General features: G+C 74.8%; 52 protein-coding genes and 1 pseudogene (2 of these 53 cut by a window edge). 30 read left to right on the forward strand and 23 right to left on the reverse strand.

From position 1 onward, the window contains the following. Together ACIBPC_RS15590 and ACIBPC_RS15595 are read left to right on the forward strand one after the other, a co-directional pair. Positions 1-807, forward strand: the 3' portion of a protein-coding gene (locus ACIBPC_RS15590; protein WP_398844713.1) for an NAD(P)/FAD-dependent oxidoreductase. Its footprint begins 198 nt before the window's first position; 807 of the gene's 1,005 nt are visible here — the last part of the coding sequence; the start codon falls outside the window, past its left edge; the stop codon is at positions 805-807. Then, complete coding sequence (locus ACIBPC_RS15595) at positions 807-2,009, forward strand: MFS transporter (RefSeq protein ID WP_398844715.1); 1,203 nt, start codon at positions 807-809, stop codon at positions 2,007-2,009. The genes ACIBPC_RS15590 and ACIBPC_RS15595 overlap by 1 nt, the downstream gene beginning before the upstream one ends. Positions 2,010-2,285: 276 nt before the next feature. Here the strand turns inward: ACIBPC_RS15595 and ACIBPC_RS15600 are convergent, their stop codons facing one another. Continuing rightward, a complete protein-coding gene (locus tag ACIBPC_RS15600; RefSeq protein WP_362966373.1) occupies positions 2,286-2,540 on the reverse strand; it encodes a hypothetical protein in 255 nt (84 codons plus the stop codon). 147 nt (positions 2,541-2,687) lie between these two features. Here ACIBPC_RS15600 and ACIBPC_RS15605 point away from each other — a divergent pair, with 147 nt between their 5' ends. Continuing rightward, a complete protein-coding gene (locus ACIBPC_RS15605; protein WP_398844718.1) occupies positions 2,688-3,797 on the forward strand; it encodes a hypothetical protein in 1,110 nt (369 codons plus the stop codon). A gap of 12 nt (positions 3,798-3,809) precedes the next feature. Next, a pseudogene (locus tag ACIBPC_RS15610) lies at positions 3,810-4,216 on the forward strand (NUDIX domain-containing protein). Between the two features lie 113 nt (positions 4,217-4,329). Here the strand turns inward: ACIBPC_RS15610 and ACIBPC_RS15615 are convergent. The 3 genes from ACIBPC_RS15615 to ACIBPC_RS15625 form a co-directional block, all read right to left on the reverse strand. Continuing rightward, complete coding sequence (locus tag ACIBPC_RS15615; protein ID WP_398844720.1) at positions 4,330-5,088, reverse strand: hypothetical protein; 759 nt, start codon at positions 5,086-5,088, stop codon at positions 4,330-4,332. Further along, the gene (locus ACIBPC_RS15620) at positions 5,089-5,613 is read right to left on the reverse strand and encodes a hypothetical protein (RefSeq protein WP_398844721.1); all 525 of its coding nucleotides are present in this window, start codon (positions 5,611-5,613) and stop codon (positions 5,089-5,091) included. Between the two features lie 1,383 nt (positions 5,614-6,996). Continuing rightward, positions 6,997-7,362, reverse strand: coding sequence for a VOC family protein (locus tag ACIBPC_RS15625; RefSeq protein ID WP_398844724.1), 366 nt, complete (start codon positions 7,360-7,362; stop codon positions 6,997-6,999). Positions 7,363-7,467: 105 nt separating this feature from the next. Here ACIBPC_RS15625 and ACIBPC_RS15630 point away from each other — a divergent pair, with 105 nt between their 5' ends. Then, positions 7,468-8,121: a TetR/AcrR family transcriptional regulator gene (locus tag ACIBPC_RS15630; RefSeq protein ID WP_362966380.1), complete on the forward strand. Its 654-nt coding sequence runs from the start codon at positions 7,468-7,470 to the stop codon at positions 8,119-8,121. Between the two features lie 125 nt (positions 8,122-8,246). Beyond that, entirely contained in the window at positions 8,247-10,187 is a 1,941-nt protein-coding gene (locus tag ACIBPC_RS15635) for an AMP-dependent synthetase/ligase (protein ID WP_398844727.1), read from the forward strand. A gap of 79 nt (positions 10,188-10,266) precedes the next feature. On the opposite strand, the gene ACIBPC_RS15640 is transcribed toward ACIBPC_RS15635, so the two are convergent. After that, a complete protein-coding gene (locus ACIBPC_RS15640) occupies positions 10,267-10,446 on the reverse strand; it encodes a hypothetical protein (protein WP_398844730.1) in 180 nt (59 codons plus the stop codon). A gap of 436 nt (positions 10,447-10,882) precedes the next feature. Between ACIBPC_RS15640 and ACIBPC_RS15645 the strand changes: the two genes are divergently transcribed. The 8 genes from ACIBPC_RS15645 to ACIBPC_RS15680 are packed head-to-tail and all read left to right on the forward strand — an operon-like array spanning position 10,883 to position 18,851. After that, positions 10,883-12,166: a cytochrome P450 gene (locus ACIBPC_RS15645; protein ID WP_398844732.1), complete on the forward strand. Its 1,284-nt coding sequence runs from the start codon at positions 10,883-10,885 to the stop codon at positions 12,164-12,166. 31 nt (positions 12,167-12,197) lie between these two features. Then, positions 12,198-13,328: an acyl-CoA dehydrogenase family protein gene (locus ACIBPC_RS15650; protein WP_398844734.1), complete on the forward strand. Its 1,131-nt coding sequence runs from the start codon at positions 12,198-12,200 to the stop codon at positions 13,326-13,328. Positions 13,329-13,332: 4 nt separating this feature from the next. Then, positions 13,333-14,580 carry a GNAT family N-acetyltransferase gene (locus ACIBPC_RS15655; RefSeq protein ID WP_398844737.1) on the forward strand — a complete coding sequence of 416 codons (1,248 nt, stop codon included), beginning with the start codon at positions 13,333-13,335 and terminating at the stop codon, positions 14,578-14,580. Continuing rightward, entirely contained in the window at positions 14,568-15,029 is a 462-nt protein-coding gene (locus tag ACIBPC_RS15660) for an SRPBCC family protein (RefSeq protein WP_362966393.1), read from the forward strand. The genes ACIBPC_RS15655 and ACIBPC_RS15660 overlap by 13 nt, the downstream gene beginning before the upstream one ends. Next, on the forward strand, positions 15,026-16,291 hold the full coding sequence (locus ACIBPC_RS15665; RefSeq protein WP_398844740.1) for an aspartate aminotransferase family protein: 1,266 nt from the start codon (positions 15,026-15,028) through the stop codon (positions 16,289-16,291). Before ACIBPC_RS15660 ends, ACIBPC_RS15665 begins: the two co-directional genes overlap by 4 nt. Next, positions 16,288-16,569: an acyl carrier protein gene (locus tag ACIBPC_RS15670; protein ID WP_398844742.1), complete on the forward strand. Its 282-nt coding sequence runs from the start codon at positions 16,288-16,290 to the stop codon at positions 16,567-16,569. The genes ACIBPC_RS15665 and ACIBPC_RS15670 overlap by 4 nt, the downstream gene beginning before the upstream one ends. Positions 16,570-16,580: 11 nt before the next feature. Then, positions 16,581-17,801 (forward strand): beta-ketoacyl-[acyl-carrier-protein] synthase family protein, encoded by a 1,221-nt coding sequence (locus ACIBPC_RS15675; protein ID WP_398845599.1) that lies wholly within the window; start codon positions 16,581-16,583, stop codon positions 17,799-17,801. A gap of 36 nt (positions 17,802-17,837) precedes the next feature. Continuing rightward, entirely contained in the window at positions 17,838-18,851 is a 1,014-nt protein-coding gene (locus ACIBPC_RS15680; RefSeq protein WP_398844745.1) for an SDR family oxidoreductase, read from the forward strand. Between the two features lie 13 nt (positions 18,852-18,864). Here ACIBPC_RS15680 and ACIBPC_RS15685 read toward each other — a convergent pair whose 3' ends face one another. Next, positions 18,865-19,713 (reverse strand): helix-turn-helix transcriptional regulator, encoded by an 849-nt coding sequence (locus tag ACIBPC_RS15685; protein WP_398844748.1) that lies wholly within the window; start codon positions 19,711-19,713, stop codon positions 18,865-18,867. 143 nt (positions 19,714-19,856) lie between these two features. Here ACIBPC_RS15685 and ACIBPC_RS15690 point away from each other — a divergent pair, with 143 nt between their 5' ends. The 6 genes from ACIBPC_RS15690 to ACIBPC_RS15715 all read left to right on the forward strand — a co-directional run bounded on the left by ACIBPC_RS15690 (position 19,857) and on the right by ACIBPC_RS15715 (position 26,140). After that, on the forward strand, positions 19,857-20,174 hold the full coding sequence (locus tag ACIBPC_RS15690) for a putative quinol monooxygenase (protein WP_398844751.1): 318 nt from the start codon (positions 19,857-19,859) through the stop codon (positions 20,172-20,174). A 120-nt stretch (positions 20,175-20,294) separates the two neighbouring features. Then, positions 20,295-21,884 carry an ABC transporter substrate-binding protein gene (locus ACIBPC_RS15695; protein ID WP_398844753.1) on the forward strand — a complete coding sequence of 530 codons (1,590 nt, stop codon included), beginning with the start codon at positions 20,295-20,297 and terminating at the stop codon, positions 21,882-21,884. Further along, the gene (locus ACIBPC_RS15700; protein ID WP_398844755.1) at positions 21,881-22,828 is read left to right on the forward strand and encodes an ABC transporter permease; all 948 of its coding nucleotides are present in this window, start codon (positions 21,881-21,883) and stop codon (positions 22,826-22,828) included. The genes ACIBPC_RS15695 and ACIBPC_RS15700 overlap by 4 nt, the downstream gene beginning before the upstream one ends. Beyond that, on the forward strand, positions 22,822-23,628 hold the full coding sequence (locus ACIBPC_RS15705; protein ID WP_362966411.1) for an ABC transporter permease: 807 nt from the start codon (positions 22,822-22,824) through the stop codon (positions 23,626-23,628). The genes ACIBPC_RS15700 and ACIBPC_RS15705 overlap by 7 nt, the downstream gene beginning before the upstream one ends. A 571-nt stretch (positions 23,629-24,199) precedes the next feature. Next, a complete protein-coding gene (locus ACIBPC_RS15710; RefSeq protein ID WP_398844758.1) occupies positions 24,200-25,675 on the forward strand; it encodes an ABC transporter ATP-binding protein in 1,476 nt (491 codons plus the stop codon). Between the two features lie 165 nt (positions 25,676-25,840). Continuing rightward, complete coding sequence (locus tag ACIBPC_RS15715) at positions 25,841-26,140, forward strand: hypothetical protein (RefSeq protein ID WP_398844761.1); 300 nt, start codon at positions 25,841-25,843, stop codon at positions 26,138-26,140. A 205-nt stretch (positions 26,141-26,345) separates the two neighbouring features. Here ACIBPC_RS15715 and ACIBPC_RS15720 read toward each other — a convergent pair whose 3' ends face one another. Beyond that, positions 26,346-26,978, reverse strand: coding sequence for a TetR/AcrR family transcriptional regulator (locus ACIBPC_RS15720; RefSeq protein ID WP_398844762.1), 633 nt, complete (start codon positions 26,976-26,978; stop codon positions 26,346-26,348). Between the two features lie 105 nt (positions 26,979-27,083). Between ACIBPC_RS15720 and ACIBPC_RS15725 the strand changes: the two genes are divergently transcribed. Further along, positions 27,084-27,506, forward strand: a complete 423-nt coding sequence (locus ACIBPC_RS15725) for an ester cyclase (RefSeq protein ID WP_398844765.1) — start codon at positions 27,084-27,086, stop codon at positions 27,504-27,506. 51 nt (positions 27,507-27,557) lie between these two features. On the opposite strand, the gene ACIBPC_RS15730 is transcribed toward ACIBPC_RS15725, so the two are convergent. Beyond that, complete coding sequence (locus ACIBPC_RS15730; RefSeq protein WP_398844768.1) at positions 27,558-28,457, reverse strand: glutathione S-transferase C-terminal domain-containing protein; 900 nt, start codon at positions 28,455-28,457, stop codon at positions 27,558-27,560. 723 nt (positions 28,458-29,180) lie between these two features. Here ACIBPC_RS15730 and ACIBPC_RS15735 point away from each other — a divergent pair. Further along, positions 29,181-32,330 (forward strand): glycosyl hydrolase 115 family protein, encoded by a 3,150-nt coding sequence (locus ACIBPC_RS15735; protein WP_398844771.1) that lies wholly within the window; start codon positions 29,181-29,183, stop codon positions 32,328-32,330. A gap of 63 nt (positions 32,331-32,393) precedes the next feature. Continuing rightward, positions 32,394-33,257: a formate dehydrogenase accessory sulfurtransferase FdhD gene (gene fdhD / locus ACIBPC_RS15740; protein WP_398844774.1), complete on the forward strand. Its 864-nt coding sequence runs from the start codon at positions 32,394-32,396 to the stop codon at positions 33,255-33,257. 1 nt (position 33,258) lies between these two features. On the opposite strand, the gene ACIBPC_RS15745 is transcribed toward fdhD, so the two are convergent. Continuing rightward, entirely contained in the window at positions 33,259-34,272 is a 1,014-nt protein-coding gene (locus ACIBPC_RS15745; protein WP_398844776.1) for a bile acid:sodium symporter family protein, read from the reverse strand. Positions 34,273-34,470: 198 nt separating this feature from the next. On the opposite strand from ACIBPC_RS15745, the gene ACIBPC_RS15750 reads away from it, so the two are divergent. Continuing rightward, positions 34,471-35,268: an aldo/keto reductase gene (locus ACIBPC_RS15750; RefSeq protein ID WP_398845600.1), complete on the forward strand. Its 798-nt coding sequence runs from the start codon at positions 34,471-34,473 to the stop codon at positions 35,266-35,268. A 187-nt stretch (positions 35,269-35,455) separates the two neighbouring features. Here ACIBPC_RS15750 and ACIBPC_RS15755 read toward each other — a convergent pair whose 3' ends face one another. After that, positions 35,456-37,564 carry an alkaline phosphatase family protein gene (locus tag ACIBPC_RS15755; protein WP_398844778.1) on the reverse strand — a complete coding sequence of 703 codons (2,109 nt, stop codon included), beginning with the start codon at positions 37,562-37,564 and terminating at the stop codon, positions 35,456-35,458. Positions 37,565-37,698: 134 nt separating this feature from the next. Here ACIBPC_RS15755 and ACIBPC_RS15760 point away from each other — a divergent pair, with 134 nt between their 5' ends. Next, a complete protein-coding gene (locus tag ACIBPC_RS15760; protein WP_362966429.1) occupies positions 37,699-38,475 on the forward strand; it encodes an MBL fold metallo-hydrolase in 777 nt (258 codons plus the stop codon). A gap of 5 nt (positions 38,476-38,480) precedes the next feature. After that, positions 38,481-39,161 carry a DedA family protein gene (locus ACIBPC_RS15765; RefSeq protein ID WP_398845603.1) on the forward strand — a complete coding sequence of 227 codons (681 nt, stop codon included), beginning with the start codon at positions 38,481-38,483 and terminating at the stop codon, positions 39,159-39,161. A 10-nt stretch (positions 39,162-39,171) separates the two neighbouring features. Here the strand turns inward: ACIBPC_RS15765 and ACIBPC_RS15770 are convergent, their stop codons facing one another. Continuing rightward, positions 39,172-40,215 carry an MBL fold metallo-hydrolase gene (locus ACIBPC_RS15770; protein ID WP_398844781.1) on the reverse strand — a complete coding sequence of 348 codons (1,044 nt, stop codon included), beginning with the start codon at positions 40,213-40,215 and terminating at the stop codon, positions 39,172-39,174. 180 nt (positions 40,216-40,395) lie between these two features. Here ACIBPC_RS15770 and ACIBPC_RS15775 point away from each other — a divergent pair, with 180 nt between their 5' ends. After that, positions 40,396-41,199 (forward strand): methyltransferase domain-containing protein, encoded by an 804-nt coding sequence (locus tag ACIBPC_RS15775; protein ID WP_362966433.1) that lies wholly within the window; start codon positions 40,396-40,398, stop codon positions 41,197-41,199. An 18-nt stretch (positions 41,200-41,217) separates the two neighbouring features. On the opposite strand, the gene ACIBPC_RS15780 is transcribed toward ACIBPC_RS15775, so the two are convergent. From ACIBPC_RS15780 to ACIBPC_RS15800, 5 genes are all read right to left on the reverse strand, one after another. Then, positions 41,218-41,700, reverse strand: a complete 483-nt coding sequence (locus tag ACIBPC_RS15780) for an anthrone oxygenase family protein (protein ID WP_362966435.1) — start codon at positions 41,698-41,700, stop codon at positions 41,218-41,220. 83 nt (positions 41,701-41,783) lie between these two features. Continuing rightward, the gene (locus ACIBPC_RS15785) at positions 41,784-42,032 is read right to left on the reverse strand and encodes a hypothetical protein (RefSeq protein ID WP_362966437.1); all 249 of its coding nucleotides are present in this window, start codon (positions 42,030-42,032) and stop codon (positions 41,784-41,786) included. A gap of 117 nt (positions 42,033-42,149) precedes the next feature. Further along, the gene (locus ACIBPC_RS15790; RefSeq protein WP_398844786.1) at positions 42,150-42,569 is read right to left on the reverse strand and encodes a CBS domain-containing protein; all 420 of its coding nucleotides are present in this window, start codon (positions 42,567-42,569) and stop codon (positions 42,150-42,152) included. Between the two features lie 140 nt (positions 42,570-42,709). After that, positions 42,710-43,264: a DinB family protein gene (locus ACIBPC_RS15795; protein WP_398844789.1), complete on the reverse strand. Its 555-nt coding sequence runs from the start codon at positions 43,262-43,264 to the stop codon at positions 42,710-42,712. Between the two features lie 52 nt (positions 43,265-43,316). Then, the gene (locus ACIBPC_RS15800) at positions 43,317-43,802 is read right to left on the reverse strand and encodes a hypothetical protein (RefSeq protein ID WP_362966443.1); all 486 of its coding nucleotides are present in this window, start codon (positions 43,800-43,802) and stop codon (positions 43,317-43,319) included. Positions 43,803-44,073: 271 nt separating this feature from the next. Here ACIBPC_RS15800 and ACIBPC_RS15805 point away from each other — a divergent pair, with 271 nt between their 5' ends. Further along, positions 44,074-44,487: an SRPBCC family protein gene (locus ACIBPC_RS15805; protein WP_398844791.1), complete on the forward strand. Its 414-nt coding sequence runs from the start codon at positions 44,074-44,076 to the stop codon at positions 44,485-44,487. A gap of 13 nt (positions 44,488-44,500) precedes the next feature. Here ACIBPC_RS15805 and ACIBPC_RS15810 read toward each other — a convergent pair whose 3' ends face one another. From ACIBPC_RS15810 to ACIBPC_RS15830, 5 genes are all read right to left on the reverse strand, one after another. After that, the gene (locus tag ACIBPC_RS15810) at positions 44,501-46,549 is read right to left on the reverse strand and encodes an LpqB family beta-propeller domain-containing protein (protein ID WP_398844793.1); all 2,049 of its coding nucleotides are present in this window, start codon (positions 46,547-46,549) and stop codon (positions 44,501-44,503) included. Between the two features lie 47 nt (positions 46,550-46,596). Next, positions 46,597-47,991 (reverse strand): M20/M25/M40 family metallo-hydrolase, encoded by a 1,395-nt coding sequence (locus ACIBPC_RS15815; protein ID WP_398844796.1) that lies wholly within the window; start codon positions 47,989-47,991, stop codon positions 46,597-46,599. Next, positions 47,984-48,820 carry a M55 family metallopeptidase gene (locus tag ACIBPC_RS15820; protein WP_362966451.1) on the reverse strand — a complete coding sequence of 279 codons (837 nt, stop codon included), beginning with the start codon at positions 48,818-48,820 and terminating at the stop codon, positions 47,984-47,986. The genes ACIBPC_RS15815 and ACIBPC_RS15820 overlap by 8 nt, the downstream gene beginning before the upstream one ends. 103 nt (positions 48,821-48,923) lie before the next feature. Continuing rightward, complete coding sequence (locus ACIBPC_RS15825; protein ID WP_362966453.1) at positions 48,924-51,371, reverse strand: SpoIIE family protein phosphatase; 2,448 nt, start codon at positions 51,369-51,371, stop codon at positions 48,924-48,926. 44 nt (positions 51,372-51,415) lie between these two features. After that, positions 51,416-51,874 carry an SRPBCC family protein gene (locus ACIBPC_RS15830; protein WP_398844800.1) on the reverse strand — a complete coding sequence of 153 codons (459 nt, stop codon included), beginning with the start codon at positions 51,872-51,874 and terminating at the stop codon, positions 51,416-51,418. A gap of 207 nt (positions 51,875-52,081) precedes the next feature. Here ACIBPC_RS15830 and ACIBPC_RS15835 point away from each other — a divergent pair, with 207 nt between their 5' ends. Then, positions 52,082-53,101, forward strand: coding sequence for an Rv2578c family radical SAM protein (locus ACIBPC_RS15835; protein ID WP_398844803.1), 1,020 nt, complete (start codon positions 52,082-52,084; stop codon positions 53,099-53,101). Positions 53,102-53,623: 522 nt separating this feature from the next. Here ACIBPC_RS15835 and ACIBPC_RS15840 read toward each other — a convergent pair. Both ACIBPC_RS15840 and ACIBPC_RS15845 read right to left on the reverse strand, forming a co-directional pair. After that, complete coding sequence (locus ACIBPC_RS15840) at positions 53,624-54,394, reverse strand: hypothetical protein (RefSeq protein WP_398844805.1); 771 nt, start codon at positions 54,392-54,394, stop codon at positions 53,624-53,626. After that, the gene (locus ACIBPC_RS15845; protein ID WP_398844808.1) at positions 54,394-55,086 is read right to left on the reverse strand and encodes a hypothetical protein; all 693 of its coding nucleotides are present in this window, start codon (positions 55,084-55,086) and stop codon (positions 54,394-54,396) included. Before ACIBPC_RS15845 ends, ACIBPC_RS15840 begins: the two co-directional genes overlap by 1 nt. 207 nt (positions 55,087-55,293) lie before the next feature. On the opposite strand from ACIBPC_RS15845, the gene ACIBPC_RS15850 reads away from it, so the two are divergent. Continuing rightward, positions 55,294-55,568, forward strand: the 5' portion of a protein-coding gene (locus ACIBPC_RS15850) for a DUF6234 family protein (RefSeq protein WP_398844810.1). The gene runs 145 nt beyond the window's last position; only the first 275 of its 420 coding nucleotides appear in the window; the start codon lies at positions 55,294-55,296; the stop codon falls past the right edge of the window.

The following is a 55,568-nucleotide window of genomic DNA, read 5'->3' on the forward strand; positions in this document are numbered from 1 at the left end:
ATGGCCCCTGCGGCGTTCGTCGCGGCCGGGCGGGAGGAACTGGCACGTTACGGCGGGACGCTCGCGCCGGCCTCGGTGACCGACGCGCGGCACGCCCCGGACGGCACGTTCGCGCTGCGACTCGACGACGGCCGCGCCCTACGCGCCCGTTCGCTGCTGGTCGCCACCGGGCTGACCGACGAACTGCCCGGCATCCCCGGCCTGTCCGAGCGGTGGGCGTCCGAGGTGCACCACTGCCCCCACTGCCACGGCTACGAGGTGCGGGGCCGCGCCGTCGCCATGATCGGCAACCCGGTGGCGGCGGCGTCGTCGGTGCATCTGGCCGCGCTCCTGCGCCGCTACAGCCCGTCGGTGGCGTTCTGCGTCAACGGCGTGGAGGTCGGTCCCGACGAGCGGCGGCGCCTCACGGCGTTCGGCGTGCGGCTGGTCGAGGGGCGCGTCACGCGGGTCGTCTCCCCGGTCGGCGCGGCCGGCGGGGACCCGGTCGCGATCGAGGTCGACAGCGGCGGGACCGTCATGTGCGAAGCCGTCTTCGTGGCGCCACGCCCTCTGCCCCATGACGCGCTCCTGACCGCGCTGGGCGCCGGCAGGGACGCGGCGAGCGGACTCGTCGCCGTCGACGGGCAGGGCGCCACGGACGTCCCCGGGGTCTGGGCCGCCGGGAACGTGGTCAGCCCCCGGGCGCAGGTCGTCGCCGCCGCCGGGGCGGGATCGACCGCGGCCATCGGCATGGCGTCGTGGCTGCTCGAACGGGAGCTGGTCGCCGCCGTGCCGGGCGGGCCGCACCGTGCCGGAGGTGCGCTCTGATGGCCGGTGCCACCGTGCGGACCCCAGGGGACCGCCGCTCCGACCGACTGCCGATCGGCGTCCACCTGCTGGGCTTCAGCCTGTTCGCGATGGGCAGCGCGGAGTTCCTGATGGCCGGTGTGCTCCCGGCGGTGGCAGACGACCTGGACGTCACGCTCTCCTCGGCCGGGTACCTGATCACCGCGTTCGCGCTGGGGGTCGTGATCGGCGGGCCGCCGTTCGCCGTGCTCAGCCTGCGGTGGCCCCGCCGCACGACGCTGGCGGTGACCCAGGGCGTCTTCGCCGCGGGCATCGCCGCCGGGCTGCTGGGCGGCTACGAGGTCCTGCTGGTCAGCAGAGTGGTCTCGGGCATCGCCTACGCGGGCTTCTTCGCCGTCGCGTCGGTGACCGCGATCGGCCTGGTGACGCCCGACCGCACCGCCCGTGCCTCCGGGGTCGTGGTCAGCGGGCTGAGCGTGGCCATGGTCGCCGGGGGTCCGGCGGGTACGCTGCTCGGCCACTTGACCGGCTGGCGCGGCGGTTTCTGGGCCGTCGTGGCCCTGACGGGTGCGGGGATCGTCGCCTGCCTCCTCGGCCTGCCGCCCGCCGGTGCGGGCACTGGCCGGGCCGCCGTGCCGAGTGTGGCGCGGGAACTGGCCACGATGCGCAGACCCGCGCTGTGGGTCGTCTACGGGATCACCCTCCTCACCACCGCCGCCTACATGATCACGTTCAACTACCTGGCGGCGATGTTCGAAGACATCACCGGCCTTCCCGAGGCAGGGGTGCCGCCGCTCCTCGCGCTGTTCGGGGTCGGGGCGTTCGCCGGTCTGTCCATCGGGGGCCGTGTCTCCGACCGGCGCCCGCACGCCGCCCTGCTGGCCGGTGCGGGGGCGACGGTGGTGCTCTCGGCCGTGATGGTCGCCGCGGTCCACCAGGTGTGGGCGGTGGTACCGGTGGTGTTCCTGCTCGGCGTGGCCGCGTTCGTGCTGAACCCGGCCCTCTACGGCCGCGTCTTCGCCATCGCGGCCGAGGCACCGACGCTCGCCGGGGCCACCACCGTGTCGGCCTTCCAACTGGGGATCAGCGTCACGCCCGTCCTCGCGGCCGCCTCACTCGAGCAAGGAGCCGCTCTCACCTCGGTCTGCTGGATCGGGGCGGCCCTCGCCATGGCTGCCGTGCCCCTCATCCTCCGCGACCGGGCCCGGCAGGTCCGCATGTGACCCGGAAGGGCCCGGCAGGGACGCGGGCCTCGCCGGTGGGCAGACGCCCGCCCGACCCGGCACGGGCGCACCGGTGATCCCTCGCCCTTACGGAGACAACGGCCCGGAGCCCTGGTCGTGTCGTCCGGATCGTGGCGGATCGGCCCACGTCGTCGGACACCCTGGCATCGCAAGGCGCCGGATCGCCACGCGTACCAGGCGTACTCGGGCGATTCGGTAATGCGGCGAGACGCGGTGACCGGCGGCGTGGGCCCGGCAGGGTCCGGACGACGCGGCCTAGCAACAGATGTGCAGGCCGCCGGAGTTGTCGGATGTGAGGGGGGACGGATAGCCGTAGGGGCAGTGCGTGCCGCTGTGGCGGTGCCAGAAACGGCCCTGCGGGCGGGAGCAGGCGGGGCAGACCCAGGCGGGCGGGCGTTCCCCGGCGGTGGTGTCGAGCCAGAGCGGGCGGCGGCAGATGTCGCACGCGGGCCACGGACGCCGGGACCAGGAGGGGCGGCGGTCGGGGGCGTCCCGGCGGTTGTCTCGCACGTCCGCATCCTGCGCGCCCGCCCGGTGCCCACGGGGGCGAACGCCTCCCGAATTCATCCGAACGGGTGAGGCGAACGGGCACGGAATCCCGCACTTTCCGTGACCGCAGGGCCGGAATTGTCAGTGCTCCTCCCTAGGCTCCGCCCCATGACCACGACGGGGACCACCACCGAGACCGCACCGGCGGCGGAACGGCTGCCGCGCGCGTCGATGCTCGGTGACGCGGTCCGCATACTTCTCACCGGGCTGGGCCGTCGCCGCCCACGGCAGCGGCGGGGGCCCGAACTCGACGACCGTCGTGGTGGCTTCGGGGCCACCCGTACGGTGCACTACGCGGCGATCCCGTGGACCCGCAGGCGTTCATCGCCGCGCTGGGCCGGCTGGCGCCCCGCGTACAGGGCACTGCGCCGCCTGCTCAACAGCCGACACCGGTCCTCGCGCACACCGGTCGCACCGCTTGCCGAACTGCGTTCGTACGTACGCTGTTCGCACCGGGACAATGGTCTGGACAGACGGGGGATCCGGACGCGGGGGGAAGGCATGGCGGCGTCGCGAGCGGTCCTGGGCCCAGACGGGCTCCGGGCGAAGGTCGTGGTCCAGCGGGTGCGGTGGGCGAGCGAAGATTACCGGGTGATTCGCCCCGTGCGTGCGAGGAACGTCGCCCTGTACGCCGCCGACAAGGGCAACCGCTACAGGCTGCATGTGGACCGGGCGGACGGCCGGCAGTTGGGCACGCTGCTCCTGCTCGCGGCCCGTTCGCCCCGGTCGCTGGTGTACCTGCCGCTGCGGTCGAATCCCGACGTCCCGGACGTCGGTCTGGATGGCGAGCATCCGCTCGACCTGGTACTGGTTCCCCGGGCCCGGCAGTTCCGGCCTGCCCACTGGAAGCGGCTGCGCACCCGGATCACGACGGCGAGCGCCCCACGCGAACTGCGCACGGCGAGTGTGCCGGAGAACGACCTGACCAGAGACATCGCCGACGACCGCCCGTCATCCGGCGACCGATGCATGCTCCGCCAGCACCTGTGCGCGGAGACGCTGTTCCTGACCGGCGCAAGCGGTGCGTTCCGCGAGGCCGCGCGCCACGTGTTCGCGCTGGCGGCGGAAGGACCACCGCTTGCGGCCGACTACTACGGGCACGACTACCACGCCGGGATCTGCAACTACCACCACTGCAGCAACCTGTACAACGGGGAGGAGCTGCCGGACGGCTGGCGACAGGTCCACATGGCGTTCCATCCGACGTGGGCACGCTGAGCACAGCCCTCCGTGAGCGTGGCCAGGGGCGTCGTCGACGACCAGGGCAGGGCCCTCCTGATCCAGCGCTGGGACAACAGCAAGTGAGAGCCCCCGGGCGGTGTCCTCAAACGCGAGGAGACCATCCCCGAAGCCCTTGATGCGAAGTCTTCGAAGAGACCGGCATCAAGATCGCGCTTCCCGTGACCCTCACCGGCGTCTACAAGAACACGACCGGCCTGATTGTCTCGTTGGTCTTCCGCTGTGAAGCAGCCGACGGCGTGCCCACCACCAGCGACGAGACCCGCGCACTGCGCTGGGCTACCGGTGAAGAAGTCTCCGAACTCGCAGGCGTGGCTCACGCGATCCGCGTCACCGACGCTTTGGACACGGCGTCTCCGCCAGCCATCCGCGCCCACGACGGCGTGAAACTCATCTAGGGCCTGTTGCGAAAGCGCTGGTCACAGCCATCAACGAGTGGCTGTGACCAGCGCTTTCGCAACAGGCCCTAGACGCTACACCGAACTGGTGCAACAACGCCCCCGCAGAAGGGTTAAATCGAATTGACCAGATCTTCCGCCGCTGCAATACCAGGAGGCAGTATTCGCACCGTGGAGTCCCTTTCATCAAACTCAATCAGCTTTTCCTTATGTGCCGGACGGAGCACATCACGCCTAAATCTAGAGGCGTTCGAATGCTCCAACCAGCCAAGGAGCTCCTGTTCGCCTACTGCCTCATTCTCAGAGAGGAGCACGAGAAGCATCTTCTGCTTCCAGGTAAGACCACTCTTCAGGACTCGCTTTTTGCTGCCATCGGTCCAGATGTGTGGGACTTCGCGCTCGATTAGCGCCTCGACAAGTCCGGACGCCTGCTCCGTCGTAAGGCCATGCAAAACCCGAATAAGCTCAGCCAGGAGCCACTTGCCCATGTAGAGGACGGCCGTGGCATCCATGAGGTTGGGATTGACGTCTCCGCCAGCATGGCCAACACCACGATTATTCCGGATCTCGTAGAGTGCGATCAGCATCCGGGGGATCTGAATCCTAAGAGCCCTGGGAACTCCGGTCTTCTGCTCCAGAGCCTGGCAGGCACTCACCATGTTCCGCGGCTTCGACGAGCGATCGGCATACTGGCCGTCAATGTACCCCGTAATTACGGTATAGACGGCTTCACATAGCTTTCCACCGTTCAGCTCCGCCGGTTCCCACCGATGCTCTCGATAATTGCGGACGATGCAATTGAATGAATCAATCACATCATCGCGTAGCCCTTCAGGGAGCGCCGCGAGGGCTGCGGCAGGGGTGATCTTCATCTAGCTTGCAATCATCCCTTGCACATAGACGAGTCCTTCGTGCGTCAACTTATACGTCTTGCGCGCTTGTCGAGCACTTCCCGACTTTCGCAGTTGAATGATGCGTGCAGGCTTTTTAGATTGATTGCTATCGAGCGCATCCGTGACATTTTTGAGAGCATGCCCAAGATGCTTCAATTCTTGATTCAATTGCGCCGCCTGAAATGACGGCTGCTCTTGAATTGCCTGGAACCAGTATCCAGCCACGAGCGCCCTATCAACGTCCGTCTTCGGGTTCGCGGCATTATACAACTCGGCGAAGTGCTCGAATTTGGGCGACTCGGCCGAAATTTCCTCGTCGCTGATATCGTCGAGCGTTGCCGTTGACTCCGGCGCCCCGTTGACGCTACCCCTCGACACGGGGCCGCCGAGCGTCACTCCGTACCGCTCGGCGGCCCAGCGCAGCACCCTGCCCCGAGCGTCCCCTTCCAGGTCGCGGAGAGCATCAGCGACGGCGGTCATTGCTTCGATCTCGGGATCGCTCATTCGTTCCCCCTCATAGGTGACAGCTACAGAGTTGCTCCGCCCGACGAACGTTCACGACCGGACGAATGGTAAACACAGATTGACGTTGCCGCCCCCGAGCGAGTCGACGGCTCGTTAATTGATCATGGACCAGTCCTAGATCTTTTGAGGTCAACTCAGGGCCGCATCACTCTATTCGTCAACCCGTTCGATTTCCCTCGCTCTCGTCCGACGCGGCAAAGCCTTCCAGGATGCACTCAAAGCCCTGCCAATGCAAGATCTTTGGGTCCGCCTGCCTTCGCACTAACGTACGAACGAATGAGCCATCCGCCCGTCGAATGGGAACATGCATTCGATTCAAGCAGCTGCGCTATGTACCTAGATAGCTCGGGGAGCCACGGGGAACATCGGGGAAACGCAGTCTGCATCCATCAGGCACCGAAAGCGCTCCGCCACAGGTCAGTCAAACAACTTCCTTCTAAGCACCCAAGCTTTCCAAGCTAAGGGCTCACACGCTGTCGTCACGGGGCCGGCGGTCGCGGCTCACTCTGGTCGACAACACAAGCCGATAGCGTGGCTGAAGCCGGTGGGGGTGCTGCGAGGCATACACGTGCGCGGTCGGTCGACGCCTCCGCCATCGTGGCTGGCTGTCGTCGGGTGTGGTTCGTGCCACTGTCGTGCCAGATACAGCGGTCAGTCGCGATCAACGAGGGCACCTGGCAGTCGACTCGCTGGGCATCTCACTAATCATCGAAGCCCCAGGTCACCGGCACGACACCCCAGCCTCTTTCGGTCACAACCCGGTCAGAGCCTGAGGGGGGCATGACGGGCAACCCGAGTGTCGATGAACGACCATGTGCCGACTCTCGCAGCAGTCATCAGAAACCCGCCGCCGGGCTGTGTCGGCGACTCGCGTCGAACATTGACATCGGTGAACAGTACGGCCCATAGATCGCGACACGTGCTCATCGACTACGCGCGGGCCTCGACCACCGACTCGATGGTGGCTCGCTGGGCGGCTTCCTCGTCGGCGCGGCAGGTCCTGGCGGGGCAACGCGGTGACGTTCGCGCTCGGCCGCCCCGGCGCCGTGCCCACGTCCCCGGCCCCTGCCACGGAGGGGATGCCGAAACGGGTCGGCGTGCGCGGGGACATGGCGGGGAGGCTGCGACTGGTAGGGCAGGACGGGCAGTCGCGGACAGCGCTGGGCATGACGGGTTGTGCCACTGGGTGTCCGATACCCGTGACCGGCCTGCTGCGGCCGCTGCTGGGGCGGGTACCACGGGGTTGCTGATCGCCGCGCAGACGCTGAGTGTCGTGGCGGTGGCGGGCTGGGTGACCTCGCGGCGGGGACGGGCGTGGTGGCGGCCGGTGGGAGGGAAGCGGGGTGACGGTGCGGCGCGGCCTCAGTCCGTGAACAGGCAGAACGGGTGGCCCGCCGGGTCGAGGCACACCCGTACGTCGTCCTGCGGCTGGTGCTCGGCGAGGACCGCTCCGGCCGCGACGGCGTGCGCGGCGGCCGCGTCCAGGTCGTCGACGCGGATGTCGAGGTGCGCCATCATGCGGGCCTCCCCCTCGCGCGCGGGCCAGACGGGGCGGACGTGGAGCGGCTCGCGCTGGAACGACAGGCCAGCCCCGCCCTCGGGCGATGCCAGCTTCACCCAGTCCGGCTCGTCCTGGATACGCGGCCAGCCGAGCAACCGCTCGTAGAAGGAGGCGAGTTCGTGGGGGTCGGGCGAGTCGAGCACGATGCCGCCGAGCTTCAGTTCCATCCGGACCGTCTGCCCGTGGCACGGCGGGTTCTCACCTGCCTCCCCCGCCCAGGACGGGACTTACCGGCACGTAAGGCCAGAAGGCCGGTGGGTAGGCTGACGAGGGTGACCGACAAGCCAAGACGCCGCCTGCCCCGGAGCGTGCGCGAGCAGGAGATCATCGACGCGGCCCTGCGGGTGTTCTCCCGGCGCGGGTACCGGGCGGCGGTGGTGGACGAGATCGCGGAACTCGCCGGGATCTCGAAGCCCATGGTCTACCTGTACCTGGGCTCCAAGGAAGGCTTGTTCATCGCCTGCGTGCGGCGGGAGGCGGGGCGTCTGGTCGAGACGTTCCGGGAGGCGGCGTCGTCGGAGGACACGCCGGAGGAACGGCTGTGGGCGGGCCTGTCGGCGTTCTTCGCGTTCGTCGCCGAACGGCGCGACAGCTGGGTGGTGCTGCACCGCCAGGTCCCCGACCAGAGCGAGGCGGTGGCGGCCGAACTGGCGGCGGCCAGGCGGTCGGTGATGGCGGAGGTCACGGGCCTGGTCGGCGACGGGATCGTCCAGGGCCACACCCCCGCCGTGCGGCTGAGCGGCGTGGACGCCGACTTCGTCGCCCACGCCCTGGTCGGCGCGGCCGACTCGCTCACCGACTGGATGGAGCGGCATCCCGACGAGTCGCCCGAGCGCGTGACGCTGCGGCTGATGAACATGACGTGGATCGGCATGCGCAACGTCCTGGACGGACAGGTCTGGTCGCCGCCGGAGCACGCCGCCTGACGCGCGACCGGCCCCGTGCCGTCACGCCGCGGACGGCGGGCGCAAGGGCATTGCGCTCGTAGCTACCAGCAGGTAAGTCTACTGGTGGGTCAGCAGCGGAGCCGCGGACGGCGAGGGGAATGACCATGGGCCTGGGACGCGATCTGGCGAAGGCGCGGCGCCACGCGGGGCCGGCAGGGCGCACGGGAAGGGAGACGGTCCGCGAGGACGGGACCGTGCGCGAGGTGCGCGCCGAACCGCTGGTCCCGGCACTGGAGTCGGGCAGCATGGCGGACATCCCGTTCCGCAACGCGGCGCACGTCCCGGAGGACGTCGTGGCGCGGCGCAAGGACGCGGACGGGCGCTGGGAGCCGGTGACGGCGGCGCGGTTCGCCCGGGAGGTGACCGGGGTGGCGAAGGGCCTCGTCGCGGCGGGCCTGCCGCCGGGCGGGCGGGTGGCCCTGATGTCCAGGACGCGCTACGAGTGGGCCGTCCTCGACTTCGCCGTCTGGGCGGCGGGCGGGCAGAGCGTGCCGGTCTACCCGACGTCGTCGGCCGACCAACTGGACTGGATACTGCGGGACTCGGGCGCGGCGTTCCTCGTGGCCGAGACGGCGGCGCACGCGGAGACCGCGCGGCCCGTCCTCGGCGACCGGCGGCTGTGGCTGATCGACGGGGCCGACGGCGGCGAGGCGGCGCTCCCGGCGCTCACCGCGCTCGGCCGGGACGTCCCCGACGCCGAGGTGACCGCGCGCCGCGCCGCGCTCACGCCCGGGACGCCCGCGACCGTCGTCTACACGTCCGGCACCACCGGCCGCCCCAAGGGCTGCGTCCTCACCCACGCCAACCTCCACGCGGAGACGGCGAACCTGGTGGAGCTGCTCCAGCCCGTGTTCGCCGCCGTGACGGGCCAGATCCCGGCGACGCTCCTCTTCCTGCCCCTGGCGCACATCCTCGGCCGCACGATCCAGCTCGCCTGCCTGTCGGCCCGCATCGAGACGGCGTACTGGCCCAGCGTCAGGCCGGACGAACTGCGGCCGGAACTGGTCTCGTTCCGCCCGACGTTCATCGTCGGCGTGCCGTACCTGTTCGAGAAGATCCACGCCACGGCGCGCGCGCAGGCCGAACGGATGGGCCGGGCCGCCTCGTTCGACCGCGCCGAGCGGATCGCGGTCGCCTACGCCGAGGCGGAGCTGCGCGCGTACCACGGCACCGGCCCCGGCGCGGGACCCGGCCTGCGGCTGGCCAGGAGGCTGTACGACCTGCTCGTCTACCGGCGCATCCGCGCGGCGCTCGGCGGGCGCCTGCGGCACGCCATCAGCGGCGGCTCGCCGCTCGACCCCCGGCTGAACCTCTTCTTCCTCGGCTGCGGCATCGCCGTGCACGAGGGCTACGGCCTCACGGAGACGACGGCCGCCGCGACCCTCGCCGCGCCGCCCGTGCCGCGCCCCGGCACGGTCGGCCCGCCGATCCCCGGCACGTCCGTGCGCATCGCGGACGACGGCGAGGTGCTCGTGCGCGGCCCGGTCGTCTTCGGGGCCTACCTGGGCGACGAGGCGGCGACCGGGGCGGCGTTCACGCCCGGCGGCTGGCTGGCGACCGGCGACCTCGGCGCGCTGGACGACGAGGGCAACCTGCGCATCACCGGCCGCAAGAAGGACCTCCTGGTGACCAGCGGCGGCAAGAACGTCTCGCCCGGCGTCCTGGAGGACCGGCTGCGCACCCGGGCGCCGGTCGGGCAGTGCATCGTCGTCGGCGACCGGCGGCCGTACGTCGCCGCGCTGATCACGCTGGACCCGGAGGCGCTGCGGCACTGGCTGGCGGTGCGCGGGCGCCCCCTGGACACGCCGGTGGACCGGCTGTGCGGCGACGAGGCGCTGCGGGCGTCCGTGCAGGAGGCCGTGGACCACGCGAACGAGGTGGTGTCCCGGGCGGAGTCGATCCGCCGGTTCCTGCTCGTGCCCGGTGAGTTCAGCGAGGAGAACGGGCTGCTGACGCCCTCGCTCAAGATCAGGCGCGCCGCCGTGGCCGAGGCATACGCGGCGGACATCGAGCGGCTCTACGCCTCCTCGCCCCACGGGGGCTGATCGGCGCCGTGGGCGCGTGGGCGTCCGCCGCGTCGTGCCGTTGCCCTGCCGTCGGGCGGCGGCGTCAGGAGGGTCGCGCTCAGGCGGGCGCCTCGGCCGAGACGAGCCCGGCGATCCCGTACCCGTCCAGGTACCGCTGTACGCGGTAGTCACCGTGTTCCCGCCAGGTGCGCAGGAGTTGCTCGAAGGCGGGGTGGACCAGGGCGAGGGCGAGGAAGCCGCCGGGACGGAGCGGGGGCCTCCGGTCGGGGATCGCCATCAGGACCATGCTGCACACGACGGCGTGGAAGGGCGCGCCCAGGGCCGACTGGACACAGGTGGGGCCTCCCTCTCACGGGCGAGGACGCACATCACGTCCGTCGGTTCGACCCACACCACCCGCGCGCCGTGCCCGGCGAGCACGCGCCGGCCGCGCACGTCGTCCGGCAGCCGCAGCAGGGGGGATTGGCCAGGTGCCGTTCGGCGAAAACCCCATCCTGGCGAGCCCGGAGGCGCCGGGGGCGGCGTACCGGCGGGGACCGTCGGCGGAAAAGCGGGACGACTTCTTTAGTAATCAGAAAATAGTCTTGCCGCTTTTTCACCGCGCAGGCGTCCCGGAATTCACCCGTAAGCGTGGCGTGTCCTCCACCTGGCTGGTTAGTCTTCCTGGTGGGCGCACGCAAGGGGTGGGAAATAGCGGGAGGGGTGCGGTGGGAATGAGGAACGAGACGGAATTCCCGTACACACGACGCGTTCCCCGGAACGGCCGCGCGCGGAATTCCGCCGCCGACGCGGCGCTCCTGGCCGTCTTCACCCGGGACGGCAGGGAGAACCCCTACCCCGCCTTCGCCGCCCTCCGGCGGCTCGCGCCCGTGCACCACCACGAGGGGCTCGGCACGTGGTTCCTCACCCGGCACGCGGACTGCCACGCCGTGCTCACCGGACCCGGCTTCCACACCCCCGGACGCGAGTGGTGCGACCGCGAGATACCCGACTGGCGCGAGCACCCGGGCGCGCGCTTCTTCTACTCGTCCCTGCTCCGCACCGACGGCGCCGACCACAGCCGGGTGCGCCGCCTCGTCACCGGCGCGCTCGGCGCCCGGAGCGTCCGCGCGCTGCTCCCGGACGTCCGTGATCTCACCCGGCGGCTGCTCGACCGCTTCGCCGATGCCACGGCGGACGGCGGGACCGCCGACTTCCAGGAGCTGGTGGGCTATCCGCTGCCCGTCGCCGTCGTCGGCCGCCTGATCGGGGCGCCGCCCGAGGACCAGGGCCCGTTCCACCGGCTCGGCCAGGACGCGGGACGGCTGCTCGAACCCGTGCGCTCCGCCGAGGACTGGCGGCGCGCCGACGAGGCCGTGGTGGCGCTGCGCGCGTACTTCGCCGACCTCGTGCGCAGGCGGCGCGCCCGCCCGGCCGACGACCTGACGTCCGCGCTGCTCGCCGTCCGGGACGCGGACGACGGACGGCTGTCCGGCGACGAGCTGGTGGACACGCTGCTGCTCGTCCTCGTCGCCGGATTCGAGACCACGGCGGGCCTGCTGGGTCTCGCCGTCCACGCCCTGCTGGCCCACCCCGACCAGTGGCGGCTCCTGTGCGAGCGGCCCGACGCGGCGGCGGGCGCCGTCGAGGAGACGCTGCGCTGGGACACGCCCGTCCAGATGACCGAGCGCATCGCCGACCGGCCCGCCGAGATCGGCGGCGTCACGATCCCCGAGGGCGCCAACGTCACGACGGTCCTCGCGGCGGGCAACCGCGACCCCGCCCGGCACCCCGACCCCGACACGTACACCGTCCTGCGCCCCGACAGCAAGGTCCTGAGCTTCAGCGCGGGGCCGCACCACTGCCTCGGCGCCGCCCTGGCCCGCGCCGAGAGCGCGGAGCTGCTCACCCAGCTGGCGGCCCGTTTCCCCCGGCTCGCCCCGGCGGGCGAGCCGGTGCGGCGCGAGTCCGTCAGCCTCCGCGCCTTCGCCCACCTGCCGCTGGCCGCCACCGGCTGACGGACGCGTCGTACCCCGAAGGGACCTGCCCGTGAGATTCCTCCAGTGCGAACGCGCCACCCTCGACCGGCTCCTGCCCGGCCTCGACGCGGCGCTCGCCCGCGTCCCGCTCGACGTCCTGGAGCGCGCGCCGAGCCCGGCCGTCGCCGCCTTCCGCGCGGCGGGCGGACCCGGGCTCCTCGTCCCGGCCGAGCACGCCGGTCTGGGCGCCACACCGCTGGAAGCCGTACGGGTGCAGCGCGCCCTCGGCGCCCGCTGCCCGTCGCTCGCGGTGGCCACCACCATGCACCACTTCTCCGTCGCCGGTCTGGCGCTGGCCGCGCGGGGCGGCACCGGCCCCGAAGGGCTGCTGCTCGAAGCGGTGGCGAAGGAACGGCTGCTGCTCGCCTCGGGGTTCGCCGAGGGCCGCACCGGACAGAACATCCTGCGCCCCCACATCACCGCGCGGCGGCGCGCCGACGGACGCGTGGTCCTCAACGGCAGCAAGAAGCCGTGCAGCCTGTCCCGTTCGATGGACCTGCTGACCGCCTCGGTCGTCATGGCGGACGACGACGGCGTGGCACGCCTCGCCGTGGCGCTCGTCCCCGCCGCCACACCCGGCGTCGAGGTGCGGCCCTTCTGGCGCACGCACGTCCTGGCCGGGGCGGAGAGCGACGAGGTCGTGCTGACGGACGTCGCGCTCGATCCGCGGATGGTGGTGCTGACCGAGGTCACCGCGGACGGCGTGCCCGACGCGCTCAACCTCGCGGGCTTCCTCTGGTTCGAACTGCTGCTGACGGCCGGGTACCTGGGGATGGCCGCCGCGCTGGCCGAGCGCGCCCTGCGCGCCGGTGAAGGACCGGCGGACCCCGCCGCCCTCACCACCGGGCCCGACGCCGCGATGCTCGCCGTGGAGGCGGTCGCGCGCGCCATGGAGACCGAGGAGTGGACGGACTCGCTGCTGGCCGCCGCGCTGTCCGCCAGGTACGCGGCGCAGGACGCCATCGCCCGCGCCACCCGCGACTGCCTGGCGGCGCTCGGCGGGATGGCGTTCATCGGTTCGCCGGACGGCGCCTACCTCGCCTCGGCGGCGGCCGGGCTGACGTTCCATCCGCCGTCCCGCGCCCGCATGGCCGCCTCCCTGCGGGACTTCCTCCACGGCGCGCCGCTGCGCATCGGGTGACGGCATGCGACGGACGGGAGTGGAGGAGGACGGCGCGTACCGTGTCGAGGTGCTACCCGGCATCGACGCCGTGCCGGAGGCGCTGTGGCGCGCACTGGCCCCGGCGGACGATCCGATGTGGTCGCGGGCGGTCTTCGCCGCGATGGAACGGGCGGCGATCGGCCCGGACGCGTACGCGTACCTCGTCGTGCGCCACGCCGGACGGCCCGTCGCCGTCCTGCCGCTGAGCGTGTTCCGGGGGCTGCGCGCGGACAGGATCGTGGGCCCGCGCGAACGGCGGCTGCTCGCGCCCGTGAGCCTTGTCGCGCCCCGGCTGCTGCGCGTGCCGACGCTGTTCTGCGGCCATCTGCTGGGCCAGGGGCACGTCCTCGGCGGGCTCGGCGCACGGGCGGACGGCGGCGCGCCGGCGCGCGTGCTGGTGGCGTCCGTCCTGGAGTACGCGCGGGCGAGGCGCCTGGGCACCGTCGTGTTCAAGGACTTCGCGCCGGACGAGCTGGCACCGCTGGCCGACGCCCTGCGCGACGCGGGGTTCTTCTCCGTCCCGGCCATGCCGGACACCGAACTGGCGCTGCCGCACGGCTCGTTCGACGACTACGTGGCCGCGCTCCCGGCCAAGCCGCGGCGCAACGCCCGCGCCAAGCTCCGCAGGTTCGCCGCCCACCGGCCCGCGCTGCGCATCGAGGTGCTGGACGACTTCGCGCACCTCGTCCCGGCCATGCTGGGGCTCTACCGGCAGGTGATGGACCGCGCCGACCAGGCGCTCGACGAGCTGGACGCCGCGTTCCTCACCGCCCTGCGGCCCGCCCCCGGGCTGCGCGTCCGGCTGGTCGCCTGCTTCGAGGGCGAGCGGCTGGTCGCGTTCCTGCTGTGCCTGTTCAGCGGCACGGGCGCGACGGGGGCGCGCATCGGCCTCGACTACGCGCTGGCGCACGACGCGCACCTGTGGCACAACGTCCACTACGCCGCGATCCGGCTCGCGCTGGCCGAGGGCTGCCGGCACATCAGGTTCGCGCAGACCGCGTACGTCCCCAAGGTCGAGCTGGGCTGCGGGCTGGTCGCCCAGCGGCACGCCATGACCCACGTCCGCCCGCTGCCGCGCGCCCTCCTGCGTCGGCTGCTCCCGCCCGCGCTCGGCGCCGCCCTCACGGACGCCCTCGGCCCGCACGCCGACCGGCTCCCGGCGCCGCCGGGGCCGGGCGCCACCCCTCCCCCACCGCATCCGGAAAGCAGGCGAGCGCCATGCCCCGAGTAGAAGTCGACCTCCCCATCGCGGCGCCGCCCGCCGCCGCGTGGGCGGCCGTCGTGGACGTCGAGGCCTACCCGGCCTGCATGGAGAGCGTCGAGGAGGTCGCGGTCGTCGCCCGGCCGGACGCGCGGCACCGCACCACGTCCTGGTCGGTGCGGCTCCAGGGCTCGGTGCTGCGGTGGACGGAGGACGAGGTGATCGACGCGCCCGCCCGCCGGTTCGACTTCCGGCAGGTCAGCGGCGACCTCGGCGCGTTCGCCGGCCACTGGGCGGTGAGCCCGGGCCCCGGCGCGGGCAGCACGGTCTCGCTGCACGTGGACTTCGACATCGGCATCCCGCTGCTCGCCGACATGCTCAACCCGGTGGCGGCCGACGCGCTGCGGGAGAACGCCGCGCAGATGCTCGACGCGCTCCAGGCCCGCCTCCTCGCGGCCGGTGAGGACCGGGCGGAGTGAGCGCCGCCCGGGAGACCGCGCCCCACGGGGCCGCGGCGGCCGAGGTCTTCGACCTGATCCGCCGCCACCAGTCGCCGCGCCTCGCGCTCACCGGCTCGTTCGCCGGACGCGGCGCCGTCGAGTCGTCGGCGTACGGCTGCCGCGTCACGCTGTCGGACGGGCGCACGGCGCTCGACTTCGGCTCGTACGCCGTCACCCTCCTCGGCCACCGGCACCCGGCCGTCGTCGCGGCGGTCCGCGACCAGCTGGACCGCATGCCGGTGTCCACGCGCAGCCTTGCCAGCCCGGTGACGGCGCGCGCCGCCGCCGCGCTGGCCGCGTACCTCGGCGGCGGCCTGCCCCGCGTCTGCTTCGGCCTGAACGGGGCGGACGCGGTGGAGATCGCCGTGAAGCTGGCGCGCGTCGCCACCGGCAGGGGCCGGATCGTCGCGGTGCGCGGCGGCTTCCACGGCAAGTCGCTCGGGGCGCTCGCCCTGACGCACAGCCCGCTCTACCGGACGGGGCTGCGCGGCGCGGTCGTGGACGTCGTGCACGTCCCGGCGGACGACGCGGGGGCGGTGGGCCGCGCGGTCGCGGGCGGCGAGGTGGCGGCCGTCGTCTTCGAGCCGGTGCAGGGCGAGAACGGCGCCGCGGCACTGCCGGTCGAGGTGCTGCGGCAGTGGTGCGCGGACGCGGCGCGGGCGGGCGCGTTCGTCGTCGCGGACGAGATCCAGTGCGGCCTGCGGCGCTGCGGCGAGCGGTCCGTCGCGCTGGCCGAGGGGCTGCCGGTGGACGCGGTGCTGCTGGGCAAGCCGCTGGGCGGCGGGGTGCTGCCGCTGTCGGCGGTGGTGTGCTCGGAGGAGCTGTACGCGCCGCTCGCGGCCGACCCGTTCCTGCACTCGGCGACGTTCGCCGGGCTGCCGCTGAGCTGCGCGGCGCTGCCGCCCGCGCTCGCCGCCGTGGAGGAACTGGCCGCGCACGGCCGGACGCTGGCCGCCGCGCTCGACGCCGGGCTCGCCGGTCTGCGGCTGCGGCACCCCGGCGTCGTCGCGGCGCTGCGCGGGCGCGGCCTGCTGCGCGGCATCGACCTCGTGGACGCGCGGGCGGCCGGGCGGGTCGTCACGGAGCTGGCGGGCGCCGGGCTGATCGTGTCGCCCTGCCTGGGGCGGCCGACGACCGTGCGGCTGCTGCCGCCGCTGATCGCGGCCGAGGCGGACGTGGCGGAGGCCGTCGCCCTCCTCGACGGCGCCCTGGCGGAGGCGGAACGGGGGGCGGCGGCATGACGGACAGCGCGCCCCCCGCCACCCGCGCCACCCGCGCCGCGCTCGCCCGCACCGTCCGCGAGGCGGTCGCCGACGTGCTGGGCACCGAGCCGGACGACATCCGCGAATCGACCGACCTCGCGGGCGACTTCGGCATCGACAGCCTCGAACTGATGGACATCGGCGCCCGCCTGGAGACGGCGCTGCACACGCGCATCCCCGTGGACGACCTGACGGGCGCCGCGACCGTGGGCCACGCGGTCGACCTGCTGTGGGCCCGGCTCGGGCGGCCGGAGTGAGCGCCGGGCGGGTGCGCGTCGCGGTGACGGGCATGGGCGTGAAGTGTCCCGCGGGCACGTCCGTCGAGGAGGCGTTCGCCACCGTGCTGGCGGGGCGGCCGACGGCGGCGGCCGTGCCCGTGCTGGCGGAGGCCGGTCTGCCGGTGCGGATCGCCTGCCTGGTGCCGCCGTTCGACGTCGAGCCGTACATCGGCCGCCGCGAGCTGCGGCAGATCGACCGGACGACGGCGCTGCTGCTGTGCGCGGCGGAGGACGCGCTCGCCGACGCGCGGCTGCCGGAGGGCGTGCCCGCGCACCGGGTCGGCGTCCACGTCGGCACGGGCGTCGGCGGCCTGCCGAGCATGGAGGACGTGACGAGGCGGCACGGCGACCGCCCGGCCGCGATGCCGGTGCACACCGTGCCGAAGACCATGGCCAACTCGCCCGCCTGCCGCCTGGCGATGCGGCACGGGTTCCACGGCTCGTGCCTCACCTACTCGACGTCCTGCGCCAGCGGCGCGAACGCGATCGGCGAGGCGGCGCGGCGCATCCGGTACGGCGAGCTGGACGTGGCGGTGGCGGGCGGCGTGGACGCGCCCGTGACGCCGGTCGTCGTCGGCGGCTTCGCGCGGATGCGCGCCCTGTCGGCGCGGAACGACGCGCCGGAGCTGGCCAGCCGCCCGTTCGACGCGGACCGCGACGGCTTCGTCATCGGCGAGGGCGCCGCCGTGCTCGTCCTGGAACGCTGGGACCTGGCGGTGGCGCGCGGCGCGCGCATCCACGGCGAGGTCGCGGGCTACGCGGCGACGTGCGACGGCTCCCACATCGTCGCGCCGCGCCCGGACGGCGCGCTGGCCGCCGCGTGCATGCGCGAGGCGCTCGCCGACGCGGGCCTCGCGCCCGGCGCGGTGGGGCACGTCAACGCGCACGGGACGTCGACCGTCCTCAACGACCGGGCGGAGGCGGTCGCCGTCGCCCGCTGCTTCGGCGCGGCGGCGCCGCCGCTGACGTCCGTGAAGGGCGTGACCGGGCACCTGATCGGCGGCTCGGGCGCGGTGGAGGCGGTGGTGGCGCTGCTGAGCGCGGAGCGCGGCGTGGTACCGCCGGTGGCCACCACCACGGCCACGCCGGACGCGGCCGGGCTCGACGTGGTGCTCGGGGCGCCCCGGCGCGTCGCGCGGCGGCCGGTGCTGTCCAACTCCTTCGGCTTCGGCGGGCAGAACGCCTGCCTCGTCCTCTCCCCCGCGCGCTGAGACGGCGACGCGGCACCGACCGGCAGAACGGCAGCCATGCGCATCCTCGTCACCGGCGCCACCGGCGTCGTCGGCACCGAAGTCTCCGCCGGGCTCGCGGCCGTCCGGCACACCCGGGTGGCCAGGCGCGCCCCCGACGCGTCGGTCGTCCGCTGGGACATCGGGTCGGCCCCGCCGCCCGCCGCCCTGTCAGGACACTGGGACGTGATCGTCCACGCGGCGGCCTCGACCCGCTGGACGCTCGGCCGGGAGGAGGCGTTCGCGGCGAACGTCGGGCCGCTGCGCGCCGTCCTCGCCCTGGCCGACCGGGACACGCACCTGGTGCACCTGTCCACGGCGTACGTCGGCGGCGTCCGCGCGCCGGAGGACCTGCGGGGCGCCGAGTTCGAGGGCTTCCGGAACGGCTACGAGTGGTCCAAGGCCGTCTGCGAGGACATCGTGGCGCGGGAGCACCCGGGGCCGCTGACGGTGATCCGCCCGCCGCTGATCGTCGGCCGCCGCGACACGGGCGCGATCGCCCGTTTCTCCGGCCCGTACACGCTGCTCCAGGCGCTGGTCTCGGGCCTGGCGGCGGTCGTGGTGGGCGATCCGGGGGGCTGGGCGGAGATCGGCCCGGTGGACGAGGTGGCCGCCGCCGTGGCGGACGCGGCGCTGTCGGAGCCGCCGTCGGCGCCGCGTACGGAGGTGATCGCCGCCGGGGCGGGCAGCCTGCGGCTGGGCGAGCTGCTGGACGTGGTGTGCGGGACGCTCGACGAGTGCCGCGCCGCGCACGGCGCCGCCCCCGTGCCCCGGCCGCCGGTCGTCGCCACCGAGACGTGGAACCGCTTCTTCCTGCCGCTGGCCGAGCGGTACCTGTCGCCGTTCCAGCACCAGGCGGTGCGGCTGCTGGCGATGTTCCAGAGCTACACGAGCATGGCCGCGCCGTTCGAGCCGACCAGGACCGTACGCGACCCGGCGGCCGTGATGGCGACCGCCGTGCGGCACTGGGCGGCGCGCAGGCCACGCCTCGCGCTGGCGCGGCCGACGCCGTGGACGCTGCTGGCGGGCTGATACGCCGTCAGCATCAAGCGGGCACGGGGTAGGGCGCGGCGAGGCCGGCGAGGAGCCGGAGGCCGTCGGCGGCGTCGGACCCGGGCGGCGCGCTGTAGATCATCATGGTCAGGTCGGGGTCGTCGGGGGCCCGCATGGCGACGTAGTCGAGGGCGAGTTCGCCGAGTCGCGGGTGCGAGAACCGTTTGCGGCCACGGGTCCTGCCGCGGACGGTGTGGTCGGCCCAAAGCCGTCCGAAGTCCTCGCTGGCCAGCGTCAGTTCGCCGACCAGGGCGGCGAGCTGCGGGTCGTCCGGGTGGCGGCCGGCGTCCACCCGCAGGGTGGAGACGGTGTCGCGGGCCTTGCCCTCCCAGTCGGGGTAGAGGTCCTTGGCGGACTCGTCGAGGAAGACCAGCCTGGCCATGTTCCGCTCGGCGGGGGGCAGGGCGGGGAAGTCGGCGATCAGGGCGCGGGCCAGGTCGTTCCACGCCAGGATGTCGAGGCGGCGTCCGACGAGGTAGGCGGGGACGGAGTCGAGGGCCTGGAGCGCCTGGCGCATCTCGGGGCCGACCTGCTGCGGACGGGCAGGGCGCCTGCGGGGACGGCTCGGGCGGGCGAGGTTGTGGAAGTGCGCGCGCTCGTCGGCGTCGAGGCGCAGGGCGCGGGAGACGGCGTCGACGATGTCGGGGGACACGTTGCGGGCGCGGCCCTGTTCCAGACGGGTGTAGTAGTCCACGCTCACACCGGCGAGCAGCGCCAGCTCCTCGCGGCGCAGCCCAGGCACGCGCCGCCTGCCGCCGAACCCGCCCACACCGGTGTCGTCCGGGCGCAGGCGGGCGCGCCGGGTCTTGAGGAACTCACTGAGCTGCTGGGCACGGTCCATGCCCCCAGTGTCTGTCACGGCCGTGCCGCCTTGCCTGGTCCTGCCAGACCCAGGCAGGGCGGGGCTCTGGATGGGTCCCGGCGACGTGCGCAGGATGGTGCCCGTCCCACCGAGGACATCGATACCTGAGCAGGAGACACCTCATGCCGAACACCCTCATCATCGTCGCCGGGTTCCGTGCGAAGCCGGGCCAGGAGCAGCGTCTGCGGGACGAGTTGGACGCGATGATCGCGCCGTCCCTGGCGGAGGACGGCTGCCTCGGCTACCAGCCGTTCGCCGACCCGCGCCGCGCCGACCGCATGGTCATCGTGGAGGAGTGGGCCGACGAGTCGGCCCTGGCGCACCACTTCTCGCTGCCGCACTTCACCCACGTGGCGCGGGTCCTGGAGGAGATACTCGCCGAGCCCTTCACCCTGCGCCGCCTGACCGACGCTCCCGTCCGCGTCCCCCACGGGGGTTGAGCGGGCTGCGGGGGTGGCAGGTCTCTGGGGTGCGTGTCTCCGGCGACGCGTGTCCCCGGAGGCGTGGGCCACGAGGGGGCATTGCTGAAAATGCTTTTCATGTCCATTAGAGTGCGGGGCATGTGGGGATCACGCGGGAACACACCTGGGACGACGCGCCGGGGCATACGCGGCCGGAAACGCATACGCCGCCTGGCCGCCGCCGCGCTCGCGCTGCTGGCGGCCACGGGCTGCGGGGGCGGGGGGACTTCGGCCGCGTCCGACGACGGCGCGGGCACGCGTCCGCTGCGCGTCGTCACCTCGTACGCTGTCGAGAGCCTCTCCCCCCTCGAACAGGGCCTGTGGGCACCGGAGTGGGGTTACGGCGAACTCCTGATGCGCGCCACCGAGGACGGCCGCGTCGAGCCGTGGGTGCTCGCCGGGCTCGACCGGGCCGACGCCACCGCCTGGGACCTGCGGCTGCGGGACGGCGTGCGGTTCCAGAACGGGCGGGCGCTGGACGCCGCCGCCCTGACCGGCATGCTGACGGCGCACCTGCACGGCAACAGCCGCGCCGCCTCAGCGCTGCCCGACGCGACCGCGCGGGCCGTGGACGACACGACGGTACGGCTCACCACCGCCCGTCCCACGCCGAACATGCCCAACCTCCTCGCCGACGAGACGGTCTTCCCGGTCTTCGACGCGCAAGCCGCCGCCGAGGCCGCCGGGGACGACGCGGCACTCGCCGAAGCCGGCGTCTGGACCGGCCCGTTCACCGTCACCTCGCTGACCGCCGACGCGCTCACCCTCGCCCGCGACCCCGACTGGTGGGGCGGCGACGTGCGGCTGCCGGGCGTGGAGGTGCGCTTCGTCCCGGACGGGCAGGCGCGCGTGCTCGCGGTGCGCGGCGGCGAGGCCGACCTCGCGTTCTACCCGCCGACCGAGGCGCTGCGCGGCCTGACCGGCGCCGAGGCGGTGGAGGCCGCGGGCGGCGCCACGCCGCTGCGCGGCTTCCTCAACACGGCGGCCGCGCCGCTGGACGAGCCGGAGGTGCGCCGGGCGCTGTCCCTCGCGATCGACTACGACGCGCTGGCGGCCGAGGTGCTCGACGGCTTCTACCGGGCGCCGCTCGGCATGTACCCGGAGACCGTCCCGTACGCCGAACCGACCGTCCGCACCGACCCGGACGAGGCGGCGGCGCTCCTCGACGCGGCGGGCTGGACCCGTACCGGCGACGGCCCCAGGACGCGGGACGGGGAGACGCTGGCGCTGACCGTCGTCTCGTACAGCACCCAGCCGGACACCCGCGTCGTCGCCACGGCGCTCCAGGCGCAGCTGCGGGAGAGCGGCTTCGCCGTCGAGGTGCGCGACGTACCCGCCAACTACGCGGCGATGCAGGAAACTTTGGACTGGCACGTCGGGCTGAGCTTCGACAGCTCGCTCGGCACGACGTTCGATCCCCGCGCCCGGCTGCGGGACTTCCTGCACAGCGACGGGCAGTACAACTTCGGCGCCGTCGCCGACGCGCGGCTCGACGCGCTGATCGAGGATCTTGACACCGAGTTCGACACGGCGCGGCAGGACGGGATCCTGCGCGAGGTGCAGGGGATCGTGGCGCAGGAGGCGTACGCGCTGTTCCTCACCGAGCGGCCGGCCCGCGTGGTCGCCGGGCCCGGCTGGGAGGACTACCGCGTGTCGTCCGTCCTCCAGCATGTCGGCCCCCGGACGTGAGGCGGGCGGCACAGGGGCTGACGACGCTGCTGGTGGCGAGCGTACTGGTGTGGGGCATGGCCGAGTTGGCGGCGGGCGACCCGGCGCGGCAGGTGCTCGCAGCGCGCGGCGTCACCGAACCGGCCCCGGCGCAGGTGGCGTTGGTACGCGGCGAGCTGGGGCTCGACCGGCCCGCGGCGGAGCGGTACGGCCGCTGGCTGGCGGACGCCGTACGCGGTGACCTGGGCGTCTCCTGGCGCACGGGCCGCCCCGTGGCGGAGGAGATCGGGGCGCGGCTGCCCGCGACGCTGCGGCTGGCGGCGGTGGCGCTGCTGTACGCGTTCGCCGCCGCCGTGCCGCTGGCGGTGGCGGGCGCGTGGTGGGCGGGGCGGTGGCCGGACGCGGTGGCGCGGGGCGTGGTGTTCGCGGCGGCGGCGCTGCCCGGTTTCGTCGTGGGCGTGGTGCTGCTGGAGGTGGTGGTGGTCGGCTGGGGGGCGGGACGCGTGGTGGCGGACGGCAGTTGGGGCGGGGCGCTGCTCCCGGCCGTGCCGCTCGCCTGCTCCGTGGCGGCGCAGTGGGCGCGGGTGCTGCGGACCGGTTTCGACGACGCGCTGGAGGCGCCGTTCGCCGAGGTCGCGCGGGCGCGGGGTGCCGGGCGCGGGCGGCTGCTGCTGGTGCACGGCGTGCCGCACGCGGCGGCCGGGTTCCTGACCGTGCTCGGCATGACGGTGGGCGGGCTGCTCGCGGGCGCGGCGGTGTCGGAGGTGCTGTTCACCTGGCCGGGGATCGGCCGGGAGCTGGTCGCGGCGATCGAGGCGCGGGACGTCCCGGTGGTCCAGGGCGTCGTGCTGCTCGCCGTGACCACGTACCTGGTGACGGGCGCCCTCGCCGTCCCGGCCGCCGCCGCGATCGACCCCCGGCTGCGCGGGCGCGGCGTACGCGCGGCGGGGGACGACGCGTGGTGAGGCGGCCGGGGGCGGTCGCGGGTCTCGCGCTGCTCGCGCTGCTCCTGCTGCTCGCCGGACCGGCCCCGCTGCTGCTGCCCGACCCCGACCTGCCGGACTACGCCGACAAGTTGGCGCCGCCGGGCGGCGGGCACCTCCTCGGCACGGACCAGGCGGGCCGTGACGTCGCGGCGCGCATCGCCGCCGGGGCGCGGGTGTCGCTGGGCGCGGCGGGCGCGGTGTGGGCGGTGTCGGTGCTGGTCGGCACGGCGGTCGGGCTGGCCGCCGCGCTCGGCGGGCGCTGGGCGCGCGCGGTGTGCGGGCGGCTGACGGACGTGGCGCTGGCGCTGCCGCACACGCTGGTGGCGCTCGCCGTCGCGGGGGCGCTGGGGCCCGGCCTCGGGAACCTGGTGCTGGCGCTGTCCGTCACGGCCTGGGCGGACACGGCGCGGCTGGCGGCGGCGTACGCGCGGGGGGCGTTCGGCCGCCCGGATGTGACGGCCGCCCTGCTGGCGGGGGTCGGCCGCGTACGGGCGGTGCTCGGGCATGTGGTGCCGGGCGCGGGGGTGAGGGTGCTGGCGGTCGCGACGCTGGGGCTCGGGCAGGTGCTGCTCGGCCTGGCCGGGCTGTCGTTCCTCGGCCTGGGCGCGCAGCCGCCGACGGCGGAGTGGGGGCAGATGCTGGCGGAGAGCCGCCACGACCTGATGACGGCGCCCTGGGTCGCCGCCGCGCCCGCCACGGCGGTGTTCGTGACGGTGTGCGCGGCGGCGCTGCTGGGGGACGCGCTGCGGGCGCGGGTGGACGGGGGGCGGTCGCGGTGACGGCAGCTGAACGGCACGACACGGCAGCGGCGTTGTCGCCCGCCCGGCTCGGACGGCCGGAGCGGCGTGCTTCCGCCCGGGGCCGGACACGGCGCAGGGCGGTGACACACGGGTCTGCGGCCGGACGACCGGGCGGCGGCGGCCTGTTGCGCTCGGCCTGGCCGCGCATGCGCGCCGTGACCGGCTCGGGCAGACGGCACCGCGCGCACGCCACCAGCGGAAACCGGCCGGGGAAGGTCCCCTGTGACGCACGAGCTGTTCGTACAGGCCGCGCACAGGATCCGGGAAGTGATGGGCAACCGCCCGGCACGAAGCGGCCGTTGTTCCCGCCACCGCCGGGTCGAGGCACAGCGACGCGCGGGAACGTCCTGTGCGGACCGTGGTCGGCGCTCCCGACCTGGCAGCCGGACGGACCGCGCGGGCGAGCTGTGCGAGGAATCCGGCACCAGACAGGTCAACACCACAGCGGCGCCGGCATGTCGCACCCGATACGGCAGTCCCCGCGCGTGGATGCGTGCGGCGCGGCGGGGGACGCGGAGCCCCGGGGCCGGACACGGCGAGAGGCGGACAGGTGACGGACGGACCGCGCGGGCGCGTCGTGCTCGATGTGCGAGGGCTGGCCGTCGAACGACCCAGCGGCGCCCAGCCGTTGAGAGACGTACGGCTCCGCGTGCGCGCCGGTGAGTGCGTCGTCGTGGTCGGCTCGTCCGGTTCCGGCAAGACGACGCTCCTGCGCGCCCTGCTCGGCCTCCTGCCGCCCTCGGCGCAGGTCACGGGCAGCGCGGTGGTGTGCGGCACGGAGGTGGTGGGCGCCCCCGAGCGGGCACTGCGGCGGCTGCGCGGCGGGACGGTCGGGTACGTGGGGCAGGACCCGTTCGCCTCGTTCGACCCGCTGCGGTCGGTGGGCCACCACGTCGCCGAGGCGTGGCGCGCCAGGGGCGGCGGGCCGCCCGGGGACGCGGTGGCGGAACGCCTCACGGCCCTCGGCATCGCCGACGCCGCCCGCCGCGCGCGGCACCGCCCGCACGCCTGGTCGGGCGGCATGCTGCAACGCGCCTCGATCGCGGCGGCCGGGGCACACACCCCGCTCCTGACGCTCGCCGACGAGCCGACGAGCGCGCTGGACGCCGACCTGGCCGACGGCGTGCTGACCGCGCTGCGCCGGGACAGCCGCGCGCTGCTGATGGTCAGCCACGACCTGCGGCTGGCGCGTACGGTCGCCGACCGGATCGCCGTGCTGCACGAGGGGCGGATCGTCGAGGACGGCCCGGCGGCCGATGTCCTCGCACGCCCCGCGCACCCGGCGGCGGTCGCACTGGTCGAGGCGCTGCCCGCGCCCCGTACGCCGCCGCGCCGCCCGGCGCGCGGCGGTCCGCCGGTCGTGACGGCGCGCGGCCTGACCCGCCGCTACCCGGGCGCGGGAACGGTGGTGTCGGACCTCGGACTCGACGTGCGTCCTGGCGAGTTCCTCGCCCTCACCGGGCCGTCCGGCGCGGGCAAGTCCACGGCGCTGCGGCTGCTCGCCGGGATCGAACGGCCCGACGCGGGCGAACTGCTCCACGCGGGCGCGCCGGTGTGGAGCGACGGCCGCCGCCGGTCGCCGCGCGGCGGCTGGGTGATGCCCGTCGACCAGGACCCGCGCGCCGGTCTCGACCCCCGCTGGCCGGTGTGGCGCACGCTCGCGGAGCCGCGCGGACGGTCCGGAGCGCGGGGCCGTGCCGCCGCCGTCGCCGCGGCCCGCGCGGCGCTCGACTCGGCCGGGCTGACCGGCGTCGATCCGCGCGCCCGCCCCGCCGAGCTGTCCACAGGACAGTGCCAGCGCGTCGCGATCCTGCGGGCGCTCGCCGCGCGGCCCGCCCTCCTCGTGGCCGACGAACCGACCTCCGCGCTCGACACGGTGACGGCGGCGGCGGTGCTGCGGCTGCTGCGCGCGGCGGCGGACGCGGGCACGGCCCTGATCGTCGTCAGCCACGACACGGCGCTCATGTCCCAGGCCGCCGACCGGATCATCCGCCTCGCCCCTCCCCCGAGTGCGGCCGCCCGCTGAGGGGCGCGCCGACAGGCTCGCGGTCGCTCGTCGGCCCCCGGAGCCCGGCCGATGGAGCGCGGCGGGCGGCAGGGCCCCTCGGCGACCGCGCGCGGCGACGACGAGCGTTGGCGATGGGGGCCGTGCTTCTGGCCGGACAGTACGACCTGAGACCGCGACTGGCCGGTGCTCCGGGGCGACCCCGCGCGGCCTCCCTTCGCCCTGTTCCACCTGCGGCAGCGGCAGGTCAGGGCCGTGGAGACGGTCAACGCCCCGCGCACCGGCCGCCGGGTGGTACCCGAGCTGCTGGCCGACCAGGCGGTGGACATGCGCGACGCCGGCCGGGACCCCCTGCCGCCGAACACCCGCGACGCACGTAGCCGCCCCGCTTCGGCCGTGCGACGAGCCGACCAGGACGGCGGGCCGGGCGGTCGGCGTCCCTCTGTGCGGTCTCAGCCGCGCAACTCGTGCCGCGCATCCGCGTGAAGACACGAGCGGCGACATCGAAGGGACCGAGTCGGCGGCGCGGCGGCTCGTGGGGTGCGGGGCTGAGGCGGCGAGTGCGCAAGACCTGGCGGCAACGGCGACCTCGCCCCCCTCGCGGACGCCGTTCTCAGCCGTCTCGACAAGGACGAAGGGACGTCCGTCAGCGACCTGGCGGTCGCGGGAGGCGTACGCCCTCGGTCGGTGGTCACGGTCGTCGCCGTCCGGACCCGGGGGACGGACCCTGGTCCGCGCCCTGACCGGCGAGGCCCCGCTGAACGAGGAGCAGGAGCTGCTCCGCCGGGGTGGCCTCGGTGGCGGTCAGGGCGATGCCGTTGGCCAGGGCGAGCAGTTCGGCGGTGTCGACGTCGCGGCGGACGGCGCCGGTGGCCTGGGCACCCGCGAGCAGCGCCGACGCGGCGGCCCGCATCGAGCGGTGCCACTGGTCGAACAGGGCCGAGCGCTGCCCGGCCGGGTCGTCGGGGATCGACAGCGCCAGTTCCCGCTTCGCCGCGACGTGGGCGATGAACTCCAGGAGCCAGCCGAAGAGGGCGTCGCCGGGAGCCTCACCGGCCTGCAACTCCTCGGCGCGCGCAAGCAGTTCGGCCACCTCTCCGGCGTAGACGGCGACGATCAGGTCGCGGCGCGTCGGGAAGTGCCGGTACACCGTCGCGTTGCCGACACCGGCCCGGCGGGCGATGTCGTCGAGCGGGGCGTCGACGCCCTGGTCGCGGAAGACGTCCCTGGCCGTGGCCACGAGCAGGTCGTGGTTGCGCTGGGCGTCCGCGCGGCGGCGCCGGGGTCCGGGACGCGGCGCGGCAGGGTCGTTCCGCGGGGGCATGGCTCTCCTTGTGAAACGGGGACTTCCCCGGTTACGGTAGCCGAACCACGGAAACGGGGAACCCCCCGTTTCCCGTCCCGCAGTATCCGGCACAGGAGGTCCCGCATGCCGCAGGAAGCGGAGAACGCCGCACCACCGGGCCCGGGAGAGGTGCACAGGCGCGTCGTCGAGAGCTACGGAGAGGTCCTCGCCGGGCGGCTCGACGACGCCCTGGCACTGATCGACCCGGAAGTCCTCGACCACCGGGGCGGCACGCAGGGAGACCACCACGGGCGCGCCGCCTGGCGGCGGAAGTGGGAGCGGATGGGCGCGGACAGCGCGTTCCACGACGTGTCGGTGACGATCGAGCAGAACGTCGTCGCGGGCGACACCTCCGTCAACCGGTACACCACCCGCGGCACCCACACGGCCTCCGGCCGGCACTACGCGGTCCTCGGCATGGACATGGTCCGCGTCCGCGACGGGCGGATCGTGGAGCACTGGGCCCTGCGCGACTCCGACGCGATACGCGACCAGCTCGGCCTGTGACCCCCGGGCGGACCACGCCCGGGGGACACGCGCCACTCCGCGCCCGGCGGCTCAGCGGCCCGGGTGGACCGGTGCCGGGGTCAGCGCCTCGGCGGCGGTCCAGTCGACGATCTGCACGGCCGCACCCGCCGCCTCAAGGCCCGCGCACTGGTGGTGGTGCCGCCGCGTGATGTCCCCCGGCCGCAGCAGCGGGCCGAACGCCGGGTGGGCCAGCAGCCGCCGCGCGTACGCCCACACGCGCGGGTGCGCGGCGATGCGGTGCACGGCGTCCGCGTCCAGGTGCCAGCGGTGCACCAGGTCGAGCTGCACCAGCGTCACCCACAGGTGGACGTCCGCCGCCGTCACCGCGTCGCCCAGCACGAACGGCCCGTCCGCGAGCCACCCCTCCACCTGGTCGAGCGCCCCCAGCAGCCGCGCCAGCGCGGGCCCGCGCCCCGGGTCGGGGCTGGCCTCCCCGGCGCGCTGCGCCGCCTCGGTGACCGCCTCGTCGCACAGCTCCACCACGGCGTCGATCCGCCGCCGCAGCCCGTGCGGGCGCAGGTCAGGACCGTCGCCGGGGAAGCGGACGGCCAGGTCGTGCGTGATGTCCGCCGCGTGGTTGCTGACGACGCGCCCCGTCCAGCGGTCCGTCAGCGCGGGGGCGGCGGAGGGCCCGTGGTACGCGTGGCTGGTCGCCGCGTAGGCGCCGCGCAGGGCGTGGTAGCCCCCGTTGCGCATGTCGGGTACGGCGGGGAGGTACGTCACGGGCAGCCGGTCGTCGAGCCCGAGGAGGGTGTGGGTGATCGCGATGCGCAGACACTCCGGACAGGAGAGCGCCAGGTAGAGGTGGTAGCGGTGCGGGGCGGGGTGGAAACCGTGGTCGGCGTCGGGGCCGATCCGTCCCCTGATGGACTGGGCCTCGGCACAGGGCTGGGCGGGCGGGTTCGACGAGTCGGGCACGTGCTGGGGCATGACACTCCCTGGGAAGGGCTGCGGACGGGACGGGAGGCGGTGCGCGGCGGGGGCACGCGCCGGGGCCGGGCGACCGGCGCCGGGGAACGCCGGGACACGGGAGGACGTGGCGCGGGAGAAGGGCACGGTGAACGGCGGGGGACGCGCCGGTGTGCCGGTGCCGCTCAGCGGCGGGGACAGCCCGTGCTGCACACACGCAGCAGGTCGATGTGACGGCGGGAGGTCAGCAGGGGTAGGCGGGGAACCGGACAGCCTGCCGGCGATCCTCCGTCGTTCATGGAACCCCCGTCCGATCCGTCCATCCCTGAGCCCGGCCGTCCACCGGGGGCCCGCGAGGGATTGTCGAGCGGTCCCGGCGGGGCGTCAAGGGCATTCTCCCGGAGCATGTCCACTCCGCCGCCCGGCTAATCCGCCACGCCACGGGAGACCGGGGCCTGGACCGCCGGACGGAACGGCCGGTGCGCCCGGTCGCCGAGGCAACGGGAACGGAGCCCGAACGGACAGCCCCGGTGGGCGTCGGGCCTCCCGGCCTGAAAAGTTTTCAGTACACCGACACCGGGCGCGCAGGGCCCCGTTCCGGGCGCTGCCGCACGTCAGGAGGCTACGGGCCGGTAGCGGCGTTCCCGAGTATTGACCTGCGCATGACTCGTCGTTAGCTTCGGGCGGGAACGTTCCGGAAACCGTCTGAAAACTTTTGGTCCCTCCCCCGTGTGGAGCCACACCATGACGAGCCGCCGTACCTTCCTCGGACTCCTCCCCCTCACCGTCGCCGCGACCGGTGCCGTGACCGCCGACGCGCACGCCGCTCCCGCAGGCCGGGGCGCCCCCTCGTCCCCGCTGCCGTCCGACTTCATCTCGACCTCGTGGCAGCCCGGCAGCCTGCCGCTGGTGACGGGCGGCCGGGCCGTCCCCCTCGTCGTCAGCGGCGCCGACCACCCCGGCGTGCTGCGCGCCGCGGGCGACCTGCGCGCGGACATCGCCCGCGTCACCGGCGCCGAGCCCGCCGTCGCCCACGACCGGCCGCCGCCGCGGCAGGACGCGGCCGTCATCGTCGGCACCCTCGGCCGCAGCCCGCTGATCGACCGCCTCGTCGCGGACGGCAAGCTCGACGTGGACGGCATCGCGGGCCGCTGGGAGACGACGCGCGAGCAGCTCGTCCGCGACCCGCTGCCCGGCGTGCGCCGCGCCCTGGTCATCGCGGGCAGCGACCCGCGCGGCACGATCTACGGGATCTACGAGATGTCGCGGCAGCTCGGCGTCTCCCCCTGGTACTGGTGGGACGACGTGCCGATCCCACGCCACGAGCGGGTGTTCGCGCTGCCGGGACGGCACACCCAGGGCACGCCCGCCGTGAAGTACCGCGGCTTCTTCATCAACGACGAGAACCCGGCGCTCGGCACCTGGGCCCCGGCGTTCTTCGGCCCGGGACGGGCCCCCGGGTACGAGGGCGGGTTCAACGCCGAGTTCCACAAGCAGGTCTTCGAGGTGATGCTGCGGCTGCGGGCCAACTACTTCTGGCCCGCCGTCTGGGGCCGCGCGTTCGCCGAGGACGACCCGCGCAACCATGCCGTCGCCGCCGAGTACGGCATCGTGATGGGCACCTCGCACGAGGCCCCGATGATGCGCGGCATCGAGGAGTGGAACCGGCACGCGGTGGCCGCGCAGCGCGACGCGGACGGCAACATCACCGTGCCGGGCCGCGACCCGTACGGCGGCACCGGCGAGTGGAGCTTCCGGCGCAACGGCGAGGCGATCAGGGCGTACTGGCGCGACGGCATCCGGCGCATGGTCGACCAGGGCTTCGAGGGCGTCGTCACCCTCGGCATGCGCGGCAACGGCGACGTGAGCCTGCCGGACGGCGACGGCATCGAGCTGATGGAGTCGATCCTCGCCGCGCAGCGCGAGATCCTCCGCGAGCTGGCCGGCCCCGACATCACCGGCGTCCCGCAGGTGCAGACGCTGTACAAGGAGGTGCAGCGCTACTGGGACGAGGGGCTGCGGCCGCCGGACGACGTGACGGTCATCCTCTGCGACGACAACTGGGGCAACCTGCGGAAGATCCCGGACCCCGCCCTGCCGGAACGGTCCGGCGGCTACGGCATGTACTACCACTTCGACTACGTCGGCGGCGGGCGCAACTACAAGTGGGTCGACACCGTCAACCTCGCGTCCACCTGGGAACAGCTCAACCTCGCCCACCAGTCGGGCGTCGACCGGCTGTGGGTCGTCAACGTGGGTGACATGAAGGCCGAGGAGCTGCCGCTCCAGTTCTTCCTCGACTACGCGTGGGACCCGCGCCGCTGGTCGATCGACCGGCTCGGCGCCTGGGAACGGCGGTACGCCGCCGAGAACTTCGGCCCCGCGCACGCCGACGCCATCGCCGAGGTGCTGCACGAGTACGGCCGCCTCCAGGCCCGCCGCAAACCCGAGCTGCTGAACCGGCGGATCACGCTCGACCCGGCCAAGGACCCGGCCACCGACCCCTCGGCCGTCGTCTACGACGACCGCGCCACCCCGTTCAGCCTCACCGACTACCGGGAGCTGGAGCGCGTCACCGCCGAGTGGGAGCGGCTCGACGCGCGGGCGCAGCGGATCGGCGAGGAGCTGCCCGCCGAACACCAGGACGCCTACTACCAGTTGGTCCAGTACCAGGTGGAGGCGACGGCCAACCTGTACGCGCTGCGCGCCGCCGAGTTCACCAACCTGCACCACGCGGCCCAGGGCAGGACGTCGGCCAACGCCCTGGCCGACGCGACGGACGCCCGCTTCGCCGACGACCAGGCCATGTCCGACTACTACAACAACACGCTCGCGGACGGGAAGTGGCAGGGCTTCCAGACCCAGCCGAAGATCGGCTACGGCGACGTGGAGCGCTACGGGCCCAACGCCCCCTGGCAGCAGCCGGAGCGGGACAACGTGGCGCTGCCCGACGAGGTGTACCCGCCGGTGCGGCGCGTGACGGCGCGCCCCGGGGCCGAGCTGGGGGTGGCCGTGGACGGGTCGGCGGCGTGGTGGCCGGACGCGCGGGAGGCCGCCGTGCTGCCGGAGTTCAGCCCCTACCAGAGCCAGCCCGCGCAGTACGTCGAGGTGTTCAACCGGGGCTCGGAGCCGTTCGAGTACCGCATCACGTCGCCCGTGCCGTGGATCTCGGTGTCCGAGCCGTCCGGTACGGTCGGCACGCAGGTGCGCGCCGAGGTGACGGTGGACTTCGGCGCCGCGCCGCGCGGCCGGACCACCGTGCCGCTGACGGTCACCGGCGCGGGCACGTCCGTCGAGGTGCTCGCGGTGGTGTTCGACCCGAAGGTGCCGCGGCGGCGGCTGGCCGGCTTCGTCGAGGCGAACGGCTACGTGTCCGTCGAGGCCGCGCACCACGACCGCGCCGTGGACGGCCCCGGCGTGCGCTGGACGCGGATACCCGACCTCGGCCGCACGGGCGACGGCATGACGCCCCTCCCCGTCACCGCGCCCCGGCAGACACCGGGCGGCGGCAGGTCGCCGCGCCTGGAGTACGAGGTGACGCTCTTCACGGCCGGCGAGGTCACGGTGCACGTCCACCTCTCGCCGCGCAACGGCGTCCTGCCCGGCGGTGAGCTGGTGTACGCCATCTCCTTCGACGGCGACGAGCCGCGGCGCGTGGACGTCGTCGCGGCCACCGGGGCGGACGACACGGCCATGAACCGCCAGTGGGAGCGCAACACGTCGGACAACGTGAACGTCACCACGACCACCCACACCCTCGCCGCGCCCGGCCGCCACACCCTGAAGTTCTGGATGGTGGACCCGACCGTCGTGCTGCAGAAGCTGATCATCGACACCGGCGGCCTGCGGCCCAGCTACCTCGGCCCGCCCGAGAGCCTGCGCGCGCACGGCTGAGACCCGCCGGTGCCCGGCCCCCCGCGCGGCGTCCCCGGCGCCGCGCGGGGGCATGATGGCCGCATGGGAAGGGTCACCGAACGCCGCCGCGTCGTCCGCGTCAGGGACGGCGCCCTGTCCGAACGGGCCGACACCCTGGTCGGCGAGGAGCCGCTGGAGATCCGGGTGAACGGCCGCCCCCTCGCCGTCACGATGCGCACGCCGGGCGACGACTTCGCGCTCGCCGCGGGCTTCCTCGTGTCCGAGGGCGTGCTGGGGGCGCGCGGCGAGCTGTCGCGCGTCACGTACTGCGCGGGCGCGACGGGCGAGGACGGCGCCAACACGTACAACGTCGTGGACGTCCGGCTCGCGGACGGCGTGACGCTGCCCGACGGCATGCTCGACGGGCTGGAGCGGAACGTCTACACCACCTCGTCGTGCGGCGTGTGCGGCAAGGCGAGCCTGGACGCCGTGCGCACCACCGCGCGCTGGCCGCTGCCGCTGACCGGCGGGCCGCGCGTGCCGCACTCGGTGCTCGCGGCGCTGCCCGACCGGCTGCGGGAGGCCCAGCGGGTCTTCGACCGCACGGGCGGCCTGCACGCGGCGGCGCTGTTCACCGCCGAGGGGCGGCTGCTCGACGTGCGCGAGGACGTGGGGCGGCACAACGCGGTGGACAAGCTCGTCGGCCGCGCGCTGGAGCAGGGGCTGCTGCCGCTGTCGGACGCGGTGCTGCTGGTGTCGGGCCGCGCCTCGTTCGAGCTGGTGCAGAAGGCGGTGATGGCCGGCATCCAGGTGCTCGCGGCGGTGTCGGCGCCGTCGTCGCTGGCCGTGGACCTGGCGGCGGAGGCGGGCCTGACGCTCGTCGGCTTCCTGCGCGGCGCGTCGATGAACGTGTACGCGGGCGCCGAACGCCTGGTGCTCCCCGCCCGGCAGGGCGCCGGGGCCTGACTCAGCCGGACGCGGCGTCGTCCGCCGTCTCGCGCGCGGCCGCCGCCCGCGCCTCCGGATCGCGGGACCAGCGGCGCGCGAGGACGGCGCAGACGATCAGCTGCATCTGGTGGAACACCATCAGCGGCAGCACCGCCAGCGCCGCGTGCGCGCCGAAGATCACACTGGCCATGGGCAGCCCGGCGGCGAGGGACTTCTTGGACCCGGCGAAGACGATCGCGATCCGGTCGCCGCGCCCGAAGCCGAGCCGGCGCGCGCCCCAGCGGGTCAGGGTGAGCATGCACGTCAGCAGGACGGCCTCGACGCCGAGCAGCGCGAGCAGCCGGGGCCAGCTCACCTCGTGCCAGACGCCCGCGTTCATTCCCTCGCTGAACGCCGCGTAGACCACGACGAGGATCGAGCCCCGGTCGACCAGGGACAGCACCGCGCGGTGCCGCCGCACCAACCCGCCGATCCAGCGCCGCAGGAGCTGGCCGAGCACGAACGGCAGCAGCAGCTGGAGCGCGATGCCGAGCAGCGCGTCGGCCGAGAAGCCGCCGCTGGCGCCGATCAGCGTGGCGGCGAGCAGCGGGGTGACCAGGACACCGATGATGCTGGAGAACGACCCGGCGGCGATGGCGGCGGCGACGTTCCCCCTGGCTATCGACGTGAAGGCGATCGAGGACTGGACCGTCGAGGGGACCAGGCACAGGAAGAGCAGGCCCTCGTAGAGGTCGTGCGGCAGCAGCCAGGGTACGAGTCCCCTGGCCGCCAGGCCGAAGAGCGGGAAGAGGAGGAAGGTGCAGCCGATGATGGTGAGGTGCAGCCGCCAGTGCCGCAGCCCGTCCACCGCCTCCTGGGTGGACAGCCGCGCGCCGTAGAGGAAGAACAGCAGCCCGATGAAGCCCGTGGCGGCGCCGTCCGCCGCGTCGGCCGCCGGGCCGCTCGCGGGGAGCAGCGCGGCGATTCCCACCGTGCCGAGCAGCAGCACGATGTACGGGTCGATGAAACGGGCCAGTCTGCGCACGGCGGACATTCTCTCCTCCCCCGCACGACCGGTCCCACCGGGCCCGTCGAAGCGCGCGGCAGACCGTGGGCCACCGGGACGAACAGCCCCTCGATCATTCGGCGGCGACAAGCCACGGCACCGACAAGACACAGCCGATCAGAGAAGGACAGTCAGCACGTGAGCACTCCAGCGATCCCCACCGTCCGTCTCACGGACGACGTCACGATGCCGCAGCTCGGCTTCGGCGTCTTCCAGGTCCCCGACGACGAGGCCGAGTCCGCCGTCACCGCCGCCCTGGCGGCGGGCTACCGCAGCATCGACACGGCCCAGGCCTACGGCAACGAGGAGGGCGTCGGCCGCGCCCTCGCGTCGTCGGGACTGCCGCGGGAGGACCTGTTCATCACGACGAAGCTGTGGAACAGCGCCTCCACCGCCTGGACACGCGACGCGGTCCTGCGGGAGTTCGACGCCTCGCTCGCCCGCCTCGGCCTCGACCGGCTGGACCTGTACCTGATCCACTGGCCGCGCCCGATGCGCGACGACTACCTGACGGTCCTGCGCGCCTTCGCCGAGATCCCGCGCGAGCGCCTGCGGGCGTTCGGCGTGTCCAACTTCACGCCCGCGCACCTGCGCCGCCTGAAGGACGAGACCGGCATCGTCCCGGCGCTCAACCAGATCGAGCTGCACCCCTACTTCCAGCAGACGGAGACCCGTGCCGCCGACGAGGAACTCGGCGTCGTCACCGAGGCCTGGTCGCCGCTCGGGCAGGGCAAGGGCTTGCTGGACGACCCGGTCATCGCCTCGGTCGCCGGGAAGCACGGCGTGACGCCCGCCCAGGCCGTGCTGCGCTGGCACCTGCAGCTGGGGAACGTCGTCATCCCCAAGTCGGTGACGCCCTCCCGCATCCGCGAGAACCTCGACGTCTTCGGCTTCGAGCTGGACGGCGACGACATGACGGCGTTCGCCGGCCTCGACCGGGACGGCCGCGTCGGCCCGCACCCGGACGAGTTCGACGCGGGCTGAGCCACGCGCGCCACCGCCGTCCCGCGCGGCGGCGGTGGCGCGTCGGACCGCGCCGTGCGCCGGGGAGATCTCCTCGATCCGCTCGTAGGCCTGCGTGATCTCCTGCTCCGTCAACGGCTTCGCCGCCATGCGACCGCACGCACCGTTCCCGCCGTCGGCTCCCGCGTCCGGGCTTCGGCGCGCGACGCTACGGCGCGGCCGGTGCCGGAGTGCCCGTTCGGCGCGCCGAGTGGGCCATCGCCTCGTGCAGCCAGCGCCGCAGCACCCGGTGGACGGACTCCGCGCCCACCAGTTCGCCCGGCGGCTCGGCGCCCGCCGCCGGGACGGGCGGGGACAGCGACAGCGGCGACAGCAGGAACGCGCGGTTCTGCTCGCCGCCGAGCCCGCCGTGGCAGCCGAGCTGGGTCTCGAACGCGTGGACCGCGCCGCTGTCCGGATCGACCGCCGAGTTGATCATCAGATCGGCGGTGTGCGGGAACGACGCCGCCCGCCGTACGGCCGCCGCCGCGCCGGGCCCGAAGGGCGCCAGCGGGTCGGCGCCCCGTACCTCGCCCGAGTCGAGCCGGAACTCGGCGCCGTCCGCGCCCAGCACCACGGGGCCGTGCGCCGCGCTGTGCACCAGCACGAAGCCGATCCCCGGATGGGACGTGAGCGTCGGCAGCAGCGCGGGGTGGAGCGCCTCGATGGTCTCCCGGTCGGCGCGTCCCGGCAGCCCGGGGAACGAGACGAGCCCCAGGTTCCCCGAGCCGAGCACGACCGGCGCGGGGGCGCTGCCGGGGTCCGGGTCGCCGGGCAGCGGCCTCGGCACCTCGCGTTCCGGCCGCCGCAGCGCCGCGCGGGCGGCCTCCCGCGCCTCGGCGCCCGCCTCGGGACGGCGGGCCGGACGCGCCCCCTCCCCCGCCGCGACGGGCCGCCCGCACCCGGCGCGCACCAGGCCGCCGAGCGTCTGCCCGTAGGCCGACTCGAACGTCTCGCCCTGGCTCTGCCCGTGGTCCGACAGCAGCACCAGGTGGTACGGGCGCGGGGCGTACTCGATGGCCTCCGCCACCGCCGCGACACACCGGTCCAGGGCGCGGAGCACCTGCCGCGTGTCCCGGCCGCGCGGCCCCGAGTGGTGGGCGACCTCGTCGTAGGCGACCAGGTCGGCGTAGACGGCGGTGCGGCCGTTCAGCACGTCGCCGACGACCGCCGCCGTCACGACGTCCCGCTGCACGACCGTCGCGAACGCGCGGATCAGCGGGTAGAGCCCGCCGCGGCCGACGCGCGGGCGCACGCCGCGCAGCCGCGCCCGCAGCGCCTGGCAGGGCTCGCGCACCAGCTCGGCCAGGAACGACGCGGCGGTGCGGACGGCGTGCGCCGGATCGGAGAAGTACGCGAAGTACCCGGCGCGCGACCGCTGGCCCGGTGAGCGCCGCGCGGCCATGGACAGTACGAGCGCGACCTGCTCGGCGCCGCCGCTGAAGAGGTTCCCCCGGCTCGCGCCGTCGTACGCGAGCAGCCCCGGGTCGCCGCTGCGCGTGACGGCGCGGCGCTGCAGCTCGGCGGCGCTGGACGGGCGGTTGCTGACGACGACCTCGCCCGACTCCTTCTCGTACCAGCGGAACGCGGGCACGTCGTGGTTGCTGCCGTGGAGGATGGCGAGCTGCGCGGCGCCCGTCTGGCTCGACCAGTCGGTGCGCCACGGCGTCAGCCGGTGGGTGGTGCCGTACAGCCCGGCCAGCGTGGGCATCAGCGGGCGCGGGCCGGTGAGCGCCTCGGTCAGCACGTCGTACCCGATGCCGTCGAGCTGGAGGAAGACGGTGCCGGCCGCGCGGGTGCGCGGCGGCGTGCCCCGGGTCGCGCGCCAGCCCGCCAGGCGCCGCATCCGGCGGCGCTGCTGCCCGCGCACGCGGACGGCGAGGAACGTGCTGGTGGCCGAGGACACGGTGGACATCACGGCGGCGATCACCACCGCCGTCCCGGTCGGCGGCCCGCCGCGCCCGGCGGGGACCACGCTCAGCGCGAAGACGAGGAACCAGCCGTTGAGCAGGAAGACCAGCACGCCGAGCGCGAGGGCGGGCGCGAGCAGCAGCGCGCGGACCAGCCAGGGCCACACCAGCGCGTTGAGCAGGCCGAAGAGCCCGGCGCCCGCGGCCGCGGTCACGCCCACCTTGGTGAAGCTGTCGCCGTCGGCCGACTGGAGCGAGAAGTCCGGCATCAGCCAGGCGAGCAGGACCAGCGTCACCGTGCTGGCCGCCCAGACGACCAGGACCCGCAGCAGCACCGCCCCGCCGTTGCGCCACCCTCTCACCCGCACCTACCGCCTTTCCTCCGGACACCAATTCTCCACATCGCTCCCCGTCCGTCCCGCCCGCGTGCCCACCCTGGCATCCTGGACCCGTACGACTGGACGCGGACGCGTACGACGTGCCGGGGCGGAAAGGGGACGCGGTGCCGGTGGACATCACCTGGTGGGGCCACGCGACCGTCACCATCCGCGACTCGGGCACCAGCGTGCTGACCGACCCGCTCCTCACCCGGCGCCTCGCCCACCTGCGCAGGCGGCGCGGCGCCCTGCCGTCGTCCGCGACCCGTACGCCCGACGCCGCCGTGATCTCCCACCTCCACGCCGACCACCTGCACATCCGCTCGCTGGCGCGGCTCGCGCCCGGCACGCCGCTGCTCGTGCCGCGCGGCGCGTGCCGTGCCGTGCCGGGGCTGCGGCGGCTCGCGGGGCGGCTCGACGTGTGCGAGGTGTCCGCCGGGGACAGGGTGCCTGTGGGGCGGGTGACCGTGCGCGCGGTGCCCGCCGAGCACGACGGGCGGCGGCTGCCGTTCGGCCCGAGCCGCGTCCCGGCGCTCGGGTACGTGGTGGAGGGGGAGGCGCGGACGTACTACGCGGGCGACACCGACCTGTTCGAGGCGATGGAACGGGAGACCGGCCCCGTCGACATGGCGCTGCTGCCGGTCGGCGGCTGGGGCCCGGGGCTCGGGCACGGCCACATGGACGCCGAGCGCGCCGCCGAGGCGCTGGCGCGGCTGCGCCCGCGCGACGCGGTGCCGGTGCACTACGGGACGTACTGGCCCCTGGGGATGACGTGCGTGCGGCCCCACGAGTTCCACTCGCCCGGCGACGAGTTCGTGCGGCAGGCCGCCAGGCTGGCGCCCGGGGTACGGGTGCACCGGCTCGAACACGGCGGCAGCGTCCGGCTCGGGGTGCGCGGGTGACCCCGGTGGTGACGGGCCTGGGCCTGGGCACGGCGGGCCTCGCCGCCTCGGGCACGGTCACGCCGGAGGCGACGCAGCAGGCGACGGCGTATCCGTCGCTGTTCCTGCTGGTGCTGCTGGGGGCGCTGGTGCCCGTGGTGCCGACCGGCGCGGCGGTCAGCTCCGCGGCGGCGGTCGCGGTCCACCACGCGGACCCGCTCCTGGCCTCGTTCGGCGTCTTCGTGACGGCGGCGGCAGCGGCGTTCCTCGGCGACGCGACGCTCTACTGGCTCGGCGGGCGCGGCGTCAGGTCGCGGAACGGGTCGCGGTGGCTCGACCGCATGCACGAGCAGGTCGCGCCCGACCGGCTCGTCCGCGCGGAGGAACGGCTCGCACGGGGCAGTACGACGGTCCTGCTCGTCTCCCGGCTGGTGCCGGCCGGGCGCATCCCCGTGATGCTCGCCTGCCTGCTGGCGCGGATGCCGATGCGGACCTACCTGCGCGGAAACCTTCCTGCGGCCCTCGCGTGGGCAGCGACGTACCAGCTGCTCGGCATGCTGGGCGGCGCGCTCTTCCCCCACCCGTGGCAGGGCGTGGTCGCGGCCGTGTCGGTGACGGTGCTGATCGGCGCCGCGCCCGCCGTCTGGCGCCGCCTGCGCGGTCCCGGCGGCGACGGCCAGGACGGGGGGCGGGCGGCGCGGGCGTGACACCGGCGCGCTACTCGTCGGGGCCGAGCACGCGGGAGCCGCCCACCGGGAGGTCCCACAGCTCGGCGGCGGGGCGCCCGGTGGCGCGCCAGGCGGTCCGCAGGCGGATCAGGGGTTCGAGGGGCGGCTCGGACGACAGCAGGAACGTCGCCCAGTGCATCGGCGCCATCCGCCGGGCCCCCACGTCCGCGCAGGCGCGGACCGCCGCCTCCGGGTCGGTGTGGACCGGGCCGAGCAGCCACGGCGGGTCGTACGCGCCGATGGGCAGCAGCGCGATGTCCACCGGGCCGAAGCGCGCACCGATGTCCAGGAGGAACGGGCCGTAGCCGGTGTCCCCGGCGAAGTAGACGCGCCGCCCGCGCGGGTCGGTCATGACCCAGCCGCCCCACAGCGAGCGGCAGGTGTCGAGCAGGGTGCGCTTGGACCAGTGGTCGGCGGGCACGAAATCGAACCGTACGGTGCCGCCGCCGGGCGCGGGCAGCTCGGCGGCCTCCCACCAGTCCAGTTCGGTGACGCGCGCGAACCCCCGGCGGCGGCACCAGGCGGCCAGCCCGGCCGGGACGAACAGCGGCGTGTCGCGCGGCAGGCGGCGCAGGGTCGGCAGGTCCAGGTGGTCGTAGTGGTTGTGGGAGATGACGACCGCGTCCACAGGCGGCAGGTCCTCCCACGGCACGCCGACGGGGGTGAGGCGGGGTGGCGTGGCCAGGATCTTCGTCGACCAGACGGGGTCCGTGAGAACGGTCAGGCCGCCCGTGCGGACGACCCAGCTCGCGTGCCCCGCCCACGTCACGGCGATGCCGCCGGGCGGCGCGTGGGGCAGCGGGCCGGGGGCGTACGGCAGCCCGGCGGTGCCGCCGACCGTCGCGGCGGACGGGCGCAGCGCGCCCCGGCGGGCGGCGCGGACGAGGGTGCGCAGCCCGGGGAGCGGCGCGGTCAGGCGGTCGGCGAAGTCGCGCGGCCAGCGGCGGCGCTCGTACAGCGGGCGGAGCGCGGTGGGCGGCGTGGCGGGGCCGGCGGGCCGTGCCCGTCCCGTGCGTCGCGGCCGGTCCGGCATGCGGCTCCTTTCCCCGGCCGTCCCGCCGGTCGTCGCGCCGGTCCCTCCCCTCCCCCCATGGACCGGTACGCCGGGGGCGGGCGGCAATCCAGCGCCCCCGGCACTGGGCCGATCCGGTGAACGCGTCCGCATTCTGGAACATTGTTGCTCACCATGCGAGACAGGAGGAGAGTGCGGGGCATGCCGGAAGCCACGTACACCCATGGACATCACGAGTCGGTGCTGCGCTCCCACCGCTGGCGCACCGCGGAGAACTCAGCGGGCTACCTGCTGCCCGAGCTGCGCGCGGGGCAGGCGCTCCTGGACATCGGCTGCGGCCCCGGGACCCTGACGGCCGACCTCGCGGAGCGCGTCGCGCCCGGCGAGGTGACCGCCGTGGACCGCGCCGAGGACGTGCTCGCCGCGGCCCGCGCGGAGGCGGAGGCGCGCGGGCTGACGTCCGTGCGGTTCGCGGTGGCGGACGTGCACGCGCTGGACTTCCCGGACGACTCGTTCGACGTCGTGCACGCGCACCAGGTCCTCCAGCACGTGGCCGACCCGGTGCGGGCGCTGGGCGAGATGCGGCGGGTGTGCCGCCCCGGCGGCGTGGTCGCCGTGCGGGACGTGGACTACGCGGCGATGACCTGGTACCCGGAGGCGCCGGTCCTCGACGAGTGGCTGGCGCTGTACCGGCGGGTGGCGCGCGCCAACGGCGGGGAGCCGGACGCGGGACGCCGCCTGCTGTCCTGGGCGTACGCGGCGGGCTTCACCGACGTGACGGCGACGGCCTCCGCGTGGTGCCACGCGGAGGCCGTCGAGCGTGAGTGGTGGAGCAGCCTGTGGGCGGACCGCACGACGTCCTCCGACTACGCGCGGCACGCGGTGGACGGGGGCCACGCGACGCCGGAGCTGCTGGAGTCCGTCGCGGCGGCGTGGCGGGAGTGGGGGGCGGCGGCCGACGGCTGGTTCTCGTCGCTGCACGGCGAGCTGGTCTGCCGGGTCTGACGGCCGCGCCCCCGGTGCTCACCGCCCCTGGCGCCACAGGTGGATGCCGAGGGCGGCGAGGACGACGGTCGCGGTGCTCGCGACCGTCCGCAGGGCGTTCCACCGCGCCCAGCGGCCGGAGAAGTCCGCCCACGCCTCGGGCGACGGCGTGGCGGCGGCCAGGACGTCGTTCATCGGCACGTTGACCGCGCCGGTGGGCATGAAGACACCGAAGACGTACACGGCCGCGGCCACGAGGAACAGCACACCGGCGGCGCGGTGCCCCATCGACAGCAGCAGCGCGCCCGCCCCGGCCGCGGCGAGCGGCACGCCGACGAACGCGGTGAGGAACAGCGGGTTGAGAATCTTCTCGTTCATGCTCTGCATCGCCCGGACGGCTTCGGTGGGGTCGATGGCGTCGAGCCCCGGTATGACGGAGACGGAGAAGCCGAAGAACGTCCCGGCCATCAGGCAGCCGAGGACGACGGTGAGGAGGACGGCGACAAGCGCGAGAATTATCATGAAGATCATTCAAGCACCAGGTCAACACCGGTCACATCGTTTAAACGCTCACCCGCATGCGCGCACGTCGCACGCGCCGCCGGCTAGCGCCCCTGGTCGCGGTTGCGCATGTGCGCCCAGTACAGGCCGCAGATCAGGCCGATCAGGGCGGTGGCGAACAGGGCCAGCCACAGCGGCATCGTCACCTCGGGCACCAGGAGCCTTATCCTCGTGCGCCGGGTGTTCTCGAAGATGAAGACGAGCGTCAGGACGGCGAGAGCCGCGATGATGATGCGGCCCCGCGTCCAGAACGCCCGGGGCGTTCCGGTGCTGCTGCGCGGGCTGGACGTCATGACACCAGGATGCGAGCGGTGGCCGGAATCCGCCTGGCGGGAGGGACCGCGCCGGGGGCCCGGCGGCGATGCGCCGGGTCCCCGGGGGCGGTCCGGTGGACGGACCCGCGCCGCGCGTCAGGCGGCGTAGACGCTGACGACGAAGTCGGCCAGCTGGTCGTCGGACAGCTCACGGGCCAGGTCGGCCTCGCTGATCATGCCGACGAGCCGCTTGTCGCCGTCGATGACGGGGAGGCGGCGGACCTGGGCGTCGCCCATCTCGTGCAGAATCTCGTCCAGCTCGGCGTCCACGGCGATCCAGCGCGGGGTGCCCTGCGCGAGGTCACCGGCCGTGACCTGCGACGGGTCGCCGCCGGTGGCGACGCAGTCCACCACGATGTCGCGGTCGGTGATGATGCCGGACATGCGCTCGTCGCCGTCGCTGACGGGCAGCGCGCCCACGTTCAGCTCGCGCATGAGCTGGGCGGCCCGTTCGAGGGTGTCGTCCTCGGAGATCCACTGGGCGCCGGGGGTCATGATGTCGGCGGCGGTGGTCATGGGACTTCCTCCTGTTCGTCGACTGTGCGGGGATCTCTCCCCTGCCGTGGGGAGCCGTGTACCCCTTTGTCCCGCTCGCCATGAGTGCCGCGGTCTGCGCCGTTCGGGCGATGTGCCCGTCCCGCGCCGCCGCACGGGCGCTACACGCCGTTCTCGCCCGTCCCGCCGTCGGCCAGCTCGCGGACGATGTCGAGGTGGCCCGCGTGGCGCGCGTACTCCTGGAGCAGGTGGTGGAGTATCCAGCCGAGCGTCGGCGCCTCCTCCTCCTGGAACCGGCCGCCGGCCGGGGCAGTGTCGGCGAGGTCGGCGGCCGTGACGATGGCCCGGGTCCGCTCGGCCTGGTCGCGGAACAGGCGGGTGACCTCGGCGACCGTCAGCCCCTGCGGCACGGTCCACCGGCCGTCCTGCCGGTGGTCGTCCCACGGGTCGGGCACGTCCTCGGAGAGGAAGCCCCAGATCATCAGGCGGCGTTCGACGCGCTGGAGGTGCCAGAGCAGCTGGAGCGGCGTCCAGCCGGACGGGAGCCGGGAGCTGCCGAGCTGCTCCTCCGTCAGTCCCGCGACCTTCGCGAGTAACACGCCGCGGTAGTGGTCGAGGTAGCCGAGCAGCAGTTCCTTCGGGTCGCTGACCCGGGGCGAGGGCTCGGGGGCGGCGGTGGGGGCGGTGGGGCCCGTGGGCGTGGTGTCGGGTGTCATGCCGGGAAGCATGCCCGCCGCCACGGGCGCCGTCACCGGTGACCTGCCAGGGTCACCTCCGTCCGCGCTGCCAGGCGCGGGCGCGCTGGTAGGCGTCCCAGTCGTCGGGCGGGTACGTGGCCTGCGGGGCGGCGAGGCAGACGTCGATCTCGACGCCGACCTCGGGGCCGAACCAGGACAGGTCGCGGATGAGCGCCAGGGCCTCGACGGTCCGCTCGCCCAGCGGGCGCGCCATCCGGTCGACCCCGCCGGGCAGGCCCGCCGGGCGGGCGGACGCCTGCTCCTCGGCGCGGGCGGCGGCGCGGTCGAGCCCGGCGGCGCGGTAGCCGACCGCCCTGGCGAGCGCCTCGGCCGCGCGGGCGGCGGCGGAGTGCAGCTCGCGGATGCCGGTGAGCGTCTGCTGCGGGCCCCCGGCGGAGCGGTCGTACGCGGCGGGCCGCCCGTGCAGCTCGTCGAGGCGCTGCTGCTCCTCCCCCAGCAGCCGGACGGCGGACTCCAGCGCGCGCAGCGCCGTCGTCATCTGTTCGATCTCAGCCATGCGTCCCTTTCCGGTCCTTCCTTCGCCCGCGGACGGGCCGCCGGGCGCGTTCACCCCGCGTGTCCGCCCGGTGACGGTACCGGGCGGGGGCGGTGTGCGCGGGCGGCGCGGCCGTGGCGGTGTGTCCGCGTCCGCCGTACGGAAGGGCGGCGGCGCGGCGGGCGCCGATCAGTTCGACGGGTGGACGGGCGGACGCGGGCGTGCTCCGCCCGCGGGAGGACGGCCGTTTCGTCCAAGAGCGCGGCGGCCGCGGTGCCCTACCGTCACGGGCATGCACGACAGCAGCGGGGAATCCCGCCACCTCAGCATCCGCATCGCCCGTACCCCCCGGGACGTCTACGCCTACGCCTCCGACCCCGCCAACCTGCCCGCGTGGGCGCACGGCCTGGGCCGGTCCGTCCGGCGGACCGGCGGCCGCTGGATCGCCGACGAGTCCCCGCTGGGGCGCGTCGGGATCGACTTCGCGCCGCCGAACGACCTGGGCGTGCTCGACCACGACGTCACACTGCCCTCGGGCGAGGTCGTGTACAACCCGGTCCGTGTGATCGCCGACGGGGCGGCGAGCGAGGTCCTGTTCACCCTGCGGCGGCGGCCGGGCATGGACGACGCGGACTTCCGGCGTGACGGGGAGGCCGTCGCCGCCGACCTGGCCCGGCTCAGGGAGGTGCTGGAGTCCGCGTCCTGAGCCGGGGCGCAGGTCAGGCCGTCACGCCCTCCGCCGCCGTTCCCGTCATGCCTGCCGTGCCCGCCGTCAGGGCGAGCGGCGGGACGTCGGACCGTTCGATGCCGAACGCCGCGCAGTACAGAGCAAGTTCGGCTTCGAGCGCGCGCCGGATGGTCTCCGCCCTGCGGAAGCCGTGGCCCTCCCCCTCGAACGTCAGGTACGCGTGCGGCACGCCGTGCTCCGCCACCTCGGCGAGGAAGCGTTCGGCCTGGGCGGGCGGGCAGATCACGTCGTCGAGCCCCTGGAGGAGCAGGAACGGCGCGGTGATCCGGTCCGCGTGCCCGACCGGGGAGCGGTCGCGGTAGCGCTCCGGCACCTCCGCCAGGGGCCCGACCAGGGACTCCAGGTAGTGGGACTCGAAGTCGTGCGTCTCGTCCTCCGCCCAGCCGGCCAGGTCGAGGATCGGGTAGCTGATGGCCCCGCAGGCGTAGCGGCCCGCGACCGAGGGGGCGACCAGGGAGGCGGCCGTCGTCCAGCCGCCCGCGCTGCCGCCCCTGATGGCGATGCGCGCCGGGTCGGCGGCGCCCTCGTCGGCGAGCGCGGCGGCCACGGCGGCGCAGTCCTCGATGTCCACGACGCCCCACTCGCCGCGCAGCCGCTCGCGGTAGGCGCGCCCGTAGCCGGTGGAGCCGCCGTAGTTGACCTCGGCGACGCCGATGCCGCGCGAGGTGAAGTAGGCGATCTCCAGGTCGAGGACGAGCGGCGCGCGCGAGGTGGGCCCGCCGTGCGCCCAGATGACGTACGGGGGCAGCGCGCCGTCCGTGCCCGTCGTGGCCGGGTGGCGCGGCGGGTAGACCTGCGCGTGGACCTCGCGGCCGTCGGGGCGGGTGACGGTCCCCGCGCGCGGCAGCGGGTAGTACGCCGGGTCGACCGCGTCGCGGTGCTCGTGGGCGAGGACGACGCAGTGGCCGGTGGCGGTGTCGAGGCGGACGATCTCGTGGTCCCGGTCGGGTCCGGCGGCGATGCCGGTGACACGCGTGCCCTGGACGGCGAGGGACGGCTGCCACTCGGTCCACGGTCCCGGCACGTCGGCCAGCTCGCCGCTCGCCGGGTCGAGCACGCCGAGCCTGGCCCGGCCCTTGCCGTGGAGCACGGCGAGCGTGCCGTCCGCGAGCGGCGCGAACCAGCGGTACCCGATGCGCCACAGCCCGTCGGCGAACTCCTCCTCGCGCGCGCACAGGGCGGTCATCGCGCCGCTGTCCTGGTCCACGCGGTACGGGTTCCACCAGCCGCCGCGGTCGCTGACCGCAAGCAGCGTGCCGTCCGGCGCCCACTCGGCCTGGGCGACGGACTCGGTGTCGCCGCCCGCGAGGACGCGCGCGCCGCTGAGCAGGCGGGCGCCGTCCGTGCCGCGCGTGACGTCGGCCAGCATCAGGTCGGTGCCGTCCCAGGGCATGCGCGGGTGGTCCCAGCCGAGCCAGACGGCGCGGCGGCCGTCCGGGGAGAGCCGGGGTCCGGTGACGAAGCGGTGCCGCTCGGGCGCCAGCTCGCGCAGGGCCGACCGGTCACCTGCCGCCGACCCGTCCAGCGGGACGGCTACCGGCACGCGGCGCACGTCGCCGGGGCCCTCCCCGGTGAACTCCTCCAGCACGCACCACACCTCGTCGCCCTCGACGCGCAGGTCGCCGAAGCGCAGCCCGCCGCCGACCGGTGACAGGGGCGTCAGCGGGCGCGGCTCCTGGCCGCCGGGCGCATCGGGCTCGACGGCGTACAGCCGCTGGTCGGCGAAGTGGGCGAAGACGGCGAGCGGGCCGCCGTCCTCCCGCGCGACGGCGGCCCACGGGACGCCGCCGTACTCGATGAGGCGGCTGCGGACGTTCCACGGCGCGGGGAGCACCGGCTCGGGCGCCCCGGCGTCCGGCGCCAGCCGCACGAGGGCGCGCCGTCCGCCCTCGGCCGGGCGCGGCTCGGTCCACCACAGCTCGTCGCCGACCGCGCCGACGTACTCGGGCTTCCCGTCGTGGTCCGCGACGAGGGCGGCGTCGATGGGCGAGGTCCAGCTGCCGTACGGTGCGCGGTCCATGGGTCTTCCGTCTCCTTGTCGCGGCCTGTGGGGCGCCGGGCCCGTGGTCAGAGGGCGCGCAGCGCGCGGTCGAGCACCCGTGTGCCGAAGTGGAGGGCGTCCACCGGCACCCGTTCGTCCACGCCGTGGAACATCGCCTGGTAGTCGAACCCCTCGGGCATCCGCAGGGGCATGAAGCCGTAGCCGCTGACGCCGAGGCGGGAGAACTGCTTGGCGTCCGTGCCGCCTGACATGCAGTACGGGATGACGTGCGCGCCGGGGTCGAAGTGCAGCAGCGCCTCGCTGAGGGTGGCGAACGCCGGGCCGTCCACGGGTGCTTCGAGCGGGATCTCGTGGTGCTGGTACGACCAGGTGACGTCCGGGCCCGTCAGCTCGTCCATGGTCGCGGTGAACTCGTCCTCCCAGCCGGGGAGGACGCGGCCGTCCACGTGCGCGGTGGCGCTGCCCGGGATGACGTTCACCTTGTATCCGGCGGCGAGCATCGTGGGGTTGGCGCTGTTGCGCAGGGTGGGGGCGACGAGGCTTCCCGCCGGGCCGATCGCGGCGACCAGCCCGTCCAGGGCGGGCGCGAGGACGGCCGGGTCGTCGTCGTCCAGGTCGGGCAGGGGCACGCCGTAGAGGGCGGCCAGCTCGGTGAGCGCGGCGCGGACGGTGGCGGTGAGGCGCGGGGGCCAGGTGTGCTCGCCGATGCGGTGGACGGCGGCGGCGAGGCGGGTGACGGCGTTCTCCCGGTTGACGCGCGAGCCGTGCCCGGCGCGCCCCGGCGCGGACAGGCGCAGCCACGCCGTGCCGCGCTCACCGGTGGCGACGGGGTAGATGCGGCGGCCGTCGCCGGGGTGGAACGTGTAGGCGCCCGACTCGCCGATGGCCTGGGTGCAGCCGTCGAACAGGTCGCGGTGCTCGCCGACGAGGAAGCCCGAGCCGTAGTCGGCGGTGTCCTCCTCGTCCGCCGTGAAGGCGAGGACGATGTCGCGGCGCGGCCTGATCCCGGCGCGCGCCCAGGCGCGGACGACGGCCAGGACCATGGCGTCCGAGTCCTTCATGTCCACGGCGCCCCGGCCCCAGACGACGCCGTCGCGGATCTCGCCGGAGAAGGGCGGGACGCTCCACTCGGACGCGTCGGCGGGCACGACGTCCAGGTGGCCGTGGACGAGGAGGGCGTCGGTGGCCGGGTCGGAGCCGGTGACGCGCGCGACGACGTTGGTGCGGCCCGGGGCCTTCTCCAGCAGCAGCGGTTCGAGGCCCGCCTCCGCCAGCCGTTCGGCGACGTACTCGGCGGCGGGGCGTTCGACGCCGTCGCCGCCGCCCCGGTTGGTGGTGTCGAGGCGGATGAGGTCGGAGGTGAAGCGGACCGCCTCGTCCAGCGCCGTGCCGTCGACGTGCCCCGCCGTGTCCTGGCCCGTGTCCTGGTCCGTGTGCCGTCCCGTGCGCTGCTCAGCCATACCATTCCTCCACCGCGGCGGACACCATGGTGGTGACCGTCTTGAAGCACCGGATTCCGTCGTACATGGTCGCGGCCCGGTACGCCACGCGGCACGGGCCGGTCTGCTCGACGCCGGGGACCAGGGCGGCGGAGCCCGCCAGGTGCTCGGCGTCGAACTCGATCTCGATCAGGCGCTCGCGCGGCGGCTCGGGGTCGTGGCGCGTGGCGAGCGCGACGGCCTTGGCGGCGCCCGCGCGGATGTCGGCGGCGGTGCGCGCCGGGGTGCGGCACACGGCGGCGTAGCGCGACACGTAGTCCTTGACGGCGACGCCCACCGCGCCGGGGGCCCAGCGCGCGGCGTCGTCGCAGGTGCGGTCGTCGCCGGTGACGAGGACGACCGGGGTGCCGTACTCGGCGGCGACCAGCGCGTTCAGCAGGCCCTCGCTCGCCCGGACGCCGTCCACGAAGACGCCGGTCAGCGAGTTGCCGAGGTAGGTGTGGGCGAGGACGCCCTCGTCGCCGGCGCCCGTGTGGTAGCCGATGAACGCGATGCCGTCGATGTCGCCGTGCTGCACTCCCTCGACCATGCTGAGGGCCTTGTGGCGGCCGGTGAGGAGCTGGGCGCGGTCGTCCAGCCGCTCCAGCAGGAGGTTGCGCATCGTCATGTGGGCCTCGTTGACGATCACCTCGGTGGCGCCGCCGTCGTGGAATCCGGCCACGGCCGCGTTCACGTCCGAGGTGAGCAGCGGGCGGCAGCGCTGCCACTCGGGCGTCCCCGGCAGGCAGTCGGCGGGCCAGGTGACGCCGGTGGCCCCCTCCATGTCGGCCGAGATGAGGATCTTCGTCATGCCGCGCCACGTTACCCGGCGGCACCGACAATCAGCCAGATCGACGGCCGGGGGCGGCGGCACGGGCGACGGCGCCGGGGACGCCGCCCGCGCCCCCGGCAGCTCAGCGGCGGCCGCCGGGCAGGTCCTGTTCGAACCACACGGTGGTGCCGTGGTCGGTGTGCCCGCTGCCCCAGCTCCGCGCCAGCCTGCTGACGACCTGGAGGCCGCGCCCCGACTCGTCGCCCGGCGCGGGGCCGAGCAGCGCGGGCCGCTCGTGCCCGTCGTCGGTGACCTCGCAGACGAGCGTGTCGGCGCGGACGAGGCGCAGTTCGACGGGCCCGCGCCTGGCGTGGCGCAGGGCGTTGGTGACCAGCTCGCTGACGAGGAGGGCCGCCGTGTCCGCCGCCGCCGCGAGCCCCCACTCCCGCAGCCGCCCCCGGACGAGGTGCCGCGCGTGCGGGACGTACGCGGCGTCCAGGCCGAGGCGCCAGAACGCCACGTCGCCCGGCGCGACGCGGCCGAGGCGCGCGGTCAGCAGGGTCGTCCCCGCGTCCCGCGCGCCCGCCGTGGCCGCGGACAGGGCGCGGGCCACGGCGTCACAGGTGGCGTCGGCCCGCTCCATGGCGCGCCCGGTGGGGAGTTCGGGGTCCACCGAGCGGACGGCGATGTCGCACAGCGTCGCCAGGCGGGTGCCGGGGCCGCGCCCGCGCACCTCGGCGAGCCCGTCGGTGCACAGCACGAGCCGGTCGCCCTGGAGCACGGGGACGGTCACGGCCGTGAAGGGCACGCCGCCCACGCCGATGGGGGCGCCCGCGGGCAGGTCGAGCGCCCGCGCGGGGCCGTGGGCGCGGATCAGGACGGGCGGGAGGTGTCCGGCGGTGGCGACGCGCAGCTCGGACCTGATCGGGTCGTGGACCGCGAACAGGCAGGTGGCCAGCGGCAGGTCCCCGACCCGGTGGGCGAGGTCGTCCAGGGCGCGCAGCAGGTGCGCCGGGTCGGCGTCGAGCGCGGCGAGGGTCTGGACGGCCGCCCGGTAGCGGTGGGCGGCGGCGAGGGCCCCGGCGGGGCCGTCGTCGGACAGGCGGCCGAGGACGCGCCCGGCGACCAGGGCCGTACGGCAGCCGGGCAGCCGGATGACGTCGGACCACTCGCCCGCCGCGCCGCCGATGCGGGTGCCGGGCAGGAGGCGGCTGGCGGTGGTGCAGCCGAACGGGCGCGGGAGGACGGGCCCCGCGGGCTCGGCGTACAGCGACCGCAGGCGGGCGTTGTCGAGGACGAGCCCGGCGCGGCCGGCGATGTCGGCGCCGGTCTCCAGGTCCGCCTCGGTGAAGCCGGGCCGCTCGGGGTGGCGCAGCAGGACGACGAAGCCGAGGACGGACCGTCCCGCCGTGAGCGGCACGGCCAGCAGCGACCGCCGCGTGACCTGCGGCGCGATGTCCTGCGGCCCGAACGGCGCGGTGACGGTCCGCGCCTGCGCCTCGGTGACGCGCGGCACGAGGACGGGGCGGCCCGTCGTCACGCAGTCGGCGAACGGCGTCCCGGCGGGCAGCGCCGCTCCCCGGTCGGCGCGCGCGGCGGCGTGGCTGCCGCCGCCCGGCGCCCCGGCGCGTTCGACGGTGACGCGGTGCCAGCGCGTGCCGGGGGGCGGCGGGCCCTCGGGGACGGCGGCGCCGGTGACGACGTCGTCGCGCAGATACGTTCCCGCGATGTCGGCGAAGCGGGGGACGAGGGCGCGCCCGAGCGCCTCGACCGCGCGGCCGGGGTCGGGGCCCGCGGCGGCGCCGACGGCGCGCAGCACGGCGAGCCGCTCCCGCAGGTCGGCCGGGTCGGCGGCCGTGGCGGCCGGGCCGGTGTCCTCCTGCGCGTCGTCCCCGCCGTCTTCGGCCGGGGCGGACGCGCCCCAGCCGGGGAGGACGGGCTCCCAGCGTGCTTCCTTCCTGAGTTCGAGGAACGGGTAGCCGTGGGTCACGACCTGGCGCGCGACGTGCCCCGCCTCCTCGCGGGGCATGGGCAGCAGCGCGGTCAGGCCGTCGCGCAGCCGGTCGGCGTCGGCCCGTTCGCCGTGCGGCCCCAGCACGGGCGCGAACGCGGCGCGGCCGGTGCGGCGGACGGCCGCGCTGTCCGCCGCGAGCAGCAGGACGCGTGCGGTGCCCGGCCCGCGCAGCGGGTACGCCCACCACAGGATCTCGCGGCGGTACGGCCTCGCGCCCGTGCCCCGGGTGGAGAACCAGCCGGCCGCCGGGTCGGCGAAGGTCGTCATGTCGGTGCCGAAGATGGTCTCCTTGCGGTGCGCCGGGTCGAGCGGCCCGCCGTCGTCGGGACCTGCCGGGTACGCGGGCCCGGTGTCGCGGGCGGACGCGACGGGCATGACGTCCACCGCGCGGCGGCCGACCGCGGCGGCGTGCGGCACCTCGAAGAGCCCGGCGGCGCCGCTGTTCCAGTGGGCGATGACGGCGGCCCCGTCGAGGACGACGACGGCGACGGGGATGCCGCCGCCCGTGCCGTCTGTGCGATCCGTGTCGTCCGTGTCCGGGTCGCCCGGCTGGGGCGGGTCCTGTCCGGCGGCCACCGGCGTCTCCTTCGGTGCGGAAGCGGTCTCGGACGGCCTCGGCGTCAGGCGCCCGCCGCCATGTGGGCGGCGAGGTTGTCGAGGATCTGGTCGTAGGCGGTGCCGAGGACGCGCGGCGCGAAGGTCCGTTCGAAGAAGCCGCCGATGCCGCCGGCGCCCTGCCAGGTGCTGCGGACGGTCACCAGGGCGGCCTTGTCCGCGCCGCCGCTGGCGGGTTCGACGGTGTACTCGGTGACCATGGTCGAGTTGCGGTCCTTCTCGACGAGGCGGCCCTCGCCCGGCTCGCTGATGTCGAGCAGGCAGTCGCGGACCCGCCGCGACGTGGCGTGGAAGCGCAGGCGCACCACGGTGCCCGCGCCGTCGCCGCCCTCCTCGACCGCGTAGTCCGTGAACCGTTCCGGCAGCAGCCGGGGATGGACGCCGCGGTAGTCCGCCAGCGCGTCCAGAACGTCCTCGTGATCCGCGGCGATCTCGCGCCGCCTGACGACCTCGATCTGTCCCATGCCCCAAGCTCCTGCCGTCGTACGGGATGTGACGGTCAGCCAACCATCCGTGCGTGGGGATGCCCAAATCCGCAGGCGGGGGGCGCGCGCTCGGCGCGGGGGAATCCGGCTTGACACCCGCGATTCGAACATGTGTCCTAGACGCACGATAAACGAATATCTGTTCGAACGACGGTCGGCCGTGCGTCGGCAGTGAGGAGGCCCGCGATGCGCTGGAACAACCTGGGCGACGACACCCCCGCCGCCGCGCCCGCGCTGTTCGGGACGGACGTCGTCACGACGACGGTCGACACCCCCGAGTTCCGGGGGATCACGTTCCACGAGGTGCGGGCGCGTTCGATCATCAACCGCGTCCCCGGCACCTCGCGGATGCCGTTCGTCTGGACGGTGAACCCCTACCGCGGCTGCTCGCACGCGTGCGTCTACTGCTTCGCGCGCAAGACGCACAGCTACCTGGACCTCGACACCGGCGCCGACTTCGATTCGCAGATCATCGTCAAGGTCAACGCGCCGCAGCTCCTCGCGCGCGAGCTGGCGGGCGGCCGCTGGCACGGCGAGCACATCGCGATGGGCACCAACGTCGACCCGTACCAGCGGGCGGAGGGCCGCTACCGGCTGATGCCGGGCATCATCGCGGCGCTGCGCGACCGCGCCAACCCGTTCTCCATCCTCACCAAGGGCACGCTGATCCTGCGCGACCTGGAGCTGCTGCGGCAGGCGGCCGACGTGACGGACGTCGGCGTGTCCGTGTCGGTGGGCTTCACCGACCCCGAGCTGTGGCGCACCGTCGAGCCGGGCACCCCGGCGCCCGACAGGCGGCTCGGCGTCGTCAGGGCACTGCGGGACATCGGCATCCCGTGCGGCGTCCTGATGGCGCCGATCCTGCCGTACCTCAGCGACTCCCCCGCCCAGCTGCGGGAGACGGTCCGCGCCATCGCGGCGGCGGGGGCGGCGTCCGTGACCCCGCTCGTGCTCCACCTGCGGCCGGGGGCGCGCGAGTGGTACATGGCGTGGCTGGCGCGGCACCGCTCGGACCTGGTCAGGCGGTACGAGGTGATGTACGCGGGCGGGGCGTACGCGCCCAAGTGGTACCAGCGGCGGGTGACGCGGGAGGTGCACGAGCTCGCCACCGAGTACGGCATAGGCCCGGCACGCCGCGGCGGCCACCGGGCGGTGCCGGAGCCCGCGCCGCGCCCCGAGCCGGGGACGCAGCTCACGCTGCTGTAGGGCGCGGTCAGCCCGGCCGGGCCGTCACCGCGAGCGGGCGCGGCGTGTGCCGCGTCGTAGCGATCCGGCGTGGCCCGGTCTGGCGCTGTTCCGGTCGGCGCCGCGGATGCCAGGACCCGACGGCATCCCACCGGCATGCGCACGGGTTCCGCCGTACCGGCCGCACGCCGCCCACCACCTCGGCATCGCCTGGGAAGCACCGGGGCGCGGCCGTGAACCGGCGGGGCGGCGAAGGCGCTTCACGTGCACCGGCCGGTGCTTTGACGGCACAGGTGCCTGAAGCGCGCCCGGCCGGGGTGGCGCACGTCTCTGTCACCGGCCGGGGCCGCGCGGTACGCCCCGGAAGCAGCGACGGCGCCGCCCGGCCGGCCGCACGGGGTGGTTCTCATCCTGTCCAGGCGCGGCGGCCAGCGGCGGCCGGACCGGACGGTCTCGCCGTGGCACGGCGGTCCGGCGGGGCCGGGCATGCGTGGCGGCCCCGAGGCGTGGGATACCCGGGGCCGCCGGCTTGGGGGGCGTCGCTCAGGCGCTGAGCAGCCGCTCCATCGTGTCGCGGTAGTCCAGCATGATCACGCGCCACTTCTCGGTGTCGAGGTCGCCACCGTCCTGGTGGGAACCGTTGGCGCCGTTGCCGTTCGCGCCGTTCTGCTCCCAGTGGGTCCGCATCGCCTTGCGGCGCTCGGTGAGCGAGGCGGTGATGCGGGCGACGGCCGTTTCGAGCACCGTGTCCGCCTCGGCGACGGACTGCCTCGGGCTGTCGACGAACGCGCCGACCGCGTGCTGGAGTTCGGCCCGCAGCCGGGCCGCCTCCGACGCCGGGATGAGCCCGTCGCCCAGGTCGCCCGCCGTGAACTGCCCGCCGTCCCGCGTGCCGTTGTGCGCGCTGTCGCCGCGTGTGCTCTCGTACGCACTGGTCTTGCCGGTGTCCCGCGTGGTGCCGTGGGAGGAACGGTCGGCCGTGCCGCCGTACGTGCTGCCGCCGAACTCGCCGGCGCGCTCCCGCTTGTCGGCGGTCCTGTCGGCGGTGCCGCGGCCGCTCGTGGACGTCCCGGTGGCGGGCCCGTCCGGGGCGTACGGCGTCGTGCCGTGCGCCGGGGTCTTCTCCGTCGTCGGGGTGTTCTTGCCGGACAGCGGGGTCACACCCCTCTTCTCCTTGGTCGTGTCACGTTCCGTGTCCCGCGCGCTCTCCGTGCCCCAGGCGCGGTCGGCGCCGGTGCCGGTGTTCGTGCTGGTATCGGTGCTCGTATTCGTGCTCGTATTCGTGCTCGTGCGCTCGTTCTCAGGCTTGTTCATCACGCACCACCCTTCGTCGGTGTACCGGTCACGCCGTCGTGCCGCGCGGGACCGGCGGTCCGCTGGTGTCCTGCCGTCCTGCCGGGCCGGTTGCGCACGAGGGTGGCCATCCGCCCGCCCTTGTGCTGCTGGTGCTGCGGCTGTGCCCCGTCCACGGTCCGGTCGCTCAGCAGGTCGTTGAACAGACCCCGCGCCTGGACTATGGCCGCCCGCAGCTCCTCCGTCACCGTGCCGTCCGCCGGCTCGCGCCCCGCGAGGGCGTGCACCGTGCGGTATCCCTCGACGTGCCGCGGGTGGTGCACGGACAGTGCGGCCACCTGGTCGTCGTACGCGTGCGAGGGGTAGCCCCGGTCATGGATGAGCTGGGTCAGCAGGTGGTCCGCCTCGGCGACCGCGCCGCCGGGCGACTCCACGAACTTCTCCTGCACCCGGGCCCACCGGGTCTGGTAACGCTCCCGGTCCTCGGCCGACAGGGGCCGGAGGTCGAGCCGTCCGTGCTGCTTCAGCCGTGCGGCCAGTTCTTTCCGTGCCGCCTTGGCGTCCCCGTTGTGCCGGGCGACCGCCCGGTCGTACTCGGGCCCGAAGCGGCGTTGCAGTCTCCCGGTTCCGGCAGGCCCCGCGGACGGCGCCAGCACGAGCGCCAGGAGTGCGAGGACGACCACGGCCAGGATGATGATCACTACAGTCGTCATGACTTCCCTTTCGCAGGAATCCTCTTGCGCGAGGTTGTCGTGACCCTCCGGTTACCCGAGCGCGGCCTTCCAAACGTACGAGTCGCCGACCTGGTTGACGCCGCGCGCCGCCGATCCCCCGGCGCGCGGCGCGCGTTGGCCGGTGCGGGCCCGCGGCACCCTCCGCGCGCCCGGCGCACGCGGGGCGCGTGAGGCAGAATGCGAGCCGTGACCAACTCAGCGCGTGTGAACGGGGCCAAGCGGGCCGGGCGCGTCGCGGGCGACGTCCTGCTCGCGCTGGCCCTGCTCGCCGCCGAGGCGGCCGTCGGCGCGATCGTCCTCTTCCTGCTGATCATGGACGGCTGGGGCGAACCGGCCGAGGACCGGCCGTTCCTCATCGCCCTCGGGGCGGGGGCGGCGCTGACCGGGACGTGCGCCGTGTTCCTCCTGCGCGCCCGGCTGCCGGCCGCCGGGCTGACGCAGGGGCTCCTCGCGGTGGCGTT

Origin of the sequence: Streptomyces sp. NPDC049879 (genome assembly GCF_044461265.1) — a bacterium.
GTDB lineage: Bacteria > Actinomycetota > Actinomycetes > Streptomycetales > Streptomycetaceae > Streptomyces.

Coding starts and splice junctions, on each gene's coding strand:
- ACIBPC_RS15595 (WP_398844715.1), top strand. CDS start 807: ATGGCCGGTGCCACCGTGCGGACCCCAGGGGACCGCCGCTCCGACCGA.
- ACIBPC_RS15605 (WP_398844718.1), top strand. CDS start 2,688: ATGACCACGACGGGGACCACCACCGAGACCGCACCGGCGGCGGAACGG.
- ACIBPC_RS15615 (WP_398844720.1), bottom strand. CDS start 5,088: ATGAAGATCACCCCTGCCGCAGCCCTCGCGGCGCTCCCTGAAGGGCTA.
- ACIBPC_RS15620 (WP_398844721.1), bottom strand. CDS start 5,613: ATGAGCGATCCCGAGATCGAAGCAATGACCGCCGTCGCTGATGCTCTC.
- ACIBPC_RS15625 (WP_398844724.1), bottom strand. CDS start 7,362: ATGGAACTGAAGCTCGGCGGCATCGTGCTCGACTCGCCCGACCCCCAC.
- ACIBPC_RS15635 (WP_398844727.1), top strand. CDS start 8,247: ATGGGCCTGGGACGCGATCTGGCGAAGGCGCGGCGCCACGCGGGGCCG.
- ACIBPC_RS15640 (WP_398844730.1), bottom strand. CDS start 10,446: ATGGCGATCCCCGACCGGAGGCCCCCGCTCCGTCCCGGCGGCTTCCTC.
- ACIBPC_RS15645 (WP_398844732.1), top strand. CDS start 10,883: ATGAGGAACGAGACGGAATTCCCGTACACACGACGCGTTCCCCGGAAC.
- ACIBPC_RS15655 (WP_398844737.1), top strand. CDS start 13,333: ATGCGACGGACGGGAGTGGAGGAGGACGGCGCGTACCGTGTCGAGGTG.
- ACIBPC_RS15660 (WP_362966393.1), top strand. CDS start 14,568: ATGCCCCGAGTAGAAGTCGACCTCCCCATCGCGGCGCCGCCCGCCGCC.
- ACIBPC_RS15670 (WP_398844742.1), top strand. CDS start 16,288: ATGACGGACAGCGCGCCCCCCGCCACCCGCGCCACCCGCGCCGCGCTC.
- ACIBPC_RS15680 (WP_398844745.1), top strand. CDS start 17,838: ATGCGCATCCTCGTCACCGGCGCCACCGGCGTCGTCGGCACCGAAGTC.
- ACIBPC_RS15685 (WP_398844748.1), bottom strand. CDS start 19,713: ATGGACCGTGCCCAGCAGCTCAGTGAGTTCCTCAAGACCCGGCGCGCC.
- ACIBPC_RS15690 (WP_398844751.1), top strand. CDS start 19,857: ATGCCGAACACCCTCATCATCGTCGCCGGGTTCCGTGCGAAGCCGGGC.
- ACIBPC_RS15695 (WP_398844753.1), top strand. CDS start 20,295: ATGTGGGGATCACGCGGGAACACACCTGGGACGACGCGCCGGGGCATA.
- ACIBPC_RS15720 (WP_398844762.1), bottom strand. CDS start 26,978: ATGCCCCCGCGGAACGACCCTGCCGCGCCGCGTCCCGGACCCCGGCGC.
- ACIBPC_RS15725 (WP_398844765.1), top strand. CDS start 27,084: ATGCCGCAGGAAGCGGAGAACGCCGCACCACCGGGCCCGGGAGAGGTG.
- ACIBPC_RS15730 (WP_398844768.1), bottom strand. CDS start 28,457: ATGCCCCAGCACGTGCCCGACTCGTCGAACCCGCCCGCCCAGCCCTGT.
- ACIBPC_RS15735 (WP_398844771.1), top strand. CDS start 29,181: ATGACGAGCCGCCGTACCTTCCTCGGACTCCTCCCCCTCACCGTCGCC.
- fdhD (WP_398844774.1), top strand. CDS start 32,394: ATGGGAAGGGTCACCGAACGCCGCCGCGTCGTCCGCGTCAGGGACGGC.
- ACIBPC_RS15745 (WP_398844776.1), bottom strand. CDS start 34,272: ATGTCCGCCGTGCGCAGACTGGCCCGTTTCATCGACCCGTACATCGTG.
- ACIBPC_RS15750 (WP_398845600.1), top strand. CDS start 34,471: ATGCCGCAGCTCGGCTTCGGCGTCTTCCAGGTCCCCGACGACGAGGCC.
- ACIBPC_RS15770 (WP_398844781.1), bottom strand. CDS start 40,215: ATGCCGGACCGGCCGCGACGCACGGGACGGGCACGGCCCGCCGGCCCC.
- ACIBPC_RS15775 (WP_362966433.1), top strand. CDS start 40,396: ATGCCGGAAGCCACGTACACCCATGGACATCACGAGTCGGTGCTGCGC.
- ACIBPC_RS15780 (WP_362966435.1), bottom strand. CDS start 41,700: ATGATAATTCTCGCGCTTGTCGCCGTCCTCCTCACCGTCGTCCTCGGC.
- ACIBPC_RS15785 (WP_362966437.1), bottom strand. CDS start 42,032: ATGACGTCCAGCCCGCGCAGCAGCACCGGAACGCCCCGGGCGTTCTGG.
- ACIBPC_RS15790 (WP_398844786.1), bottom strand. CDS start 42,569: ATGACCACCGCCGCCGACATCATGACCCCCGGCGCCCAGTGGATCTCC.
- ACIBPC_RS15795 (WP_398844789.1), bottom strand. CDS start 43,264: ATGACACCCGACACCACGCCCACGGGCCCCACCGCCCCCACCGCCGCC.
- ACIBPC_RS15800 (WP_362966443.1), bottom strand. CDS start 43,802: ATGGCTGAGATCGAACAGATGACGACGGCGCTGCGCGCGCTGGAGTCC.
- ACIBPC_RS15805 (WP_398844791.1), top strand. CDS start 44,074: ATGCACGACAGCAGCGGGGAATCCCGCCACCTCAGCATCCGCATCGCC.
- ACIBPC_RS15810 (WP_398844793.1), bottom strand. CDS start 46,549: ATGGACCGCGCACCGTACGGCAGCTGGACCTCGCCCATCGACGCCGCC.
- ACIBPC_RS15815 (WP_398844796.1), bottom strand. CDS start 47,991: ATGGCTGAGCAGCGCACGGGACGGCACACGGACCAGGACACGGGCCAG.
- ACIBPC_RS15820 (WP_362966451.1), bottom strand. CDS start 48,820: ATGACGAAGATCCTCATCTCGGCCGACATGGAGGGGGCCACCGGCGTC.
- ACIBPC_RS15830 (WP_398844800.1), bottom strand. CDS start 51,874: ATGGGACAGATCGAGGTCGTCAGGCGGCGCGAGATCGCCGCGGATCAC.
- ACIBPC_RS15835 (WP_398844803.1), top strand. CDS start 52,082: ATGCGCTGGAACAACCTGGGCGACGACACCCCCGCCGCCGCGCCCGCG.
- ACIBPC_RS15840 (WP_398844805.1), bottom strand. CDS start 54,394: ATGAACAAGCCTGAGAACGAGCGCACGAGCACGAATACGAGCACGAAT.
- ACIBPC_RS15845 (WP_398844808.1), bottom strand. CDS start 55,086: ATGACGACTGTAGTGATCATCATCCTGGCCGTGGTCGTCCTCGCACTC.